Raw genomic sequence first — 55,132 nt, 5'->3', positions numbered from 1 at the left:
CTGGCTCGAACGCGCCGCCTTCCTCGGCGAGACCATCACCATCCGCCTGCCGGAAGGGCCGCTGACCGGCCGCTTCGCCGGCCTCGACGCCTCGGGGCGCCTGGAGCTCGACGCTGAAACCGGCCGCCGCGTGATCGATGCCGGGGATCTCTTCTTCGGCCCTCCTCCTCAGAGCTGAACCCGTCAGTCCAGGGCTGAAACCGTCATTGCGAGCGCAGCGAAGCAGGCCAGGGGGACTGGGGCGAAACTCTCACCCGGTTCCCCTGGATAGTTTCGACGCTTCGCTCCTCGCAATGACGGAAGGGTTACTGCCGGCGGATGGATCGGCACGCCCTATGGAGACGCACCGCTCGGCATGTTAGGGCTGCAACGCCTGCCGACCATCAAGGACTTCCCGTGACTCGCTCCTCCGACCAGCTCGTTTTCGTTCCCCTCGGTGGCCTCGGCGAGATCGGCATGAACGCCGCTCTCTACGGCTTCGGACCCGAGGGGAGACGCAAATGGATCCTGGTCGATTGCGGCCTGTCCTTCGCCGGGCCCGAGGCTCCGGGCGTCGACATCGTCCTGCCGGATCTGCGCTACATCATCGAGGAGCGGGCAAACCTCCTCGGCATCGTCATCACCCACGCCCATGAGGACCATATCGGCGCGCTCGCCGCGCTCTGGCCGGCCCTGCGCGCGCCGGTCTATTGCACGCGCTTCGCCGCCGGGCTCCTCGCCACCCGCCGCCTCTCCGAGCCGGGGGCTCCCAATGTCGAGATCAATGTCGTGGCGCAGGGCGGGCGCATCACGCTCGGCCCCTTCGACATCGAATATGTGCCGGTCGCGCATTCGATCCCCGAATCGAACGCGCTCGCCATCCGTACCCCGGCGGGCCTCGTCGTCCATACCGGCGACTGGAAGATCGATCCGACCCCGCGCGTCGGCCTGCCGACCGACGAGAAGCGCTTGCGCGAGCTCGGCGAGGAGGGCGTGCTGGCGCTGGTCTGCGATTCGACCAACGTCATGCGCGACGGCATCAGCCCGAGCGAGGCCGATGTCGCCGCCAAGCTCAAGGAACTCGTGGCTTCCGCGCCGGGCCGCGTCGCCGTCACCACCTTCGCCTCGAATGTCGCGCGCCTGCGGGCGGTCGCCGAGGCCGCGATGGCTGCCGATCGCGAGGTCGTGGTCGTCGGCCGGGCGATGGATCGCGTCATCGATGTCGCCCGCGAATGCGGCTATCTCGACGGCATCCCGGCCTTCAGGCCGGTCGACGCCTATGGCTACCTGCCACGCGACAAGGTCGTGGCGCTGCTGACCGGCAGCCAGGGCGAGCCGCGCGCCGCGCTGTCGCGCATCGCTGCCGACGACCATCCCGAGATCGCGCTCTCGCCCGGCGACCGCGTGATCTTCTCGTCGCGCACCATCCCGGGCAACGAGAAGTCGGTCGGCAACATCCTGAACGCGCTCGCCCGCGACAATATCGAGATCATCACGGACCGGACCCATTTGGTCCATGTCTCCGGCCACCCCCGCCGCGAGGAGCTGGCCCGCCTCTATGGCTGGCTGAAGCCGCAGATCGCGATCCCCGCCCATGGCGAGGACCTGCATCTCGCCGAGCATGAGAGCTTCGCCCGCAGCCTCGGCGTGAAGCATGTCCTGCGTGCCGGCAACGGCGACGTCGTCGCGATCGCGGGCGAGGGCGCCCGCAAGGTCGACGAAGCCCCGCATGGTCGGCTCTACCAGGACGGTTCGTTGCTGGTGAATGCGCTGGAGAAGACGGTGCAGGAACGCCGCCGGCTCTCCTTCGCCGGCATCGTCTCGATCGCCGTCGCGATCGACGACAAGGGCGGCATCGCCGGCGAGCCCGAGATCGCGGTGCTCGGCCTGCCGCCGCGCACCCGCGACGGCACCGAGTTCGACGAATATGTCGCCGATACCGTCTCCGATCTGCTCGACGGCATTCCCAAGGCGCGCCGCCGCGATCCGGAGGCCCTGCGCAATGCGCTCGAGCGCGGCGTGCGCAGCGCCGTCAACGAGGAGTGGGGCAAGAAGCCGCTGGTGCATGCGCTGGTGGTCGAGGTGTAGAACGGCCTGCAGCCCGCGCTGGAGAAGACGAAGATGATCGGACGCCTGAACCATGTCGCCATCGCGGTGAAGGATCTCGCCGCCTCGACGGCGCTCTACCGCGACACGCTCGGCGCGCGCGTCTCGCAGCCGCAGCCGGAGCCGGAGCATGGCGTCACCGTCGTCTTCGTCGAATTGCCCAACACCAAGATCGAATTGCTCGAGCCGCTCGGCGCCGATTCGCCGATCGCGAAATTCCTCGAACGCAATCCGGATGGCGGCATCCACCATATCTGCTACGAGGTCGACGACATCCTGGCGGCGCGCGACCGGCTGAAGCAGCAGGGCGCCCGCGTCCTCGGCTCGGGCGAGCCGCGCATCGGCGCCCATGGCAAGCCGGTGCTGTTCCTCCACCCCAAAGATTTCCTCGGCACTCTGGTCGAGCTCGAGCAGGCCTGACGACGATGACGGATATCGCTTTCCTCGGGCAGCCCGAGCCCGGATCCACGCGCCCCTTCAGTGCAGCCACGATCGCTGGCGGGCTGGTCTTCGTCTCCGGCCATTCGGCGCCGCACGACCCGGCGCGCGGCATCCATCGCGGCGAGACGCCGGCCCAGGAGGTGCGCAACGCCCTCGGCCGCGTCGCCGAAATCCTGGCCGAGGCCGGCAGCGGGCTCGACCAGGTCGTCCAGATGACGATGCTGATCACCGACCCGGCCGACTATGCCGCCTGCAACGCCGAATATGTGAAGCATTTCCCGAACGGGCTGCCAGCCCGTCATACGGCGCGCTTCGGCGTGCCGACCGAGGCGCGGGTGGCGTTCTCCTGCATCGCGCTCGCGGGGAGGGACGCATGAACATCGTCGGCGGCCTCGCCCTTTACTTCGTGATCTGGTGGATCACGCTCTTCGCCGTGTTGCCCTTCGGCATCCGCAGCCAGCATGAGACCGGCGAGGTCATCGAGGGCACCGAGCCGGGCGCGCCTGTCCTGCCGGGATTGCTGAAGAAGGCGGCGATCACCTCCGTCATCGCCGCGGTGATCTTCGCCGGCGTCTGGTATGTCTGGGTGACCTACGACATCTGAGGGCGGCGCGCCCGGAGGCTGCCGGGCATCGCGCCGCATGCCTCTTGGCGCCGCATGCCTCTTGGGAACGCCGGAGTATCGCCGGGCGACCGGCCAAGAAAAAAGGCAAGGCGGACGCCTTGCCTTGGTAGTCGCTTTTTTGAGCCCTGCACCGGCGCACATCTCGAAGCGTGCGACTCACATGCGGGCGGGCGTTTGTTCCTCCCGAGACCTGGTCCGCAGCGCTTCGACTGGCAAAGCGCTCCCAGCGCGGTCAGGACTAGCCGATTGTGACGGCTCTGTCATCCGTTTAGGCAGTAGCAGCCTCGAATTTTTGCAAGATGAGACTCCGCTGCACTTGTGAGGTGCAGCAGCGGCAACCGGCACGGCCCGAACGCCTTGTTCCGGTCAAAGGATAGAGCTATCGACCGGCATCCGCCGGGATCGCCGGCGGCCATGGAGATCTTCATGCTGCGCAGCTCGCTCGCCGCCCTTGCCGTTGTCGCTTCGCTCGGTGCCGCCCAGGCCCAGAGCCCGAAGCCCGACCCGGAGAACACCGTCATCCTCGAGACCAAGGACGGCCCGGTCACGATCCGCCTGCGGCCGGACCTGGCGCCCAAGCATGTCGCGCAGATCAAGACGCTGGTGAAGCGCGGTTTCTATGACGGCATCGTCTTCCACCGCGTCATCGACGGCTTCATGGCCCAGACGGGCGATCCGACCGGTACCGGCACCGGCAAGTCCGACCTGCCGAACCTGCCCGCCGAGTTCTCCCAGACGCCCTACAAGGTCGGCTCCGTCGGCATGGCGCGTTCGGCCTCGCCGGATTCGGCCAATTCGCAGTTCTTCATCTGCTATGAGGGCTGCGGTTCGTTGACCGGCCAGTACACGCTGTTCGGCGAGGTCGTCTCCGGCATGGACGCCGCCCGCAAGATCAAGAAGGGGGCCAGCGCCAATAACGGCCAGGTCAGCAATCCCGACAAGATCGTCCGCATGCGGATGGCTTCCGACGCCAAGTGAGCCGGGCCGGGGAGGGCCGGGACATGTTGCGCACGGCCCTCGTCGCCAGCTTCGCCGCCCTGGCCCTCGCCGGCGGCGGCGCCTTTGCTCAGGATACCCGCGACCTCGGCCTGCCGCCGCCCTCCGGCTCGCAGAACCCGGTCCTGCCGCCGCCCTCCGGCTTCCAGTACCCGGTGCTGCCGCCGGAAACCGGCCAGCGCTACAACCCCGGCATCGGCGGGCCATGGGGCGGCAACAACGATATTCCCGGCATGGATCAGCGGCGGGTCGACCCGTCGCATGTGCTGCGGCGCAGCGGCGAGATCGGCCTCATCGGCGATATCTCGCCGGAAACGCCGCGGGAGGACGAGCAGGCCGTCGACAGGCTGGCCGATATCGCGCCGGCCCTGCGCCGCTGCTGGACTCCGCCGCCGCTGCCGGGCGATCTCACGGGTGCGATGGCCTCGGTCCGTTTCAGCCTGCGCCGCGACGGCAGCCTGTTCGGCCAGCCGCGCGTGACCTGGGAAACGCGGCGCGGCGATGCCGAGTTTCAGAAGCGCTTCGGCGATTCCGCCGTCGCCGCGGTGCGCTCCTGCACGCCTATGAGGTTGTCGAAGGGCCTCGGAGCGGGTATCGCGGGGCGACCCTTCACCATAAGGTTCCACGGCCGCGTGCCGCCTAACGAAAGGCAGAGCTGATGTCGCTCGATCCCGAAAACACCATCGTGATGGAAACCACCAAGGGCCGCGTGGTCATCAAGTTGCGCCCCGACCTCGCCCCCGGCCATGTCGAGCGCATCAAGCTGCTGGCGCGCGAAGGCTTCTATGACGGCATCGTCTTCCACCGCGTCATCGACGGCTTCATGGCCCAGGTCGGCTGTCCGCACGGCACCGGCACCGGCGGTTCGAGCTATCCGGACCTGAAGCAGGAGTTCAACGCCGAGCCGCATGTCCGCGGCATCTGCTCCATGGCCCGCGCCCAGAACCCGAACTCGGCCAACAGCCAGTTCTTCATCGTCTTCGACGACGCCCGCTTCCTCGACAAGCAGTACACCGTCTGGGGCGAGGTCGTCGAAGGCATGGACAACGTCGACAAGATCAAGCGCGGCGAGCCGGTGCGCGATCCCGACTCGATCGTCTCGATGAAGGTGATGGCCGACGCGGCCTGAGGACTTCGCTCAAGGCGAGCCCTCGTCCTGAGGAGCCGCGCTTGCGCGGCGTCTCGAAGGACGGTTCCAGCGAGCGCTGGAACATCCTTCGAGACACGAGCTCAGCTCGTTCCTCGGGATGAGGGCTCGCTGTTTTTTGAAGAGTTTCGCAATGGATGTCGGTCTCTTCGATTTTGACCTGCCCGAGGAGCGCATCGCGCTGAGGCCGGTGAGCCCGCGCGACGCGGCGCGGCTGCTCGTGGTGCGCCCCGATGCGCCCGAGCCGCTGGAGGACCGCGGCGTCCGCGATCTCGTCTCGCTGCTCCAGCCGGGCGATGCGCTTGTTCTGAACGATACGCGCGTGATCCCGTCGCGCCTGCGCGGCCGGCGCTATCGCGGCGAGGACTCGGCCCGCATCGAGATCATGCTGCACAAGCGCGAGAGCGAGGATCGCTGGCTCGCCTTCGCCCGGCCGGCCAAGAAGCTCTTGCTCGGCGAGACCGTGGTCTTCGACTCGGAAGGCGCCAGCAACGCCTGCGAGCTCGGTCGCCTGCAGGCCGAAGTCATCGGCAAGAGCGAGGGCGGCGAGGTCGAGCTGCGCTTCAGCCTGACCAGCGCCTATCTCGACGAGGCGATCGCGCGGCTCGGCGAGCTGCCCCTGCCGCCCTATATCGCCGGCAAGCGCCCGACCGACAGCGCCGACGCCACCGATTATCAGACGAACTTCGCCCGCAAGGACGGCGCCGTCGCGGCACCGACCGCAGGGCTGCACTTCACGCCGGAGCTGCTGGCGGCGCTGGAGGCTCGCGGCGTCTCTCGCCATTTCGTCACGCTGCATGTCGGCGCCGGCACCTTCCTGCCCGTGAAGGCGGAGGACACCGACGCCCATCGCATGCATGCCGAATGGGGCACGGTCTCGGCCGAGACGGCGGCGGCGCTCAATGCGGTGAAGGCTGCGGGCGGGCGGATCGTCTGCGTCGGCACCACCTCGCTGCGTCTGATCGAGAGCGCGGCGGCGGAGGACGGCACGATCCGGCCCTTCTCGGGCGATACCGCGATCTTCATCACGCCGGGCTATCGCTTCAAGGCGGTCGACCTGCTGGTGACGAATTTCCATCTGCCGCGCTCGACGCTGTTCATGCTCGTCTCCGCCTTCTGCGGACTCGACGTGATGAAACGGGCCTATGCCCATGCGATCGCAGCGAATTACCGCTTCTATTCCTACGGCGACGGCAGCCTGCTGTTCAGGGCAGGCTGACATCCACCCGCCGTCATGCTCGGGCTTGACCCGAGCATCTTAGGACCAGCGGGATGCCGGAGCCCCTTTCTGCAGGAGATTCTCGGGTCTGCGCTTCGCTTCGCCCGAGAATGACGCTCTCCCGCCTTCGATTCCGGTTCGATCCTCACGAAGCGCCCCGGAATGGCAGTTGGTTCCGCGCTAATCGCAGATCACTTCGCCGGCAGCGGCGGCACGCCCTTCTGCCATTCCGCCCAGTTGGCGGTGATGTGATCGACGACCCGCGAGCCGACGGCCTCGATATTGGCGACGGTTTCGGCGAAGCCGCCCGCGGTTTGGCCGGGCGCCGGATCAAGATGCTGCAGCGTCGTCTCGTTCGGGTTGCCCTGGTCGAAATTCACCGCGCCGCGCAGGCTCAGGACCCGGTCGGTGCCGAACTGCCGCTTGATCACCAGCGTGATCGCGGCCGCCTCCATCTCGGTGATGACATAGTCGTCGGCGCCGTAGAGCTTGGCCATGTACTGGGCCTCCTTCGACAGGCCCGGCCCGTGGAAGAAGGTGTCGCCGGTCATATGCGTGCCGACCGTCACGGAAGGCGCGGCCTGCGCGCGCTTGTCCGGGTAGCGCATGCGGTACTGCCTGGCGGAATCCGAATCCTGCAGGTTGGTGCCGGAACCGAGCTTCACCGCCCAGTTCACCAGCGCCGGGTTGAGCTGGAAGACGCGATAGCTCTCATAGCCCTTGCGCGGCATGAAGACGGGCTCGCCCGGCTTGCCTTCCTCCGGCGCCCAGCGATGGCCGAGATCGTAGTCGACCAGCCAGCTGCCCCAGGAGACGTCGCCTATCGTGCCGCGCGAGGGCGGGGTGCCGGCGACGCCGCTGAGCACGAAATAGGCCTGGGAGAAATCATAGGCCGGGTCGAGCAGGATCGCCTGCATCGAGGAGGAGGAGTTGACCTTGCCCATGCCGAGCACGGCGCCGCAGACGCCGTCGTCGTTGCAATAGATCGGCTTCAGCGCGCCCTTCACCGCATGCGGCTGGCTCGTCTTCCAGTAGCGCTCGTACCAGTGCTGGAATTCGCCCGCCCGGTCGCCGGTATTCTCGCCGATCTCGAACATCGCGCCGATGAAGACCTTCACCTTGGTCGGCTCGGCCGCCGCGACGGGAAGTGCCAGCGCGGCGGAAGCGCAGGCGGCGAGGCTGAGAGCGACGCGGCCGCTCCGTTTGGCAGTGATCTGAAACATTGGGTTCTCCGCGGCCGCAGATTGCGATGGCCGTCCGGTTCTGGCGGAGCAAGGGCTGTGCCGCTTCTGCCATGGCGCGGGGGCGCCCCCATAATAGCGCATCTGCGCGGCGGCGAACGCTTCGTTGAACCGGCTCGCCTTCCCGGTCTGAAAATGCTACCGGGCTCCCAACAGGGAATTTGACAGCCAATGGCCGATATTTTTCGCGAGATCGATGAGGAAGTCCGCCGCGACAAGGCAGCGGAGCTTTGGAAGAAGCATGGCTGGGTCGTCACCGGCCTGGCCGTGCTGGCCGTGCTGGCCGTCGCGGGCTGGCAGTTCTGGCTGCACCGCGAGAATCAGGCCTCGCAGGCCGTGGGCGCGCGCCTCGAGGCGGCGCTCAAATCCTCGCGTGACGGCGACGGAGCCCAGGCCGAGACGATCCTGAAGGAGCTCGCCGCGCAGGCGCCGGCCGGCTATCGCCAGATCGCCCGGTTCCGCCTCGCCGCCGAGACCGCCAAGCGCGACGCCGCAGCCGGCGCCGCCGCCTTCGACGCCCTCGCCGGCGATGCCTCGCTCGGCCAGCTCTATCGCGATCTCGCCAGGCTGCGCGCCGGCATCCTGCGTGTCGACCTTTCGCCCTATGCCGAGGTCAAGACGGCGCTGGAGCCGCTGGCCGCGCCTGAAGGCGTCTGGCGCCATTCCGCCCGCGAATTCCTCGGCATCGCCGCGCTCAAGGCCAACCAGTTCGAGGATGCCGGCCGCTGGTTCGACGCCGCGATCACCGATCCGCAGGCGCCGCAGGCCCTGCGCCAGCGCGTCGAGCTCTATCTCGCTTTGGTTCGCGGCGGCCCCGTCACGGTGAAGAACTGAACCGGAGCCTCGCTCCCAACGCTTCCGTCATCTCGTTTCGGCGCTGTCGCCGGACCGGGGTGACGATGGAATGTAAAGTCTGATGACAGCCATCGTTGCCCTCATCGGCCGGCCCAATGTCGGCAAGTCGACGCTGTTCAACCGGCTGGTCGGCAAGAAGCTCGCGCTGGTCGACGACCGGCCGGGCGTGACGCGCGATCGCCGCGAGGGCGACGCGACGCTCGGCCATCTCCGCTTCAAGGTCATCGACACGGCCGGCCTCGAGGAGGCCGACAAGGATTCGCTCGCCGGCCGCATGCGCGCCCAGACCGAGACGGCGATCGCCCAGGCCGATGTCGTCGTGTTCATGATCGATGCGCGCCTCGGCCTGACGCCGATGGACCAGCCCTTCGCGGATCTGGTGCGCCGTTCCGGCAAGCCCGTCATCCTGCTCGCCAACAAGGCCGAGGGTAAGAAGGGTACCGACGGCATCATCGAATCCTATTCGCTCGGCCTCGGCGATCCCGTGCCGTTCTCGGCCGAGCATGGCGAGGGCACCGCCGACCTGCTCGAAGCGCTGGCGCCCTACATCGCCGACGAGCCCGAGGAAGAGGACGAGGATCCCTGGGCGGATGTCCCGGCCATGGACGCCGAGGAGGACGACAACCCCGACCGGCCCCTGCGCGTCACCATCATCGGCCGCCCGAATGCCGGCAAGTCGACGCTGGTGAACCGCATCATCGGCGAGGAGCGCCTGCTGACCGGCCCCGAGGCCGGCATCACCCGCGACACCATCTCGGTCGACTGGGAATGGCGCGGCCGCAAGGTCAAGCTCTTCGACACCGCCGGGATGCGCAAGCGCGCCCGCATCGAGGAGAAGCTGGAGAAGCTTTCTGTCGCGGATTCGCTGCGCGCCATCCGCTTCGCCGAGGTCGTCGTGGTGCTGCTCGACGCCACCATCCCCTTCGAGAAACAGGATCTGACGTTGGTCGACCTGACCGAACGCGAGGGCCGGGCCGTCGTGATCGGCCTCAACAAATGGGACCTCGTCGCCGATAAGCAGGGCCTGCTTGCCGAGCTCAAGGAGAAGGCCAACCATCTGCTGGCGCAGGTCCGCGGCGTGCCGATCGTGCCGCTCTCCGGCCTTGCCGGCGAGGGCATCGACCGCCTGATGCAGGCGGTGTTCTCGGCCTATGAGGTCTGGAACCGCCGTGTCTCGACGGCGCGCATCAATCGCTGGCTGGAGGGCGTGCTCTCGGCCCATCCGCCGCCGGCGGTGGCCGGGCGCCGCATCAAGATCCGCTACATGACCCAGGCCAAGGCGCGGCCGCCGACCTTCGCGCTGTTCGGCAATCAGCTGGAGCACCTGCCGATCTCCTATGTCCGCTATCTCGTGAACAATTTGCGGGAAGGCTTCGAGCTGCCGGGCACGCCGATCCGGCTGCACCGGCGCGGCGGCCACAACCCCTATGACAAGGATCGCAAGGGCTGATGCGGCAAGGGGGGATGCAGATCGCGGTCGTCGGGGCCGGTATCGCGGGGCTGTCCACCGCCTGGTCGCTGAACAAGCGCGGGCATGCGGTGACGCTGTTCGAGCAGGCACCGCAGATACCCAACCCCTACGCCGCCTCGGGTGACCAGCACCGCATCATCCGCCGCGCCTATGCCAGCGCCGATGGCTATGCCCGCACCATCAGCGAGGCGTTCGAGGCCTGGGACGAGCTCTGGGCCGATCTCGGCACGCGCCACTATGCGCCCTGCGGCGCGCTTGGCGTCTCGCAGACGGCCGATGACGAGGGCGACGCCTATCTGCAGGGGCTCGATCGGGTCGGTTCTCCCTATGAGCTCTATGAGCCGGCCGAGGCCGCCCGGCGCTATCCCTTCCTCGACGCTTCCGCGATCCGCTACGCCTATCTCAACCGGGAGGGCGGGGCGCTGTTTCCGGCGCGCATTGCCGCCGACCTGGTGCGGCTGCTGCGCGAGCGCGGCGCGACGATCCGGGCCGGCGCTGCCGTCGCGGCCATCGAGCCGGAGACCGGCAGGCTCACCCTGGCCGATGGCGAGCAGGCCGAGTTCGACCGCATCGTCGTCACGGCCGGAGCCTGGGTGCTGAAGCTGCTGCCGGAGCTTGCCGATGCTCTGACGACCTATCGCACCGCCGTCGTCTACCTCGATCCCCCCGAGGATCTCAAGGCCTCCTGGCGGGCGGCGCCGGTCATGGTCGATGTTGGCGGCACGATCGACGGCTATGTCCTGCCGCCGGTCGACGGCACCGGGCTGAAGTTCGGCGCCGGCATCGACAAGCGCCCGCGCCGGCCGGACGAGCAGCGCGACGTGCGGCCGGGCGAGGGCGAGGAGTTGCGCGACTATTTCTCCCCGCCTTTCGCGCGTATCGCCGAATACCGGGTCGAGCGCGTCGTGACCTGCGTCTACACCTTCACCCCGGATCGCAAGTTCCTGTCGCGGCAGATCGGCCGCGTCACGGCCGTCTCGGCCTGCTCCGGCCATGGCTACAAGTTCGGCGCGGCGGTCGGCCGGCGCGTGGCGGCGGCGGTCGAGACCGGCGATCAGGCCGGGCTGTTGCGCTGGCTCCGGGCCGAGTGAGGGCCGCGGAGGGCGCATGCTCGAGACGGTGAGCGCCCTCTTCGTCGACCGGGACCGCAAGGTGCTGCTCGGCTTGCGCGCCGTCTGGAAGCGGGCATGGCCCGGCCATTGGGATGCGATCGGCGGGCGGGTCGAACCCGGCGAGGCGCTCGAACGGGCGCTGATCCGCGAATGCCGCGAGGAGGTCGGGTTGACGCCGACCCGCTATGAGCGCGTCCTCTCGGAGGCGGAGCGGTTTCCGGAGCGCAACGGCGCCGCGCTCCATCACATCTACGTCGTCAGCGCCTGGGAGGGCGGTCCGGCCGTCAATCTCGTCGACGAGCATGACGAGATCCGCTGGTTCAGCCTGGAGGAGATGGCGGCGCTGCCGAACCTCACCATCCCCGATCTGATCACGCTGGTGCGGGCCGCGCTGGAGCATGGGCTCCGAGTTGGATCCGAGCCCTCATCCTGAGGAGCGCCGCAGGCGCGCCTCGAAGGATGCTTCAGGAGGCTCCGGAGATATCTGGAACATCCTTCGAGACGCCGCTTCGCGGCTCCTCAGGATGAGGGCTGGAATGGCGAGACAAACCCGTGGGGCGAGAACTCGCCGCTCCTGTCAGCCGCGCCTGACGCCGCCGGCTCAGGCCGGCAGTTGCGGGCTCAGCACCTTGCCCTGCGGGAAGTCGAAGATCTTGCCGCTCTCGGTCCATTCCGGGGAGGCGAGCCTGACCAGATGCGGCGCCAGATCCTCCGGCGTCTTCAGCGTCATCGGGTCCTCGCCGGGCATCGCCTCGGCCCGCATGCGAGTCCGCAGCGGTCCGGGATTGACCAGCATGACCTTGACCGGCGTGGTCGCGGTCTCGGCGGCGTAGGTGCGCCCCAGCGCCTCCACGGCGGCCTTGGAGATCGAGTACGGCCCCCAATAGGCCAGGCACTTGTGCGCGGCGCCGGACGACATCAGCAGGACACGACCGGCATCGGAGGCGCGCAGCGCCGGATCGAGCGATTTGAGCAGCCGCCAATTGGCGGTGACGTTGGTGTCGAGAACCCTTGCCCATTCGGTCTCGGAGGCATGGCCGAGCGGCGTGAGCGGGCCGAGGATGCCGGCATTCGCCAGCAGGATGTCGAGCTTGCCCCAGCGCTCCATCACGACGGGGCCGAGCTTTTCCAGCGCGCCGGCATCGGCGAGGTCGAGCGGCACCAGCGTGGCGCTGCCGCCGATCTCACGGATCTCGTCGTCAAGCTCCTCCAGCGCCCCGGCGGTGCGGGCGAGCGCGACGACATGGGCACCGGCCCGGGCGAAGGCGAGGGCCGCCGCGCGGCCGATGCCGCGCGAGGCGCCGGTGACGAGCGCGACGCGCCCCTGAAGCGATGTGGTCATGGCGGATCCTGTCCGAGCACGTCTTGGGCAATTCCCGCAGCCCTCATCCCGAGGTGCCGCGCCACGCGGCGTCTCGAAGGATGCTCCAGGAGGCCCTCGCGCAAGCTGAAGCATCCTTCGAGACGCGGCTCAAGAGCCGCTCCTCAGGATGGGGGCTGCGAAATGGAGCTTCGCTCAGCCGGCTTCCGCCAACAGCGAGATCTGCTGCTTGGCGCTTTCGCCGATCACGTCGGTCAGCGAGGTCGGGTAGTCGCCGGTGAAGCAGTGGTCGGTGAACTGCGGCCGCGTCGGGTCCCGCCGCTCATGCCCCATCGCGCGATAGAGCCCGTCGACCGAGATGAAGGCCAGCGAATCCGCCCCGACGAACTGGCGCATCTCCTCGAGCGAATGCGTCGCGGCGAGCAGCTTCTCGCGATCGGGCGTGTCGATGCCGTAATAGTCGGGATGGGTGATCGGCGGCGAGGAGATACGGAAATGCACCTCGCGGGCTCCGGCCTCGCGCATCATCTTCACGATCTTGAACGAGGTCGTGCCGCGCACGATCGAATCGTCGACCAGCACGACGCGCTTGCCCTCGACCACCGAGCGGTTGGCCGAGTGCTTCAGCTTGACGCCGAGCTCGCGGACCTTCTGCGTCGGCTCGATGAAGGTGCGGCCGACATAGTGGTTGCGGATGATGCCGAGCTCGAAGGGGATGCCGCTCGCCTGGGCATAGCCCAGCGCCGCCGGCACGCCTGAATCCGGCACGGGCACGACGACATCGGCCTCGGCCGGCGATTCCTGCGCCAGCACCGCGCCCATCGCCTTGCGGCGCTCGTAGATGCTGCGGCCCTTCACGATCGAATCGGGCCGGGCGAAATAGATGTACTCGAAGATGCAGGGCCGCTCGGCCGCCGGCGGGAAGGGCTTGTGGCTCTCGATGCCGCTGTCGGAGATGATCACGACCTCGCCGTTCTCGATCTCGCGGACGAACTTGGCGCCGATGATGTCGAGCGCGCAGGTCTCCGAGGCCAGGATCGGGCAGCCATCGAGCTCGCCGAGCACGAGCGGGCGGATGCCGAGCGGGTCGCGCGCGCCGATCAGCTTCTTGTTGGTGATGCCGACGAAGGCATAGGCGCCCTCGATCTGGCGGATCGCCTCGATGAAGCGGTCGACGAAATTCTGCTTGCGGCTGCGCGCCACGAGATGCAGCAGCACCTCGGTGTCGGAGGTGGACTGGTAGATCGCGCCGTCGCGCACCAGATTGCGGCGCAGCGTCAGCCCGTTGGTCAGGTTGCCGTTATGGGCGACGGCGAAGCCGCCGCCATGCAGCTCCGCGAAGAGCGGCTGGACATTGCGCAGGATCGTCTCGCCCGTCGTCGAATAGCGGACATGGCCGATCGCCTGCTTGCCCTTGAGCTTGTCGATGACGCTCGCTTCAGAGAAGGCGTCGCCGACCAGGCCGAGCCGGCGCTCCGAATGGAAGCGCTTGCCGTCGAAGGAGACGATGCCCGTCGCCTCCTGGCCGCGGTGCTGGAGCGCGTGCAGGCCGAGCGCCGTCAGCGCGGCCGCGTCGGCATGGCCGTAGATGCCGAAGACACCGCATTCTTCCCGCAGCCGGTCGGCATCGGGATCGAAGGCGGTATCAGTCTCGGGTTGCGAGATCATGTCGAGCTCCACGCGCTGTGACGGCTAAGCTACGCCTCAATTAGGGACGGGCAGGGGCCGGCGCAACCGGTGCCGGCGCGGCTGGGCTGCGCGGCTCCTCTGCCGGGGCCTCGGTGCCTTCCTCCGGCTTCTGCTTCTTCAGCAGGTTCTTGATGAAATCGGCGTTGACGTCCTGCGGCAGCATGGAGATCAGCGAGCGGCCGGTCTCCTCCAGCATCGGCTTGGCCTTGGCGTCCTTGGCCCAGACCGGCATCTTCTCGTTGCCGACCAGCGCCGCGAAGAACAGGTAGCCGATCACCGCGAGCAGCAGGCCGCGCGCCGCGCCGAAGACGAAGCCGAGCGTGCGGTCGAGCGCGCCGATACGCGAATCCAGCACGAAATCGGAAATCCGAGCCGTGATCAGCGAGACGACGATCAGCGTGCCCAGGAAGAGCGCGGCGATCGCTGCGACCAGCGCGATCGTGTCCTGCGCCGAGCTTGCCGGGATATACTGCTTCACGAAGGGCAGGAGCTGCGGATGGAACACCCAGGCCACTGCCGCGGCAGCAACCCAGGAGGCGATCGCAAGCACTTCGCGCGTAAAGCCGCGGACGGCGGCGAGCAAAGCCGAGATCAGAACCACGCCGATGACGACGAGATCGAGAATGGTGACAGGCATGGGAGGGCCGCTCTGCTGTGGTCTGGTGCCGGCCGGCCGCAGAACGGGCGGCCGTTTCGGCTTTGCTATACGCGTTCCCGGCGTCTGCGTCACCCTTCGGGCGACGTCATTTCACATCTCTGCGGGGCGCGCGGGCCGCGATGTCGGCAACGAGCTCCGTGACATGGCCGAAGCGCCGCAGGTTAAGCCCGCCGCCATCGCCATGGTCGGCGCCGCCGGACGGCATCAGCGCGGCCTCGAAGCCGAGCTTCGCCGCCTCGCGCAGCCGCGCCGCCGTGACCGAGACCGGCCGGACTGCGCCCGAGAGCGCGATCTCGCCGAAATAGACTGCTTGCGGCGGCAGTGTCGCGCCGCTGAGCGAGGAGACCAGCGCCGCCGCGACCGCGACATCTGCTGCCGGCTCGTTGACGCGCAGGCCGCCGGCGACGTTGAGATAGACATCGTGCTGCCCGAGCCGCAGGCCGCCATGCGTTTCAAGCACGGCGAGCACCATGGCGAGCCGGCTGTTCTCCCAGCCGACCACGGCGCGCCGCGGCGTGCCGAGCGCCGTCGGCGCGACCAGGGCCTGGATCTCGACCAGGACGGGCCGCGTGCCCTCGATGCCGGCGAAGACGGCGGCGCCGGGCGCCGGCTGATCGCGGCCGGCGAGGAAGAGCGCCGAGGGGTTGGTGACCTCCGACAGGCCCTTGCCGGTCATCTCGAAGACGCCGATCTCGTCGGTCGGGCCGAAGCGGTTCTTCTGGCCGCGCAGGACGCGGAAGGCATGGGCGCCTTCGCCCTCGAAGGAGAGCACGGCGTCGACCATGTGCTCGACCACGCGCGGGCCGGCGATCTGGCCGTCCTTGGTGACGTGCCCGACGAGGATCAGGCAGACGCCGCTGGTCTTGGCATAGCGGATCAGCGCCTGCGCCGAGCCGCGCACCTGTGTCACCGTGCCCGGCGCGCTCTCGACCTCGCCTGACCACATGGTCTGGATCGAATCGATCACGACGAGGGCAGGGCGCTGGCCCTGGCCGAGCGTGGCGACGATGTCCTCGACATTGGTCTCGGCCGCCAGCTCGACCGGCGCCTCGGCCAGCCCCATGCGCTCGGCCCTGAGCCGGACTTGGCCCGTCGATTCCTCGCCCGAGACGTAGACCACGCGTCTGCCGGCATTGGCCAGCGCCGCGCAGGCCTGCATCAGCAGCGTCGACTTGCCGATGCCGGGGTCGCCGCCGATCAGCAGCACCGAGCCCGGCACGAAGCCGCCGCCGGTGACGCGGTCGAGCTCGCCGATCCCCGAGACGATGCGCGGCGCATCCTGCGTCTCGCCTTTCAGCGATTCCAGCGCGAAGACGCGGCCGCGGGCCCGCCCGCTGGAGGAGGAGCGGCCGCCGCCCGGAACGGGCGCGGCCTGCGCGTCCTCGACCAGCGAGGACCAGGTCCCGCAGGCGTCGCACTTGCCCTGCCAGCGGTGATAGACCGCGCCGCAGGCTTGGCAGTGATAGGTCGGGCCGCGCTTGGCCATCAGCGAAGCTCCGCCGTCATTCCGGGGCGCGCCGCAGGCGCGAGCCCGGAACCCATGAGCGCGACGGGATTGCAGACGCCGTCAGGCTCGCCCTTGTGGCGAGCATCCACGCCTTGAACACCACCTTCGATCGACGAAGACGTGGATGGTCGGCACAAGGCCGACCATGACGGGAAGGCCGTGGTCATGGATTCCGGGCTCATCGCTGCGCGATGCCCCGGAATGACGGTGCGGCTCATCAAAGCCTCAAAGCCCCAGATACCGCCGCGCGTAGCGCCGGCCGAGATTGGTCAGGATCTCGTAGCCGATCGTCTTGGCGCCGGCACCGACCGCCTCGAGATCGAGCTGGCCGCCGATCAGCGTCACATGCGCTCCACGCTGGGCCGCGCCCGCAGGGGCTTCGGTGACGTCGATGATGATCAGATCCATCGAGACCGTGCCGACGAAGGGACACAGGGCGCCGTCGAGCAGCGCCGCGCCGCCGGTCGTCGTGTCGGTCCAGCTGCCGTTGCGCGGATAGCCGTCGGCATAGCCGAGGCAGATCGTCGCGAGCCGGCGCTTGCCCTTGGCGGTCCAGCGGCCGTTATAGCCGACATGGGTTCCGGCCTCGACCTCGCGGACCTGGATGATCGTCGCTTCCAGCCCGACGACGGGCCGCATCGGGTTGGGCTTGCCGGGCGTCGGATTGCCGCCATAGAGGGCGTATCCGGGCCGGGTGAGCTGATAGGACGGGCAATCCTTGAGGAAATGGCCCGAGGAGTTCTTCAGCGAGGCCGGGATCTCCGGCAGCGCCGCCGCGATCTCGGCGAAGGCAGCGATCTGGCGGGCATTGGCCGGGTCGGTTTCATCCTCCGAGGAGGCGAAATGGCTCATCAGCAGGCCGATATCCGCCGCCGCGATCACGCCGGAGCGCTCGCGCGCGAGGTTCAGCCCCTCGCCGGCCCAGAGGCCGAGCCGGTTCATCGCCGTGTCGACATGCAGCGCCGCCGGCCGGACCTTCGCGCCGGTCTGCCGGAACGAGGCCCATTCGAGCAATTCCTCATGCGAGCCCAGCACCGGCGAGAGCGCATGCTCGGCATAGCGGTCGCAGCTGCCGGGAAGCAGCCCGTTGAGTACGTAGATCGTCGCCTCGGGCGCGACCTTGCGGGCGCGGATGCCTTCGGAGACATGAGCGACGAAGAAGGTCCGGCAGCCGGCCCGCGCCAGCGCCGTCACCGCGGGCTCGATGCCGATGCCATAGGCGTCCGCCTTGACGACGGCGCTCGCCTCGGTTCCGGCGCGCTCGCCGAGAAGGCGCCAGTTCGCGACCAGCGCGTCGAGGTCGATGGTCAGGGTCGCGCCATGAGCGACGGGATCGAGCGGATCTGCAGGCATCATTCACGGTCCGGGAGGCGAAGGTCGTCGGCGCGGTCGGAGAAGCGCGTCACGTCGGCGTCGAACTGCAGGGCGACGGCACCGGTCGGACCATGGCGCTGCTTGCCGATGATCAATTCGGCGACGCCGTGGGCGGCTTCCATTTCGATCTGCCACTTGTTGTGCTCTTCGGTGCCGGGCCGCGGCTCCTTGCCCTTGAGGTAGTATTCCTCGCGGTAGACGAACATCACCACGTCGGCGTCCTGCTCGATCGAGCCGGATTCGCGCAGGTCCGAGAGCTGGGGCCGCTTGTCGTCGCGATTCTCGACCTGGCGCGAGAGCTGGGAGAGCGCGATGATCGGGACGTTCAGCTCCTTCGCCAGCGCCTTCAGGCTGGTGGTGATCTCGGTCAGCTCCTGCACGCGGTTCTGGCCGGCCTTGGCCGAGCCGGAGAGGAGCTGGAGATAGTCGATGAACAGGACGTCGAGCCCCTTCTGGCGCTTGAGGCGCCGGGCACGGGCCATCAGCTGGGCGATCGAGATGCCGCCGGTCTGGTCGATATAGAGCGGCAGCTTCTCGATCTGCGCGGCGACGTCGGTCAGCCGGGCGAAGTCGCCCTCGGTGATGCGGCCCTGCCTGATCTTGTAGGAGGAGATGCTCGACTGTTCGGCGACGATACGCGTCGCGAGCTGGTCGGCCGACATTTCGAGCGAGAAGAAGCCGACGATGCCGCCGTCGACCGTCTTGATCGTGCCGTCCTCCTGCCGCTCCCCGCGCCAGGCCTTGGCGATGTTGAAGGCGATGTTGGTGGCGAGCGAGGTCTTGCCCATGGCGGGGCGGCCGGCGAGCACGAGCAGGTCCGAGCGCTGCAGGCCGCCCATGCGCTGGTCGACGTCGCGCAGGCCCGTCGAGATGCCGGAGAGGCCGCCGGCGCGCTGATACGCGCTTGCGGCCATGTCGATGGCGAGGCGCAGCGCCCCGTCGAATTTCTGGAAGCCGCCCTCGTAGCGGCCCTTTTCCGCGAGCTCGTAGAGCTTGCGCTCGGCTTCCTCGATCTGCTCGCGCGGCGCCATCTCGACCGGCGCGTCATAGGCGACGTTGACCAGGTCCTCGCCGACGCCGATGAGCTGCCGGCGCACGGCGAGGTCGTAGATCGTGCGGCCGTAGTCGCCGGCGTTGATCACGGTCGTCGCCTCGGCCGCGAGCCGGGCGAGGTACTGGCTCGGCGTGATCTCGCCGAGGTCGAGGTCGTTGACGAAGGTCTTGAGCGTGATCGGCGTCGCGATCTTGCCGGCGCGGATCAGGCTGCCGGTCAGCTCGAAGACGCGCTGGTGGATCGGCTCGAAGAAATGGTCCGGCAGCAGGAAGTCGGAGACGCGGTAGAAGGCGTCGTTGTTGACCAGGATCGCGCCCAGCAGTGCTTGCTCGGCCTCGATGTTGTGAGGCTGGACGCGATATTCCGGCTCGTGGTTGTCGAGGCGGGCGACGAGGGCGGTAGCGGTGGCCATGGCTGCCTTGATAGGTAAGCGCTGACTTACGTTTCAAGCCGACAATTGGCCGCTGGACGCGAGACACATGGCGGCAACTGAGTCGGGATAGCCTAGTCTAGCACTCCGCCAGCTTCTGCCAGCATGGCGATGCCCAATCCACGCAGTTCACAGGCGCGGAACGAAAAGGGCGCCGTGTTGCCACGGCGCCCTTGACTTGACTTCGGAGCGGTAAGGCTCAGCGCTCGTCGTCGCCGGCCTCGGCCAGCGCCGCGCCGACCTCGAGGCCGAGATCGTCGAGGTCGAACTCCTCGCGGGCGGTGACGTTCTCACCGGCGGCCTGACGGTCGGCTTCCTGGGCCGAGCGGGCAACGTTGACGGTGACCGTGACCGCGACTTCCGGATGCAGCACGACCGGGACGGTGTGCAGGCCGAGCGTCTTGATCGGGTGGTTCAGCGTCACCTGGTTGCGGGCGACCTTGAAGCCCTCGGCCGACAGCGCCTCGGCGATGTCGCGGGTCGAGACCGAGCCGTAGAGCACGCCCGACTCGCCCGACTGGCGCAGGATCACGACGCTCTGGCCGTTGAGGCGCTCGGCGACGGACTCGGCTTCGGACTTCAGCTCGAGGTTGCGGGTCTCGAGCTCGAGCTTCTGGCTCTCGAAGCGCTTCTTGTTGTCCTCGGTGGCGCGCAGCGCCTTGCCGCGGGCGAGCAGGTAGTTGCGGCCGAAGCCGTCGCGAACGCGGACGATGTCGCCCATCTGGCCGAGTTTGGCGACGCGTTCGAGCAGGATCACTTCCATGGGTCTTCTCCTTGATGTCTTGAGTCAGGGTTTCAGGAATGGGTAGGCGGAGGCGGCAGCGCGGCCCGCCGGCGCAGGCCGAGAAGCGTGTCGATCAGGCCGACGAGCGCGAGCAGCGGCGTCAGCACGGCCTGCATCACGACGAGCGCGACATAGACCGAGATCAGCATCGGCAACCGCCAGGGGCGGCCACGCGAGAGGTCGTGCAGCAGGCACAGCCCGCTGAACATGAAGGCGGCGAGCAGGGCGCCGACCAGCGCGGTCGCGGCCACGCCGATGAAGCCGCCGAGCGAGGCGATCACGGCCGAGGCGACCAGCAGCAGCAGCGCCTGCCGCGGCAGCGAGGCCGAGGGGATGAAGGGCCAGGGGCGCGGCAGCCGGTCCGACATCTTCACGGTGCGCGCCGCGAGCCAGAGATTGGCGGCGATGGTGGTGACGAAGGAGGCGCCGATGCCGAGCGGCACTGCGGGAGCCAGGTTCTCCGCGAGTTCCTTCACATGGACGTTGGCCGGCAGCGCGATCAGCTTGCCGCGCACCATCTCGTTCAGCAGGTTCTCGATCATCCGCGAGATCACCGAGCGGTAGGTCTCGTAATCGGTGGTCATCACCAGCGCGCTGCCGACGGTGGCGAGAGCGGCGGTGGCGGCGATCCAGAGCAGTAGGTTGCCGAGCGGGTACCACTCCACCGCGCCTTGGGCGTCGCTGCGGGCGAGCAGGGCGAGATAGGCGATCCACCAGGCGGGCAGGCCGATGATCAGCGCGAAGGCGATACCGCCCGTCGGCGCGAGCGCGACCGCGACGGCGAGCGCGCCGGCAGCCGTGGCGAACAGCCCGGAACGGTGGTTCCAGCCTAGCGAGGCGATGAAGATCGGGAGGGGGGCGGCAGAGTACAGCAGGGCTGCCAGCGGCGATCCGGTGATCACCACTGAGAAGAGCAGGGCCGAAACGAGGCCCGCGCCGATGCCGACAATCGGAATCATCTAGTCCGTCCTGCTGTCCCGCTGCTCGCAAGCCTTCTGGCTCGGCAGGGTGAGAGGCCCTTCGGCCTCAACGAACCCGATGGAGTTTCACCGCCGGGCGACTGGTTGATCTTTGATGCGAGAACCGGAGGCGCGCGGCGCGCCTCCGGTATGAGCGGTATCCGGATCCGGGTTGCGGATCAGCGGATGACGTAGGGCAGCAGGCCGAGGAAGCGGGCGCGCTTGATGGCCTGAGCCAGCTCGCGCTGCTTCTTGGCGGAGACCGCCGTGATGCGGGACGGGACGATCTTGCCGCGCTCGGAGATGTAGCGCGAGAGCAGACGGACGTCCTTGTAGTCGATCTTCGGAGCGCCTTCGCCCGAGAACGGGCAGGACTTGCGGCGGCGGAAGAAGGGGCGACGGGCGCCAGCGGATGCAGTCGACATGGATCAGGCCTCCGCTTCGGCGGTTTCGGTCGCTTCGTCTTCGCGACGCGGACGGTCACGGCGCGGGCCGCGCTCGAAACGGTCGCCGCCACGCTCGCCACGCTCGTCGCGATCGCGCTTCTGGAGCATGGCCGACGGGCCTTCCTCGAGCTCCTCGACCTTGATGGTCATGAAGCGCAGGATGTCCTCGTTGATGCGCATCTGGCGCTCCATCTCCAGCACGGCGGCGGAGGGGGCCTCGATGTTCAGCAGCGTGTAGTGCGCCTTGCGGTTCTTCTTGATGCGGTAGCCGAGGGACTTGACGCCCCAATACTCGACCTTGCGGATGGCGCCGCCATTCGCTTCGATCACGCCCTTGAACTGCTCGACAAGAGCTTCGACCTGCTGCGCGCTGACATCCTGCCGCGCGAGCAGCACATGCTCGTACAATGCCATATGTGGCCTTCCTTGTTTCACCCTGCTTCGCCCGGCGCGGAGCCCTCCGAGCCCTGGATAAGGCCCGACAGGATTTCATCGAAGGCGGAGACACGGGATGTCGGCTCCGGGGAGCCTGCGCTCTTCCTTGCGGACGAACGTCATCCGTTCAGCCTCCGGCCGAACAAGCAGGAGGCAGCCGTTACAGCGTCCCGGCCGTCATGGCAACCGGAATCTGGCGGGAAAGCCGGCTTGGGGAGCGGAAAACTCGGCCGCCATGCTTGACTTGGGCGCGAAACCGATGTGACAGCCCCGTCATAATACATAAGTTCAGCAGAACGAGGCGTTCCGAGCATGGCGACAGCGTTCATCTTTCCCGGCCAGGGTTCCCAGGCCGTCGGCATGGGCAAGAGCCTGGCCGAAGCCTTCCCGGTGGCGAAGGCCGTCTTCGACGAGGTCGATGCGGCATTGTCGCAGAAGCTGTCCGGGGTGATGTGGGACGGCCCGTCGGAGGAGCTGACCCTCACGGCCAACGCCCAGCCGGCGCTGATGGCCGTCAGCCTCGCCGTGGTGCGGGTGCTCGAGGCGGAGGCCGGGCTCGATCTGAAGCGTGACGCCGCCTTCGTCGCCGGTCACTCGCTCGGGGAATATTCGGCGCTCGCCGCCGCCGGCACCTTCTCGATCGCGGACGCCGCCCGCCTGCTGCGTATCCGTGGCGACGCCATGCAGAAGGCGGTTCCGGCCGGGCAGGGCGCGATGGCCGCGCTGCTCGGCGCCGAGCTCGACCAGGCCCGCGCGATCGCCGCCGACGCGGCCGAGGGCGAGGTCTGCGAGGCCGCGAACGACAATGGCGGCGGGCAGGTCGTGCTCTCCGGCGCCAAGGCCGCGGTCGAGCGGGCGATCGCGCTCGCCGGCGAGCGCGGCGTGAAGCGCGCCATGCTGCTGCCGGTTTCCGCGCCCTTCCATTGCGCCCTGATGCAGCCGGCCGCCGATGCGATGCGCGAGGCGCTGGCCAAGGTCTCGATGCAGGCCCCCGTCGTGCCGGTGATGGCCAATGTCGGCGCGGCGCCGCTGAGCGAGCCGGGCGCGATCCGGGATTCGCTCGTGGCCCAGGTCACGGGCACGGTGCGCTGGCGCGAATGCGTCCAGGCCATGGCCGCGGCCGGCGTCACGGATTTCGTCGAGCTCGGCAGCGGCAAGGTGCTCGCCGGCCTGGTGAAGCGTATCGTTGCAGGCGCGGCGCCGGTCTCGATCGGTACGGCTGAGGACATCGCGGCGTTCAAGGCCCGCTAGGCGTGAAGGCGCGGGCCCAGGACGGGCAGGAACGGCAGGACGCCGAAAAAGGGAGCGAACATGTTTGATCTGACCGGCCGCAAGGCCCTGGTCACCGGCGCCACCGGTGGCCTCGGCGGAGCCATCGCGCGGACCCTCCATGCGCAGGGTGCGAGCGTCGCGATTTCCGGCACGCGCGCCGAGGCGCTCGAAGCCCTGGCCGCCGAGCTCGGCGAGCGCGTCGTGCTCGCGCCCTGCAACCTCGCCGACAAGGATTCCGTCGAGGCGCTGGTGCCGACGGCCGAGGAGAAGCTCGGCGGGCTCGACATCCTCGTCAACAATGCCGGCATCACCCGCGACAACCTGTTCATGCGCCTGAAGGACGAGGACTGGGACAGCGTGCTCGCCGTCAACCTCACTGCCGCCTTCCGCCTCGCGCGCGCGGCCGTGAAGTCGATGATGCGCAAGCGTTACGGTCGAATCGTCTCGATCGGCTCCGTCGTCGGCACGACCGGCAATGCCGGGCAGGGCAACTATGCCGCCGCCAAGGCCGGGCTGATCGGCATGTCGAAGGCGCTCGCCGCCGAGGTGGCGAGCCGCAACATCACCGTCAACGTGGTCTCGCCCGGTTTCATCGAGTCGCCGATGACGCAGGTGCTGAACGACAAGCAGCGCGAGAGCATTCTCTCGGACGTGCCGATGGGGCGTCTGGGCGCGGGGGCGGATGTCGCTGCGGCGGTCGCCTATCTGGCCAGCGAGGAAGCCGGCTACGTGACCGGGCAGACCCTGCACGTCAACGGCGGAATGGCAATGATCTAGGCGCGTTAGCGCGATTTCCGGATTGGCTTTGATAACTTTGCGGTGCTCTCGCCAGTCTCGAAAGGGTATGTTAACTAGCGCCGTCGCGCTGCCACCCGGCGATCCGAGGGGACTTGACGAAACCCCGGTTGTTGCGTTTGTGCAGGCTTCGAGCTTTCCGGATCGCGGGCATCGCCATGGTGGCGAGGCGGCTCGGAAGAAGATCCATTAAGCGCGTCGCGTCCCTGCGATGCGTTTTCAGTTTCCAAGTCTAAGGAAGAGACTCATGAGCGATGTTGCCGAGCGCGTGAAGAAGATCGTGGTCGAGCACCTCGGCGTCGAGCCCGAGAAGGTTGTCGACGGCGCCAACTTCATCGAGGACCTGGGCGCTGACAGCCTCGACACCGTCGAGCTCGTGATGGCCTTCGAGGAAGAGTTCGGCGTCGAGATCCCGGACGATGCGGCCGAGACGATCGTGACGGTCGGCGACGCCGTGAAGTTCCTGTCGTCGAAGAGCGCCTGATCGGCCTTCGGGGCTGATCCACTCAGAAAACATCATGGCTTCTCGCAGTTCTCCGATGCGGCGTGTCGTCGTGACCGGGCTCGGCATGGTGACGCCGCTCGGTTGCGGCGTCGAGCCGACCTGGACACGTCTCCTTGCCGGCGCCAGCGGCGCCGGCCCCATCACCAGCTTCGACGCCAGCGACCTGCCGGCGCGGATCGCCTGCAACATCCCGCGGGGTGACGGCAGCGACGGGACCTATAATCCCGACGACTGGATGGAGCCGAAGGAGCAGCGCAAGGTCGACGACTTCATCATCTTTGCGATGGCCGCTGCCACGCAGGCGTTGAAGGACGCCGGCTGGAAGCCGGAAAGCTATGATGACCAGATCCGGACCGGTGTCGCCATCGGTTCGGGTATCGGCGGGCTCGGAGGCATCTACGAGGCCTCCCTCCTGCTCAAGGAGCGCGGCCCGCGCCGGCTTTCGCCCTTCTTCATCCCGGGGCGTCTCATCAATCTCGCCGCCGGCTACGTTTCGATCGAGCACGGGCTGAAGGGGCCGAACCATTCGGCCGTCACCGCCTGCTCGACCGGCGCGCACGCCATCGGCGACGCTACGCGCATGATCGCCCTCGGCGATGCCGAGGTCATGGTCGCAGGCGGCGCCGAATCGGCGATCAACCGCATCGGCATCGCCGGCTTCTGCGCCTGCCGGGCGCTGTCGACCGGCTTCAACGACACGCCCGAGAAGGCCTCGCGCCCCTACGACAAGGATCGCGACGGCTTCGTCATGGGCGAGGGCGCCGGTGTCGTCGTGCTCGAGGAACTGGAGCATGCTCTGGCCCGCGGCGCGCGCATCTATGCCGAGGTCGTCGGCTACGGCATGTCGGGCGACGCCTATCACATCACCTCGCCGGCCGAGGACGGGGACGGCGCCTATCGCTGCATGCAGGCCGCGCTCGGGCGGGCCGGCATCACGGCCGCCGATCTCGACTACATCAACGCGCATGGCACCTCGACGCCGGTCGGCGACGAGATCGAGCTGCGCGCCGTCGAGCGCCTGCTCGCCGATGCGCCGAAGCGCCCCTCGATGTCCTCGACCAAATCGGCGACGGGCCATCTCCTCGGCGCCGCCGGCGCGATCGAGGCGATCTTCACCGTGCTCGCGATTCGCGACCAGGTGGCGCCGCCGACGATCAATCTCGACAACCCTTCCGTCGAGACCGATATCGATCTGGTGCCGCATAAGGCCCGCAAGCGCGAGATCGATTACGCCCTGTCGAACTCCTTCGGCTTCGGCGGCACCAACGCCTCGCTCGTGATGCGGCGTTACCAGCCCGGCGGCTGACCCCAGCGGGTCAGCGCCGTTTTGCCATAATGTTGGGTAGAGTTTCGCATCCGCGTCGGCGAATGCGCGATTCCGCGTTCACAGCCACGGGGAAACCGGTTCTAATGCGTGGCTTCGGTCTGACGCGCCCGGTTTTCCGCCAGGCCCGGCGCGTGGGCTCGATTGTGCCGAGATCGTCTACCCCATGCTGCGAGCGTCTTGATCGTGAATGATACGCCCCGCGTCGCCCCGAAAAGTCCGAGCGAGGCCCTCAAGCCCGTAGCGCCCCCGGCGCCGCCGCCGAAGGCGCGCCGCCGTCGGCGCAGCCCCTTCCTGTCGATGCTGAGCGGGCTGTTCACGGTCGCGCTGGTCGGCGCCGGCGTCGTCGGTGCCGGCATCGCGATCGTCTCGAACCAGAGCAAGGCGCCCGGGCCGCTCGCCAGCGACCGCGTCCTGATCATTCCCAAGGAGAACGGGCTGACGGAGATCGCCGAGCTACTCCAGCGCGAGGGGCTGATCGAGCATCCGCTGAGCTTCCGCGTCGCCGCGATCATGGGCGGGGATTGGCACCGGCTCCAGGCCGGCGAATATCTGTTCAAGGCGCGGGTCAGCCCGCAGGAAATCCTCGGCATCATCTCCAGCGGCAAGGTGGTCGAGCACTCGATCACGGTTCCCGAAGGGCTGACGAGCGAGCAGATCGTGGCGCGCCTGCGCGACAACGAGTTGCTGACCGGCGAGATCGCCCAGGTGCCGAAGGAAGGCTCGATCCTGCCGGACACCTATCGTTTCCCGCGCGGCTTCTCGCGGCAGGCGATCATCGACCGCATGGCGCGCGACCAGCGCGTGGTGCTCGCCCGGATCTGGGAGCGCCGCCCCTCCGACCTGCCGATCAAGACGCCGCAGGAGCTGGTCGTGCTGGCCTCGATCGTCGAGAAGGAAACCGGCCGTGCCGATGAGCGCCCGCGCGTCGCCGGCGTCTTCATCAACCGGCTGAACCAGAAGATGCGGCTGCAGTCGGACCCGACGATCGTCTACGGCCTCGTCGGCGGCAAGGGCACGCTCGGCCGAGCGATCCAGCGCAACGAGATCACGCAGGCGACGCCCTACAACACCTATGTCATCAACGGCCTGCCGCCGGGGCCGATCGCCAATCCCGGCCGCGCCGCGATGGAGGCCGTGGTCAACCATTCGCGGACCAAGGACCTCTATTTCGTCGCCGATGGCAGCGGCGGACATGCCTTCGCCGAGACGCTGGACCAGCACAACCGCAATGTCGGCCGCTGGCGCCAGATCGAGACGACGCGCAGCCAGCAGCAGGGCGGCAAGCCGCCGGCCGACGCCGTCGACAAGGTCGAGCCGCCGCCGGCGCCCGACAGCCGCTCCGAGGCGCCCGCGACGATGCAGCCGGGCTCCGGCGCCGGCCTTCCGGTCGCGCAGCCGGCCGGTGCCGTCGCCGGTACGCGGGCCCGCGCCTTCGACGCCTCGGAGGGGACGCCGCGCGACCCGCTGCTCGACAAGACCTTCGACCTGAACTCGCCCAAGCTGGTGCCGCAGCTCAAGCCCTGATTTCAGCGGTCTGCGGCTGCGACGCGCCGGGACGACCGCAACGTCATTGCGAGGAGCGAAGCGTCGAAGCAATCCAGGAAGACTGGGTTGGACGCTCGACCCGGTCTTCCTGGATCGCTTCGCTCGCAATGACGGTGGAGCCCCCCGGGCGTCATCCCCATTTTCCGGCGGCGAGCCGCTTGCTGTCGTGCAGAGGCGCCACTACGGTCCCGCCGCATTGCAAAGGAGGCGGGCAGAGGCATGGCCATCGAAAGCATGACGGGCTTCGCCCGCGCCGCCGGGACCGCCGGCGTCCATGGCTGGGCCTGGGAGATCCGCAGCGTCAACGGGCGCGGGCTCGACCTGCGCGTTCGGGTTCCGCCCGGTTTCGAGGCGCTGGCAGAGGCGGCGCGCAAGCATCTGGCCGGCGCCTTCGCCCGCGGCACGCTGCACGTCAACCTGGCCGTGACGAGCGATGCCGGGCCGCCGCGCCCGCGCGTCAACGAGGCGGTTCTGGCCGCGCTGCTGCAGGCCATCGAGAAGCTGCCGCCCGTCGCCGGGGTCAGCCCGCCATCCTATGACGGCCTGCTCGGTATTCGCGGCGTCGTCGAGTTCGCCGACGAGGCGCAGGATATGCTGGGCGCGGTCGAGGCGCCGGCCCTTGCCGGGCTCGAGGCGGCTTCGAGCGCCCTGAAGGAAGCGCGTGCCGCCGAAGGCCGCGCGTTGGAGGCGATCGTCTCCGGCCATCTCGAGACCATCGCCCGGCTGGCCGCCGAGGCGGAGAACCACCCGGCGCGCGGCGCCGACGCCATCCGCGCGCGCATCGCGGCTCAGGTCGAGACGCTGATGGGCGCCGCGAACGGCTTCGATCCGCAGCGTCTGCATCAGGAGGCGGCGCTGCTGGCGGTGCGGGCCGATATCCGCGAGGAGATCGACCGGCTGCACGCCCATGTCGCCGCGCTGCGCGAGCTCCTCGCCAAGGGCGGGCCGATCGGCCGGAAGCTCGACTTCCTGGCCCAGGAATTCGGCCGCGAGGCTTCGACGCTCTGCGCCAAGGCGAACGATCCCGGCCTGTCGCGGATCGGCCTGGAGCTGCGCACGGTCGTCGACCAGATGCGTGAGCAGGTTCAGAACGTGGAGTGAGCCGGATGGCTGCCGAGACCCTTCACCCGGCCCGTCGCGGCCTCATGCTGATCCTGTCCTCGCCTTCCGGCGCGGGCAAGACGACGCTCACCCGCAATCTCAAGAGCGAGAACAATCTCGACCTGTCGATCTCGGTGACGACCCGCGCCAAGCGCCCCTCCGAGATCGAGGGCGTGCATTATCGCTTCATCGACCGCGCCGCCTTCGACGCCATGCGCCAGCATAACGACCTGCTGGAATGGGCCGAGGTCCATGGCAACGGCTACGGTACGCCGCGCAAGGAGGTCGAGGCCTCGCTGGCGGCCGGGCGCGACGTGCTCTTCGATATCGACTGGCAAGGCACCCAGCAGATCGTCAAGAAGGCGCGCGCCGACGTCGTCACCATCTTCATTCTGCCGCCGTCGATGGCGGAGCTGCGCTCGCGCCTGATTCGTCGCGCCGAGGATGCCGAGGACGTGATCGTCAAGCGCCTTGCCAATGCCCGCGACGAGATCGCGCGCTGGAGCCAGTACGACTACGTCATCGTCAATCACGATCTTCAAACGGCTTACGAGCAGATCAAGGCGATCCTGACGGCCGAGCGCCTGAAGCGCAGCCGTGCCGTCGGTCTCAACGATTTCGTCGACCAGCTCCTGACCGAACAGCTGCCCTGATCAGCGGGCAGTACAACCCTTGTCATTCCGGGGCGGCCGAAGGCCGAACCCGGAACCCACGACCGGGTGAGGCATTCGATGCCGTGTTGCAAGCCGCTCGCCCAGTCGTGGATTCCGGGTTCTTCGCTGCGCGAAGTCCCGGAATGACAAGGATGTAACTAGCGCTGGGCGGCCAGCGCGTTCGCCAGCTTGACGAAGCCCGAGACCGGGACCTCCTCGGCCCGCGCCGTCTCGCTGAGGCCGGCGGCCGCGATGATCGGCGCCGGGTCCGGAAGCACGGCCTTGAGGCTCTGCCGCAGCATCTTGCGCCGCTGCCCGAAGGCCGCCAGCGTGACCCGCTCGAGCAGGCGCCTGTCGCAGGGCTCCGGCCGCTCGCGTGGGACGAGCTGCACGATCGAGGAGGTGATCTTCGGCGGCGGCACGAAGGCGCTGCGCGGCACGTCGAACAGGATCCTGGTCTCGCAGCGCCAATTCGACAGCACGGCGAGCCGGCCGTAATCCGCCCGTTCCGCCGGCGAGGCGACGATCCGCTCGGCAACCTCGCGCTGGAACATCAGCGTCAACGAGCTCCACCAGGACGGCCAGGGCTCCAGGCTGAGCCAGCCGACCAGCAGCGGCGTGCCGATATTGTAGGGTAGGTTGGCGACGATCCGCGCCCTCCCGCCGGCGAGATAGGGCGAGAGATCGACCGCGAGCGCGTCGCCGTCGATGACCTCCAGCCGCCCGGGATAGCGCGCCGCGATCTCGGCGAGCGCCGGCAGGCAGCGCCGATCCCGCTCGATCGCGATGACGCGCCCGGCGCCGTTGGCGAGCAGCGCCCGCGTCAGGCCGCCGGGGCCGGGGCCGATCTCGACGACCGTCTCGCCGTCGAGCGGGCCGGCCGCCCGTGCGATCCGGCTCGTCAGGTTGAGGTCGAACAGGAAGTTCTGTCCGAGGGCTTTCTGCGCCATCAGCCCGTGGCGCTCCACCACCTCGCGCAGCGGCGGCAGGTCGTCGATCTGGCTCATGCTGCGGCGCTGCTCTGTCGTTGTGCCATCCGCGCGGCGAGTCTCAGTGCGGCGCACAGGCTGTCGGGCCGCGCCACGCCCTTGCCGGCGATGTCGAAGGCCGTGCCATGATCCGGCGAGGTGCGGATGAAGGGCAGGCCGAGGGTGACGTTGACGCCGTCGTCGAAGGCGATGGTCTTGATCGGGATCAGCGCCTGGTCGTGATACATCGCCAGCGCCGCATCGTAGCCGGCGCGGGCGCGGGCATGGAACATCGTGTCGGCCGGATAGGGGCCGCGCGCATCGATGCCTTCCGCCCGCAACGCCTCGATCGCCGGCACGATGACCGCCTGATCCTCTCCGCCCATGGTGCCGTTCTCCCCGGCATGGGGGTTGAGGCCGCTGATCGCCAGCCGCGGCGCCTCGATGCCGAAGCGGCTGCGCAGCTCGCCTGCGACGATCCGTGCCGTCTCGACGATGAGCGTGGTGGAGAGCAGCTCCGGGACCCGGCGCAAGGGCTCGTGGATGGTGACCGGCACGACGGCGAGATCCTCGCACCACAGCATCATCACCGGCCTCGGCTCTGCCCCGCCGGCCGCGGCGAGATGCGCCAGATATTCCGTGTGGCCAGGATGCTTGAACCCGGCCTGGTAAAGCACTGATTTCGCGATCGGATTGGTGACGATCGCTGCGGCGTCTCCCTGCCGGACGGCGGCGACGGCGAGATCGATCGAAGCGATCGTCGCAGTTGCGCTGGCGGGGTCGGGCCGGCCCGGCTCCACCGGCAGGCCGCCGGGCAACGCGATCACTGGCAGGGCCGTGTCGAACAGTGCGGCGGCTTCGCCCCATCCGGAACGGTGCAGGGGGACGGTCCATCCCAGGCGCTTCGCGGCCAGGGCGAGATGGTCGATATCGGCGATGACGGCGAAGGCCGGGAGATCCCGCTCGGCGCGCTCCAGCCAGGCACGCAAGGTCAGCTCCGTCCCGACGCCCGCGGGGTCGCCCTGGGTCAGCGCAAGCGGCAATGCCGGCACGACGATCTCCGCGAGGTCGAAAGGAGCCGGGCCGCGCGGCGGCCCGGAGCGATCACTGGCTCGAGCTGACGCCGTCACCCGTCGAGGAAGTTCCGCCGAGGTTCTGCGAGTAGCTGATCTCGCCCAGCGTCCGCAGCTCGAGGCGGAACATGACCGTGCGGGTGTCCTTGGTCGCGCCCGACTGCCGGTCGGCATAGCTCTGCGAATAGCTGATGTCGAAGACCGTGCACTCGTCGGTGTAGTTGATGCCGAACGAGGTCGAGGCGGTCTGGAACGGCCCGGTGTTCGGGTAGACCGGCACCGCAGCCACGGTCGGGGCCGCGAGATAGGAGGCATAGGCGTCCCGATAGCGCTCGCGGTCGTACTTGTACTTGTCGAGGTCGAAGAGCACGCCGGCGCGCAGGCGCCAGTTCTCGGCCACGCGCAGCGAGCCGTTGAGCGACAGGCCCTCGCGGCGGCGCGAGATGCCGAGATCGGGCTGCGGCTCATAGCGGCCATATCCGATCGAGGCGGTGATGATGTTGTTCGAGTACGTCGCCGCGGCGTCGATCCGCTGTGCCTCGTATGTCGTGGAGTTGAGCCGCGTGGCGCCGGTCAGGAAGAAGCCCTTGAACGGCGAGAGCTGGGCCCTGGCCACGAAGTCCGAGGTGTTGGTCTCGAGGCCGGAGTCGAGGCCGGTATTGACGAGGTCGCCGCTGGCGAAGGAGTTGCGCCCGCCGAGCTGGTAGGACTGGCCGATGAGCAGGTTGGCGAAGGCCTCCTTGCCGAAGCGGCCGGTATAGAGCGCGCCGACATTCGCGCGGGTGCCGCCCTCGAGCCGGTCATAGCCGGAGAACTTGCCGCTCCATTCGAACAGGTTGCTGGCGTCGAAGACGAGGCTCTGTGCGTCCTCGTTGGCGACGCGCAGGCTGTTGGTCTCGTTCGGCCGCGCCACGATCTGCGCGACCGGCTCGATGATATGCGTGCCCCAGTCGGTCTTGGCGACGAAGGGATAGCGATACATCAGGCCGATGGCCGGCATCACGCGCCCGAAGACCTCGTCGGAGGTGTCGGCGATGGTCGACACCCGCGAGTTGATCACGCCCTTGGTGTCGGGGTTGATCGAGAAGACGTCGGCGCGCAGCGAGGCATAGGGCGTCCACACCTGCCCGAGCGGGTCGATGAAGTTGCGCCGCCACGACGCCTGTACCGACGCCCGCGAGACATTGCCCGCCAGTCCGCGCACGAGGCAGTGGTTCTTGTCGTAGATCGCGCAGCCGTCATAGAGCGCGTAGCTCGGCGTCGTGATCAGATAGGTCTTCTGCTGCGGCAGCTCGGCGAAGGCAGCGGTGTCGCGCGTGAGGTTCGTGATGTTGACGTTGAACTCGAGCTCGCCGCCCAGGAAGGACGGCTTGTGGACGCGCTTGTCGTAGTCGAGCACCGGCAGGACGACGGGCTGCTGCTTCTGCCAGTCCTGATAGTTGAGCGGCTGGAAGTAGTAGCCGCGCAGGTCGAACCAGGCGGTCGGGCTCTGGCCGTTCAGGTAGGCGGTCGAGATCGCTTCCTGCAGATAGGTGGTGCTGCTGAAGCTCTCGTTCTGGATGCGGTAGTTCTTGTAGAACCAGCGATCCGTCGACATCGAGGCGTTCCAGCCGAAGGTCCAGCGTGGATTGATGTAGAACTTGCCGTTCGTCTCGACCGAGCCGCGGAATTCCTTATCGCGCGGGCCGAGCGGGGACGGCAGGAAGGCCTCCTGGTCCTGCTGGAAGATGCCCGAGGCACGGATCGTGTACGAGCCGTTCATCACGCGATGCCGCCACTCGGCCTGGCCGAGGAAGCCCTGCCGGGTGAGGTAGGTCGGGGTCAGCGTCAGGTCGTAGTTCGGCGCCAGGTTCAGGAAATAGGGCAGGCCGACGCCGAAGCCGAGCGCCGAGGTGTTTATGAATTTCGGCGACAGGAAGCCGGACTTCCGCTTCACCGTCGAGTCCGGCCCCGACATGTAGGGGATATATGCCATCGGGATGCCGGCGAATTCGAGCCGGGCGTCCTCGTAATAGATCGTCTGCTCGGACTTCTTGTGGATGATCCGCGCGGCGCGGACCTGCCAGAGCGGCGGCCGCTCCGGGTTGTCCTTGCATGGTTCGCAGGCGGTGTAGATGCCCTTGTCGAAGACGAAGGTTTCGCCGTCCGTACGTTCGGCGCGCGGCGCCGAGAAGCGCGTCTTGTCGGGGTTCACGACCCGCAGCGAGTCGATGAAGCCGTCCCGGAAGTCGTCGGTCAGGTTGAAGCGCTCGCCGGTGATGACTGTGCCGTTCGCCTCGGTGATGCGGGCGTTGCCGATCGCGGTGACGCGCTTGTTGCCCTGGTCGTAGATGACGCGATCAGCCTCGATCGTCCGACCCTGATAGAGGATCTGGACGTCGCCGACGGCCGCGACCGTCTTCTTGTCGTTGTCATAGACGAGTTCGCGCGCGTCGACGACCATCCGGTCCTGCGGCTTGGCCGCCGCAGCCGCTGCCGGCGCAGGGTTGGCACCCGCCGCCCGATTCTGGGCGAAGGCCGGGCCGGCCAGCAGATAGGCCAGGCTGGAGGCGAGCGCAGTCGCCGCAGCAAAGCGTGCTACGCGTTTCACGCCAGAGGCCATCCGCTAAACCCAATATTAACCATAGGCACAGTACGTTTCACCCGTCTTCCTGATGGAGGAGGGCGAGAGCGCCGAGCATTGTCCCCAATGCTGCTGGCAGCCACGCCGCGACGATCGGATTGACGATTCCCGACGACCCGAGTTCCTCCGACAGCTGTGTCGCAACGTAGAGCACGAACCCGGCCGCGACGCCACCTATCACCAGTCTGGTCACACCACCAAACCGGAAAAATCTTAAGGAAACGGATGCGGCCACGAGCACCATGGCGATGAGCAGCAGCGGCCGCGCCATAAGCGATTGATATCGCAGCTCATAGGGCGTGGTATCGAGGCCGGCGCGCTGTGTCCGATCGATCACGGCCGGCATCGACCAGAAGCCGACGGCATCCGGCGGCGTGAAGCTCTGGCGCAACTGTTCCGGCTCGAGCGTCGTCGCCAGCACGTAATGCGTGTAGTTCTGCGGTTCTTCGGAGCCCGAGATCGCGCGGGCGTCGGTCAGCTCCCAATGCCCCGGCCGCAGCACGGCCTGCTTGGCGTCGATTCGCTCCTTGAAGCTGCCGTCCGGATTGAACACAAAGAACGTCGCCTGCGAGAGCCCGTCCTCTTCCGGCAGGGCCGCTGCGGCGCGGATCACCGCCTGGCCGTCGACGCTGCGCTGCCGCAGCCAGATCTCCTGGGGGGCGCCGGACTTGCCGCTGGCGCGGACGAAGAGGCGGGTCTCCAGCGCCGTCGCCTTGCGCTTCAGATCGGCGGCCAGCGGGTTGTAGATCATGATCGAGACCAGGCCGACCACGCCTGCGACCACGGCTGCGGGCTGCAGGAACTGCCAGGCCGAGACGCCGACCGAGCGGGCGACCACGAGCTCGAGCTTCCGGCTCAGCGTCAGCAGGGCGAACATGCCGCCGAACAGCGCGGCGAACGGGAAGATCTGCTCGGCCACGGCCGGGGCGCGGAACAGCGCGAGCTGCACGATGCGTGGGGTCGTGGCGATCGGCGAGTCGCCGGCGCGCCGCATCAGCTCGACGAAATCGAGCGTCCCGATGAGGAAGAAGAAGGTGGTGAAGACGCTGAGGATCGCGCGTGTGAAGCGCTTGGTCAGATAGCGTCCGAAGGTCGAGAACAGGAGCATCAGGCGCGCCGGAAACGAGCTGCAAGGCCGATGAGGGGCTGGGTCAGGGGCGCCATCAGGCGGGCCAGGACGGGGCGCAGCCTCTCGCCGTAGAGGATGAACGCCGCCGAGAGCACGATCGCCGCCAGTGGCAGGATGTAGAGCAGGGCGGCGGCAAAGGGTGAGCGGACGCTCGCCGTCCAGGCGGCATAGGCCGCGATGCGGGTCGCGCCGACGATCAGGATCGCCGACTGGATCGCGAACATTCGTCCCTGCCGGGTGGTGCGGGCCTCGCCGATCGCGGCGAAGGCGATCAGCATGAAGGCGAAGGGGTAGAGCGCGGCCGAGAGGCGGTTGTGCAGCTCTGCCCGGAAGCGGCCTTCCTGGATCTTGTAGTAGCTCTCGTTCGGGTCCTGGTTGAGGAGTTGCCAGGTCGAGCGCTCGCGCGGCTTGTAGACGACCTTGTCGCCATCGCCCTCGCCGGGGCCGCCGCTCGAATCGCCCGTCAGCGCGGAGAGGTTGAGCGCATAGCGCTCGAAGGAGATGATCGAGGTCGTGGTCGTGTTCTTCGCCTCGCGCTGGATCGTGCCCTTCTCCAGCATCAGGAAGCTCTGGCCCTCGGCCTCGACCGTCCGGCCGCGTTCGGCGAGATAGATCGCCGGCTGCGCCGGGTCGCGCCGATCCTGCATGAAGATGCCGACCAGCGCGTCGCCGACCTTCTCGCGGTAGTGGAAGGTCACGCCGGAATCGAGCGAGACGAACTGGCCTTCCTTGACGACGTTGGCAACGAAATCGGCGCGGATCAGCGTGATCAGGTCGCGCAGCATCCGGAAGCTCGCCGGCATCACCGAGATCGTCATCCAGGCGACGACGATGGAGGTGGCGATCGTCAGCGCGATGAAGGGGCGGGTAATTCTGTGGGGCGCGACGCCGGCGGCGTTCATCACGATCAGCTCGGAATCGCCGTTGAGCCGGTTGAGCGTGTAGAGCGTCGACATGAACAGCGCGACCGGCGCGATGCCGGCGATCAGCGCCGGCAACGAGAGCAGGGTCACGGTCAGGAAGATCAGCACCGTCTGGCCCTTGCCGGTGATGAGATCGACCTCGCGCAGCGCCTGCGTCACCCAGATCACGCCCGTGAGGCCGAGCAGCAGCACGATCGCCGCCACCGCAGCGATCTTCAGGATGTATCGATCCAGGCGGTTCAGCAGCACGCGTCGCTTCCGGCAGGCGGGAAGCCGGGGAGCTTCCCGAGGTGGTTCGTCGGACACTCCCTATGGTATAGGCGCGGTCGCGGCGCAAACGGGAATCGTCTGCGTCGCTTCCTTCGGTGTCCTTCCCCAAGCAGTTGTCGCAGGATTGTGAGCGGATCATGTCGCAGCGTCTGAAGCTCGAGGTCAAAGCCTTCCATGCCGTCGAGGGGCAGGACCTCGTCGTCCTGGTCTCCGATCGCCTTCTCCTGCCGGAAGCCGCTGCCGCGGCGGCGGGGGAGGCGGCGCAGACGCTGCTGACGCGCTCGGCCGCGGCCGAGCGCTTCAAGGGCAAGGTTCGCGCAGCGCTGACCCTGCCCGCGCCGGAGCAGGCGGGCTACGAGCGCCTGATCGTCGTCGGCGTCGGGCCGCAGGACGAGCGCGACACGCTGGATTTCGTCAGGCTCGGCGGCGCGATCGCCGGCCGGCTCGGGGCCGGCCGCACGGCCGAGATCGTCCTGGCGCTGCCCGAGGGGACGATCGCCGCGCGGCAGGCGGCCGAGCTGGCGCTCGGCCTCCGGCTGCGTTCCTACGCCTTCGATCGCTACAAGACGAAGAGCAAGGACAAGGACGAGGAGGGGGCGGTCGCGGTCACGCTGCGCAGCGAGGATCCGGCCGGCTTGAAGAGGGCCCTGAAGCAGGCCGAGGCCGTCGCAGGTGGCGTCCTCCTGGCGCGCGACCTCGTGAACGAGCCGCCGAACGTGCTCTATCCGGAGGAGTTCGCCGACCGGGCCGCGAAGCTGAAGAAGCTCGACGTCGAAATCGAGATCCTCGACGAGAAGGACCTGAAGAAGATCGGCATGCGCGCGCTGCTCGGCGTCGGCCAGGGCTCGCGGCGCGAGAGCCGGGTCGCCATCATGCGCTGGAACGGCGCCGGCAAGGACGCCGAGCCCGTCGCCTTCGTCGGCAAGGGCGTGACCTTCGACACCGGCGGCATCTCGCTCAAGCCCGGCGCCGGCATGGAGGATATGAAGGGCGACATGGCGGGCGCCGCCTGCGTCGTCGGCCTGATGCATGCGCTCGCGGCCCGCAAGGCCAAGGTCAACGCCATCGGCGTCATCGGCCTCGTCGAGAACATGCCCGACGGCAACGCCCAGCGCCCGGGCGACATCGTCGCTTCGCTCTCCGGCCAGACCATCGAGATCATCAACACCGACGCCGAGGGCCGGCTCGTCCTCGCCGACGTGCTCTGGTACACGCAGGAGCGCTTCAAGCCGCGCTTCATGATCAACCTTGCCACGCTGACCGGCGCCATCATGGTCGCGCTCGGCCAGGAGAATGCCGGCCTGTTCAGCAACAGCGACGAACTCGCCGAACGCCTGTCGGCAGCTGGCACCGCCACCGGCGAGACGGTCTGGCGCCTGCCGCTCGGCAAGGGCTACGACAAGATGATCGACTCGAAATTCGCCGACATGAAGAACTCGGCCGGGCGCTATGCCGGCTCCATCACCGCCGCGCAGTTCCTGCAGCGCCACGTCAACGACACCCCCTGGGCGCATCTCGACATCGCCGGCACCGGCATGGCCGCCAAGGATAGCGAGATCAACCGGTCCTGGGGCCCGGGCTGGGGCGTGCGCCTGCTCGACAGGCTGGTAGCGGACAATTACGAGAGCTGACTCGATTTCTGCGCAGAGTCTGACAACTCGTTGTAATAAAATGGTTTGATGGCTGAAATCCTGTTCTTCCATCTGCAGTCTCGCCCGCTCGAGCAGGTGCTGCCGACGATCCTCGACCGCGCCCTGTCGCGCGGGCAGAAGGTCGTCGTCGAGGTTTCGAGCCAGGAGCGACTGAGCGCGATCGACGACCATCTCTGGACCTATTCGGACGAGAGCTTCCTGCCGCATGTCACGGCCATGGAAGCGGATGCCGCGCAGAACCCGGTGGTCGTCACCACCCAGGGCCACAACCCGAACGCCGCGCAGGTGCGGATCTGCGCCGACGGAGTCCGCATTCCCGACGCAATGCAGGACTACGAGCGCGTCGTTCTGATATTCGATGGAGACGATCCCGAGGCGCTGACAGCGGCCCGTGAGGATTGGAAGAAGGCCCGGGCCTCCGGTCATGCCGCCAGCTACTGGCAGCAGGACGAGGCCGGCCGCTGGGAGAAGAAAGCGTGAGACTGCCGGTCCTGTTCCTCTGCGCCGCGACGCTTGGCGGCTGCTCCGTCGACATGGGCGGTTTCGCCTTCCAGTCCGAGACCAAGGGCGGCGTCACCACGACGACCACCAGCACGGCCAGCGCCGGCATCTCCACCCGTGAACCGGTATTGACGCCGGAAGGCGAATGCAGCGTCGGCGCCTCGCTCGACCCGTCGACCCGGCCGCTGCCGAAGGAGATCGCGCCCGGCATCACCGAATGCGAGCTGGTCAGGCTCAAGGGCGCGCGGCCGACCGACGTGCTGATCGGCGAGAGCGGCAAGGGCCAGCGCGAGGTGCAGGTGCTCTATTCCGAGCCCGGCGGCCGCGAGATCTACATGTTCACCGACAATCGCCTGAGCCGGATCGTCAAGCCGGGGCAGGGCTGAGCCGCTGCCGCTGCCGGGACTTCCGGTTCTCTCAGCCGGCTGTCCCGCTTCGCTCGAGCTTCCCCGCGTCCTCGGGTAGCCATTCTGCCAGAGCGTTGCGACCGGTCTCCGTCAGCGCGTAGACGCCGCGCTCGGACCGCTCGAACCAGCCATAGACATTTCGGCTCAGGATCTTCTGCGCGTCCGGGAAGGATCGCTTGAGATCGCGCGGCCGTTGCGGCGCCGCTGCCATCGCAGCCGCGCAGGCGAGCGCCTGCTGGCGATAGGCGGTCATGATGGGCTTGCGCGTGCCGCCGCCGATGGCGGGGTCTCCCTGACGCCGCTTGTGCTCCTCCACCAATCTCGAACGCTGGCGGGGGTTCTTCCGCGGCGTTGGCGCCGCCGGGGAAACAAGGACGTCCACACGGCCGGATTGGGAGACGCCCAGCAAGCCGAATCCGAGGCGCCGGCAGAGATTGCGATATCGCGGATCGCCTTCGCGACCCCTGCCCTTGGCGGAAAGCTGCGCGGCCAGCCAGATTTCGTCGCCGAGGCTCATGCGGTCGACGCCCTGCAGAACGAGCTCCAGATTGAAGGTCAGCTTGAGTTCGCCGATCACCACGACACTTGGATCGTCCTCGCGAAGCCCGACGAGATCGCAACGCCCGATCTCGCCCTTGACGGTATAGCCGAGGCCTTCGAGGAAGCGCTTGACGGGGCCATAAAGCGAGGTTTCCACATCGTGTCTCCGGGCAACCCGTCAAGCATGCCCTGATAGGGCTTTCGGAGAGGCAAACGCCTGGCGCGCCGTCGCAAGCCGCAGCGCCGGTCGGGCTTCAGGCGCTCTCCAGCTCCTCGCCGAGCAGCAGCCATTCCTCCTCGGCCGCCGTCAGCGCCTCCGTGAGCTCCGCCCGCTGGCGCGAGAGCTGCAGCGCCTTTTCCGGCTCGCGGGCGAAGGCGCCGTTCGCGAGCGCCGCGTCGACCTTCTCGATCAGCCCGGTCAGCTTGGCGATGCGCGCTTCCGCAAGGTTGAGCTTCTGCCGGATCGGCCCCTGCGCGGCCCGCTTGCTCGCGGCTTCCTTGCGGTCGTTCGGCTTCGCGGCTGCCGCCTCCGGGGCAGGCTTGCCGCGCTTCTCGGCCTTGGCGGCGCCCAGCACATAGGTGCGGTAGTCGTCCATGTCGCCGTCGAAATTCTTCACCGTCCCGCCGCCGACCAGCCAGAGCCGGTCTGCGCAGGCCTCGATCAGGAAGCGGTCGTGGCTGACGAGGATGACGGCGCCCGGATAATCGTTGATCGCGGTGACCAGCGCCGTGCGGCTGTCGATGTCGAGATGGTTCGTCGGCTCGTCGAGGATCAGCAGATGCGGGCCGTGGAAGGTGGCGAGCCCCAGCATCAGCCGCGCCTTCTCGCCGCCGGAGAGCAGCTTGACCGGCGTGTCCGCCTTGCTCGCGGGAAAACCGATCTGCGCCGCCTTGGAGCGCACTTTCGCCTCCGGCGCATCGGGCATCAGGTCGCGCAGATGGCCGACCGGCGTGTCCTCGACGCGCAGTTCGTCCAGCTGGTGCTGGGCGAAATAGGCCGTCTCCAGCTTGCTCGACTTCTTCATCTCGCCGGACATGGCGGGAAGCCTTCCGCCGATCAGCTTGCAGAAGGTCGACTTGCCGTTGCCGTTCGAGCCCAGCAGCGCGATGCGGTCGTCCGGCGCCAGCGAGAGATTGAGCCGCGACAGCACCTTGTGCTCGCCATAGCCGGCGCTGGCATCCTCCAGCACGATCATCGGCGGCGAGAGCGGCTTCTCCGGCCCGGGGAAGACGAAGGGCTGCACGTCGCGGTCGATGATCGTCGCGATGGTCTGCATCTTCTCCAGCCGCTTGACGCGCGACTGTGCCTGCCGGGCCTTGGTCGCCTTGGCCTTGAAGCGGTCGACGAAGGATTGGAGATGCTTGCGCTCCGCCTCCTGCTTCTCGCGGGCGCGGGCGAGCTGCATCTGCTTCTCGGCGCGTTGCTTCTCGAAGGAGGAATAGCCGCCGCGGTAGAGCGTGAGCTTGCCCTGGTCGAGATGCATGATGTGATCGACCGAGGTGTCGAGCAGCTCGCGGTCGTGGCTTATGACGATCACGGTATGCGGATAGCGCTCCAGATAGTCGTAGAGCCAGAGCGTTCCTTCGAGATCGAGATAGTTGGTCGGCTCGTCGAGCAGCAGCAAATCGGGCTCGGAGAACAGCACCGCTGCGAGCGCCACGCGCATGCGCCAGCCGCCGGAGAAGTCGGAGCAGGGGCGCTGCTGCGCCTCCTCGTTGAAGCCGAGCCCGTGCAGCACCATCGCGGCACGGGCCGGCGCCGAATGCGCGCCGATATCGGCGAGCCGCGTCCCGATCTCGGCGATGCGATGTGGATCGGTCGCGGTCTCGCTCTCCTTCATCAGCGCGGTGCGCTCGACATCGGCTGCGAGCACCACCTCGATCAGCGTTTCCGGCCCGCCCGGGGCCTCCTGCGCCACGCCGCCGATGCGCCGCCCCTTGGGCAGGCTGATATTGCCGCTCTCCGTGCCGAGATCGCCGGTGATGATCTTGAACAGCGTCGTCTTGCCGGTGCCGTTGCGGCCGACGAAGCCGACGCGTGCGCCGTCCGGGATCGCTGCCCCGGTATGGTCGAGCAGCAGGCGCTCGCCGAGGCGGTAGGTGATGTCGTTGATCGTCAGCATGGCGGCCGGTTTAGGCGGTTTGCCCCCGAAAACGCAATGCGAGGCCGGAACAATGGGCCTGCCGTCACCGTTTCGTCACAATCTCGCCTTGGAGCGGCCTGCGGCCGCCTTCACCCAACGGCAATGCAGTAGTTTCCGATTCGCGAGGCAGTCTTCGATGCATGCCTACCCGTTCGACGTCGCGTCCCGTCACGTGTCCCTGGTCGCGTCCCTGATGATCTGTCTGTCGATCATCCTTGGCAGCGCCGCGGCCCTCACGGTCGTCATCCCGTTTTCCTGATGTCGCATCCGCTTGCCTTGCGGCAGGTCGCGTCGGCCGGCTGGCGGCATTGCCGCCATCCGTAGAGGCTGCTTGCCGCGTCGCGGATGAGCCGCTAACGCTGGCAACATGGCACGCATCGCTTTCTACACCGGTTCCTTCGACCCCGTGACCAACGGCCATGCCGACGTGATCGCGGCCGCCGCCGGGCTCTGCGACAAGCTGGTCGTGGCGATCGGCGTCCATCCCGGCAAGACGCCGCTTCTCTCCGTCGAGCGGCGCGCCGAGCTGCTGCGCGCGGTCGCGACGCCGCTGCTCGCAGCAAAGGGGGCCGTGCTCGACGTCGTCACCTTCGACGATCTTGCCGTCGATGCGGCCCGCCGCGCCGGCGCCTCGCTGATCATCCGCGGCCTGCGCGACGGCTCCGACCTCGACTACGAGATGCAGATGGCGGGCATGAACGGAATTATGGCGCCGGAAGTGCAGACCGTCTTCCTGCCGGCTTCGCCGGGCGTGCGCCATATCACCGCGACGCTGGTGCGCCAGATCGCCGCGATGGGCGGCGACGTCTCGCATTTCGTGCCCGAGCCCGTGCTCGCGGCCCTGAAGGCCCGCTTCGCCAAGGGCTGAACGGCCCCGCGCGCGTCATGCTCGGGCTTGCCCCGAGCGTCTCGTTGCGGTCGGCGCCCGAATCTCCTTCACGAGATTCCCCCGGTCTCCCTTGTCGCCCGGGAATGACGGCGGGGCCGGGCCATGTGCAGCGGCCGCGGGGAAAGGCACACAACTTTGCCATCTTCCCTCGCTTTCTGAGGTTTTTGGTTTGCAATTTGCCGAGAGCGATGGTGTCTCTCAGATGAAGCGACTCGTCGCGCAGGCCCTCTGCGCGATGCCCTCCGACAGGTTTTCCGATGCGTCTCTCCCGCTATTTCCTGCCCCTCCTGCGCGATACGCCGAAGGAGGCGGAGATCGTCTCGCACCGGCTGATGCTGCGCGCCGGGATGATCCGCCAGGAATCGGCGGGCATCTACGCCTGGCTGCCGCTGGGCCTGCGCGTGCTCAACAAGATCAGCAACGTCATCCGCGAGGAGCAGAATCGCTCGGGCGCCATCGAGATCCTGATGCCGACCATCCAATCGGCCGATCTCTGGCGCGAGAGCGGGCGCTACGACGCCTATGGCAAGGAGATGCTGCGCATCAAGGATCGGCACGATCGCGAGATGCTCTACGGGCCGACCAACGAGGAGATGGTCACCGAGATCGTTCGCGCTTACGTCAAGTCCTACAAGGACCTGCCGCTCAACCTCTACCACATCCAGTGGAAGTTCCGCGACGAGGTGCGCCCGCGCTTCGGCGTGATGCGCGGCCGCGAGTTCCTGATGAAGGACGCCTATTCCTTCGATCTCGACAAGGATGCGGCGCGCCACGCCTATAACCGCATGTTCGCGGCCTATCTGCGCACTTTCGCGCGGCTCGGCCTGAAGGCCATCCCGATGAAGGCCGATACCGGCCCGATCGGCGGCGATCTCAGCCACGAATTCATCGTGCTCGCCTCGACCGGCGAGAGCGAGGTCTTCTGCCACAGCGACTACCTGAATTTCGAGACGCCGGCCGCCGACACCGATTTCGACAGCGTCGCCGGGCTCCAAGGCATCTTCGACAAGTGGACGAGCCTCTACGCCGCGACCGAGGAAATGCACGACAAGTCTGCCTTCGAGGCGGTTCCGGAAGACAAGCGCGTCTCGGCGCGCGGCATCGAGGTCGGCCACATCTTCTATTTCGGCACCAAGTATTCCGAGCCGATGGGCGCGGCGGTGGCCGGGCCGGACGGCCAGCCGGTGCTGCTCCACGGCGGCTCCTACGGCATCGGCCCGAGCCGCCTCGTCGCGGCGCTGATCGAGGCCGGACATGATGACGGCGGAATCGTCTGGCCGGAAGAGATCGCGCCCTTCGACGTCTCGGTGATCAACCTGAAGGTCGGCGATGCGGCGACCGATGGCGCGGCGGCGCAAATCTACCAGCACCTGCTCGCCAAGGGCTACGACGCCCTGCTCGACGACACCGAGGAGCGCCCGGGCGCCAAGTTCGCCACCGCCGACCTGATCGGTGTGCCCTGGCAGATCATCGTCGGTCCGAAGGGCCTGGCCGAAGGCAAGGTCGAGCTCAAGCGCCGAGCCGGCGGCGAGCGGGAGCTCGTCTCGCTCGAAGCGGCGCTCGATCGCTTCAAGGGTCGCGCGGCGTGACGGAGCGCCGCGCCACAGCTCGCCGCATGGCCCGGGCCACAGCATGAGCGTTGCCGCCGAGAATGCCGCAGTCCCGACCGGCACGAAGCCCTTCGCCGGCTTCGAATGGCTGCTGGCCGGCCGTTATCTGCGCACGCGTCGTCGCGAGGGCTTCGTCTCGGTCATCGCCGGCTTCTCCTTCCTCGGCATCATGCTCGGCGTGGCCACGCTGATCATCGTGATGTCGGTGATGAACGGCTTCCGCAAGGAGCTGCTGGAGAAGATCGTCGGCGTGAACGGCCATATCTTCGCGACGCCGATCGACCGGCCGCTCGACGATTACGACAGCGTCGCGGCAAGACTCAGCAAGACCCCCGGCATCAAGCTGGCGATCCCGCTGGTCGAGGGGCAGGCGCTGGCCTCCTCGCAGACCGGCAACAACGGCGTGCTGGTGCGCGGCGTGCGCGAGGCCGACATCAAGGCGATCCCCTTCATCGGCGGCAACATCCGGGGCGGCACGCTCGACGGATTCGATACCACTCCGGGCGTCGCCATCGGCCGTCGCCTCGCCAATGCGCTCGGCATCCAGGTCGGCGACAACATGACGCTGGTCTCGCCGCAGGGCGCCTCGACGCCCTTCGGCACGGCGCCGCGCATCAAGGCCTATCCGGTCAAGGCGATCTTCGAGATCGGCATGACCGAATTCGACGGCACCTTCGTCTACATGCCGCTCGCCGAGGCCCAGGCCTATTTCAACCGCGACGGCGACGTGAACGTCATCGAGATCTTCGTCGACAATCCCGACAATACGCAGAAGGTCCGCGACGCCATCGAGGCGGATGCGCCGCGCCCGCTCGTGCTCTCGGACTGGCGCCAGAGGAATCGCAGCTTCTTCAACGCGCTCGAGGTCGAGCGCAACGTGATGTTCATCATCCTGACGCTGATCGTGCTGGTCGCGGCGCTGAACATCGTCTCCGGCCTGATCATGCTGGTGAAGGACAAGACCGCCGACATCGCCATCATGCGCACCATGGGCTGCACGCGCGGCACGGTGCTGCGCGTCTTCCTGATCACGGGGGCGGCGATCGGCGTCATCGGCACATTCGCCGGTTTCATCCTCGGCGTCGTCTTCGCCAACAACATCAAGTCGATCATGGCGGCGCTGAACTGGATCACCGGCGCCAATCTCTGGGACCCGACGGTGCGCTTCCTGAGCGATATCCCTTCCGTCATCGACTGGCGCGAGGTCGTGAGCGTCGTGCTGATGGCGCTGACGCTGTCGCTGCTGGCGACGCTCTACCCGGCCTGGAAGGCGGCTCGCCTCGACCCGGTCGAAGCGCTGAGGATGGGCTAAGCGATGGCGCAAGAAATGCCCGCGCTCTTCCTGTCCCAGGTCGAGCGCTATTATCCGCAGAGCGATGCGCCGCTCGAAGTGTTGCGCCGGGCCGATTTCGCGCTCTGGCCCGGCGAGGTCGTGGCGCTGGTCGCGCCGAGCGGCACCGGCAAGTCGACGCTGCTGCATGTCGCGGGGCTGCTCGAGAAGCCGGATGCCGGCGAGGTCTTCGTCGGCGGGCTGGCGACGACGAAGCTCGATGATTCCGGCCGCACCCGCCTGCGCCGCACCGAGATCGGCTTCGTCTACCAATTCCATCACCTCCTGCCGGAATTCACGGCGCTGGAGAACGTCGTGCTGCCGCAGCGCATCCGCGGCCTGTCGCGCGACGAGGCGGAGCAGCGGGCCTCCGAACTGCTGACCTTCCTCGGGCTGGGCGAGCGTCTCGACCATCTGCCGAGCGAGCTTTCCGGCGGCGAGCAGCAGCGCGTCGCCATCGGCCGCGCCGTCGCCAACGGGCCGCGGCTGCTGCTGGCCGACGAGCCGACCGGCAATCTCGACCCGCATACCTCGCAGCACGTGTTCGCCACCTTGATGGCGCTGGCCCGTGCTTCGGGGCTCGCGGCGCTGATCGCGACGCATAATCTGCAGTTGGCCCGCCAGATGGACCGGCAGGTGACGATCCGCGAAGGGCTGGTCGTCGCGCTGGATTGAGCCGGGCGGGGCAGCGGCCTCCGATCCCATCCGGTTCAGAGCCGTCGGATCGGCAGCCAATCCCGCGCCGCAAGTTTCTCGTCATGGCGTCGGAACCACGCGCGCCGGAGTACTCCGGCTCGGGTTCGAACTCCGGCGGCGGCGTCTCGGGAATTCCCGTGAACCAGGTCTCTGGCTTCTAACGCTAGAAGGTCGGCGACGTCACGCTGACGGCGATCGATGACGGCTTCGCCCGCCGCCCGCGCGGATAGCGATCTTCCTTCCCTGTTAAGCCGTGCGTCCGGTCGTTAGGTTGCCGTTAACCTCCCGGGCGATCCGGCCGCCTGTTCCCAAGCACATCGATTGACGAGAACAAAACATGAACTAATATGAACTTATCGAGAACAACGGAGGTTCCCATGACTGCAGCGCGCAAATTCGCCGCCGGCCTGGCCGAGATCGCCTCGCTCGGCGTCTTCCTCGGCATGATCTGGCTCTGGGCCGCTCTTCTCTCCGGCCCGCATGTCTGATCCTGGCAGGAGCGGCGCAGCCCGGCGCCGTCCACAGCCGGCCTGACGAGAGGCTATCGACGTGCGCCCCCGGCACGTCCCATAAGACAAGGGAACAGGCCAACGAGTCGTGCGGCGGCGGCAGGAGAAGGACATGGGACGGGAAGCAGGCGAGGCGCGCATCCTGTCGGAGATCGGTTTCGTCCATCTCCATGTCCATTCGAGCTATTCGCTGCTCGAAGGCGCGATGACCGTCTCGACGCTCGCCAAGATGGCGGCGGCCGACGGACAGCCGGCGTTGGCCCTGACCGATACCGACAATCTCTTCGGCGGCCTCGAATTCTCGGAGAAGCTCGCCGGATCAGGGCTCCAGCCGATCGCGGGCGTGCAGCTCTCCGTCGACTTCGCCGATGAGGGCGAGGGCAGCCGCAAGCCGGCGCAGCCGCAGCGCCTGCCGCATATCGTCCTGCTCGCCATGGACGAGGCCGGCTACGGCAACCTGATGAAGCTCGTCAGCGAGGCCGCGCTGGCGAGCGGCGGCGCGGGCCAGCCGATCACCACGGTCGAACGCCTTGCCGCCTATAATGCCGGGTTGATCGCCCTGACCGGCGGCCATGGCGGGCCGGTCGACACCGCGCTTCGCAACGGCCAGCTTCCGCAGGCGACCTCGCGCCTCGATACGCTCGCCGGCATCTATGGCGACCGGCTCTATGTCGAGCTCCAGCGCCATGGCCGCGAGAACGAGGCGGCGCTGGAGGCGCATCTGCTGCGGCTCGCCTATGATTCCGATCTGCCGATCGTCGCCACCAACGAGCCCTTCTTCGCCAAGCCCGCCGATTTCGACGCGCATGACGCGCTGCTGGCGGTGGCGGAGGGGCGGCTCGTCTCGGATGGCGAGCGCCGCCGCGTCACGCCCGAGCATTATTTCGCCTCGCGCGCCGAGATGCAGAAGCGCTTCGCCGATCTCCCGGAGGCGCTGTCGAGCACGATCGAGATCGCGATGCGCTGCCATTGGCGCGTCTCGACCCGCAAGCCGATCCTGCCGCGCTTCGGCGAGGAAGGCCGCGACGAGGCCGAGGAGCTGGAGGCGCAGGCCCGCGCCGGCCTTGCGGCGCGGATCGCCAAGCACGGCCCGGCCGAGGGCTACACCGTCGAGGACTACGACAAGCGGCTCGATTTCGAGCTCTCGATCATCACCCGGATGAAGTTCCCGGGCTACTTCCTGATCGTTTCGGACTTCATCAAATGGGCCAAGGCGCACGACATTCCGGTCGGGCCGGGCCGCGGCTCGGGCGCGGGCTCGCTCGTCGCCTATGCACTGACCATCACCGACGTCGACCCGCTGCGCTTCGGCCTGCTCTTCGAGCGCTTCCTCAATCCGGACCGCGTCTCGATGCCGGACTTCGACATCGACTTCTGCCAGAACCGGCGCGAAGAGGTGATCGAATACGTCAAGCATCATTACGGGCAGGAGCGCGTCGCCCAGATCATCACCTTCGGTACGCTGCTGGCGCGTGGCGTGCTGCGCGACGTCGGCCGCGTGCTGGAGATGCCCTACGGCCAGGTCGACAAGCTCACCAAGCTCGTGCCGCAGAACCCGGCCAAGCCGATCTCGCTGAAGGACGCCATCGAGGGCGAGCCCAAGCTGCAACAGGCCGCCGAGGAGGAGCCGATCGTCGCGCGGCTGCTCGAAATTGGCCAGAAGCTGGAAGGGCTTCACCGCCATGCTTCGACTCACGCCGCAGGCGTGGTGATCGGCGACCGGCCGCTGGAGCAGCTCGTCGCGCTCTCGGTCGATCCGCGCACCGGCATGCGCGTCACCCAGTTCAACATGAAATGGGTCGAGCAGGCCGGGCTGGTGAAGTTCGACTTCCTCGGCCTGAAGACGCTGACGACGCTGACCACGGCAGTGAAGCTCATCGCTCAGCGCGACATCCATATCGATCTCGCCCAGCTGCCCTTCGACGATCCGACGACCTACGCCATGCTGGCCCGTGGCGAGACGGTCGGCGTGTTCCAGGTGGAATCGGTCGGCATGCGCAAGGCGCTGGTCGAGATGAAGGCCGATCGCATCGAGGACCTGATCGCGCTGGTCGCGCTCTACCGTCCGGGCCCGATGGACAACATCCCGACCTATTGCCGCCGCAAGCTCGGCCTGGAGGATCCGACCTATCTCCATCCGGGCATGGAGCCCTACCTGCGCGAGACCCACGGCATCATCGTCTACCAGGAACAGGTGATGCAGGTCGCGCAGGCGCTCTCGGGCTATTCGCTCGGCGAGGCGGATCTTCTGCGACGCGCCATGGGCAAGAAGATCAAGGCGGAGATGGATGCCCAGCGCGATCGCTTCGTGAAGGGCGCGATCGAGAACAAGATCAAGAAGGAGACGGCGTCCGAGATCTTCGACCTGCTGGCGAAGTTCGCCGACTACGGCTTCAACAAGAGCCATGCCGCCGCCTATGCGGTGGTCGCCTTCCAGACCGCCTATCTCAAGGCGAACTACCCCGTCGAGTTCCTGGCCGCGTCGATGACGCTCGACATGGGCAACACCGACAAGCTCTCGGAATTCCGGCGAGATGCCGAGCGGCTCGGCATCAAGGTCGAGCGGCCGGCGATCAACCGCTCCGGCGTCGAGTTCGACGTGGCCGAGGGCAAGATCTTCTACGCGCTCGGCGCCATCAAGGGCGTCGGCCGGGCGGCGGTGGAATCAGTGGTGACGGCGCGCCAGTCGGGCGGCCCCTTCCGCGACCTTGCCGATCTCGCGCGCCGCATCGACACCAAGCTGGTCAATCGCCGTACGCTGGAAGCGCTCATCGCCGCCGGGGCGCTCGACGAGCTGGAGGAGGATCGCGCCCGCGCGATGGCGGCGATCGACGGCATGCTGGCGCTTTCGAACCGTGTCCGCGACGAAGCGGCCGCCGGCCAGTTCGATCTCCTCGGCGGCGGCGTGGTCCAGGAGGCGTTCCGCATCCCGCAGGTCGAGCCCTGGGCGCCGGCCGAGAAGCTCAAGCGCGAGCACGAGGCGGTCGGCTTCTTCCTCTCCGGCCACCCGCTCGATGATTACGAGCATGTACTGAAGCGCCTGCGGGTGCAGCGCTACGCCGATTTCGCCCAGACGGTGAAGGCCAATGGCACCGGCGTCGGCAAGGTCGCGGTCTCCGTGATCGACAAGTCGGAGCGACGCACCAAGTCGGGCAACAAGATGGGCATCGTCAACCTGTCGGACCCCAGCGGCCAGTTCGAGGCCGTGCTGTTCTCGGAAGGGCTGATGCGCTACCGCGACCTGCTGGAACCGGGCAGGGCGCTGGTGCTGCGCCTTTCCGCCGTGCTCGACGGCGAGGAGGTGCGCCCGCGTATCGAGGATGTCGAGGTGCTCGACGATCTCGCCTCGCGCCAGAAGCAGGACCTGCTGATCTATCTGCGCGACGACAAGGCCGTGGCCTCGATCGCCGAGCGCATCCGCCCGCGCGAGGCCGTGCGCGCCGAGGGCAAGGTCTCGATCGTGATGATTCTCGACGACGGCGCCCAGGAGGTCGAGATCGAGCTGCCGGGCAAGTTCCCGATCAACCAGCAGATCGCCAATGCGGTGCGTGCCGCGCCGGGCGTGGTCAGCGTCGAGCTGCGCTGACTTTCGGTGGACGGCAGGCGGACTCCGTCATGCTCGCCCTTGTGGCGAGCATCCACGTCTTGAACACCGCGCTCGACGAAGCAGGAGGTGGATGGTCGGGGCAAGCCCGACCATGGCGGGAGGCCCTGCGCCGGAAGAGGCAGGCAATACCGGCTTCCGTCTCATGCATGGCAGGCATGGTTTCCGTCTTGTCCCTGACAAGGCGCAGAGGCAGGTTGTTCCGACGTCAGGGAGGCGGCCCATGGCTGATCGGTTCGGGTTCGACAGGCGCGAGCTGATCGCCGGGGCGACGGTGCTGGCCGCGGCCGGAAACGCCAAGGCAGAGGAGACGCCCGTGGACAAGCCGGTTATCGACGAGCGCACCGTTCTCCTGGTCGTGGATGTCCAGAATGATTTCTGCCCGGGCGGCAGTCTGGCCGTCGCCGGGGGCGACGAGGTCGTTCCGGTCATCAACGCACTGGCGAAGCGCTTCCCCCATGTCGTGTTGACCCAGGACTGGCACCCGCCGGGGCATTCCTCCTTCGCCTCCAGCCATCCCGGCAGGAAGCCTTTCGAGCTCGTCCAGATGCCCTATGGCGGGCAGGTGCTCTGGCCGGATCACTGCGTGCAGGGGACGAAGGGGGCCGAGTTCCACGCCGGTCTCGATCTGCCGCATGCGCAGACCGTCATCCGCAAGGGCTATCGGCGCGAGGTCGACAGCTATTCCGGCTTCGTCGAGGCCGATCGCCGGACTTCGACCGGCCTGACCGGCTATCTGAGGGAACGTGGCATCCTGCGCGTGGTCATCGCCGGGCTGGCGACCGATTTCTGCGTGAACTGGACGGCGCAGGACGCGGCAAGGGCCGGCTTCGAGACCTATGTCGTCGAGGATGCCTGCCGCGCCATCGATCTCGAAGGCTCGCTCGCCAGGGCCTGGGCCGAAATGGCCGAGCTCGACGTGACGCGGATCAGGGCGAGCGATCTGCGGGGCTGACGAAGGGCCCGGCGCGGATGCCGGCCGTCAGGCTTCGACCGGTTTGAGCTGGGCCTGGACGCGATCGCGGCCGAGCCGCTTCGCCCGATAGAGTGCCTCGTCCGCCTCCGCGAGCAATTGATCGAGGCTCTTTCCGCGCAGATCGCTTTCGGCGACGCCGATGCTGAGCGTCGGTTGCTCCGGCAGATCCCTGAATGCGGCCAGCGCGTCCCTGAACACGCCGCGGATTCGCTCGGCGACCCGGACGGCCTCGCGCACGCCCACGCCGGGCAGGATGATGGCGAATTCGTCGCCGCCCTGCCGGGCGAGGATGTCGTCGCTGCGCAGCTGGCCCCGCACGGCGTCGGCGAACACCCGCAGGATTTCGTCGCCGGCGGCGTGGCCATGCGTGTCGTTGATGGCCTTGAAGTGATCGATGTCGACCAGCAGGATCGAGGCGCGCACCTCGTTCTGACGCAGGCCGCGCAGCCGCTGGTCGAGCCATTGCTCGACGCCGGAGCGGTTCATGGCGCCGGTCAGGGGATCGCGGCGGGCGAGCGCCGCCAGCATCCGGTTGGACCGTTCGGCGGCGAGCAGCAGCAGCGCCTGGCCGCGCAGGATGATGAAGGTCACGCCGGTCGCCGCGAGCCAGGCGTTGGCGCCTGCATCTCTTGGAAAGAGCGTGGTGCCGACCTGATCGAGCATGGCCAGGACGATGCGCCCGCAATAGATCACGACCGTCGGGGCGAAGAGGAGGGCGAGCAGCCAGGCGGAGCGCAGCTTCTCCTGCCGCCCGAGACGAATCGCCTCCCGAACGATGGCGGCGTCGCAGAAGGCCATCACCACGGCGACGATGATCACCCGCGCCGGAAAGCCTTGTTCGCCCGGCGAGAGCGCGAGCAGGATCCATACTGCGAGCAGCACGCTGCCGAAGCCGAACCAATGCAGCTCGCGCCCGCCGAAATGGCGGATGCCGAAGAGCAGCAGCAGGCAGCCGGCCAGCATCGCCGTATTGGCGAGCTCGACCGAGAACTGATCGGGAATCGTGTCGCGAAAGGCTGCGCCGAGCAGGCCGGCACCGATGCACAGGCTGCTCACGCCCCACCAGATCGGGCTGCGCGTGAACCGGCCGGTCGCGAAGGTCATCAGCTGTATCACGCCGATGAAGAAGCAGGTCAGCGCCCCGGTGACGAAGATCGTCCTGAGGTCGAGGATCAGTTCCATGGCGGCACGCCCGGTCGGCAGGCGCCGGGCCGGCCCGGCTTCTGCGGGCCGCTGCCGGCATGCGACGGGCGGGCGAGGTCTCCCCGGCGTCCATCTCCGCTTCCGATATCCTGTCCGGCCTGCATTGTCCCAGGTTGAGAAAGACGGTTGCAGCGACTAGTCAGGACGCGCTGGGGGGCGAGCATGATGGCATGCTTGGGGATCATAGTAGCCTGAGGATATCCAATATGATGTTTTATAAGTCGTTGATCGCAGCATCCGCCGTCGTGGTTCTAACCTCGGCTGCTCCCGCCTGGGCCCAGACTCAGGCCGACCAGCTGAAGGTCGCCTATCAGGCGGCCCGCAACCAGCTCGGCATTCTCGGCTATTGCGCCGAAAAGGGGCATATCGACGGCTCCGCCGTCGACGTGCAGAAGAAGCTGGTCGCCCTGATCCCGGCGCCGGCCGATGCCAGCGGCGGCGATGCCGCGGAGGCCGCGGGCCGCAAGGGCACGGTCTCGGCCATGGGCATGGAGCAGAACATCGAGGCCATCGCCAAGGCGCAGAACGGCACGCCGGCAACCTTCTGCAAGCAGATTGGCGATATGGTGAAGCAGATGGGCGCCAAGCTGCCGCAGTAAGGCGCGCACGGAACCGCAGGTTCCGCCGAAGACCATCCCGTGCGAGCCCTCGCGCGGGATTTTTCACCGGCCGTCACGGGTTTCTCCCACCGGCCGGCTTGCATTGCGGCGCCATCCCTTGTAAGGCGCACGCCATTCCACATGGAGCGCATCGCCTCTTTCTCATGAGGCGTTCCGGTGACGTGGCAGCTCATGCCTGTTCATTCGCGCTCCAGAGGCTCAACCGGAAGGACTAGAACACCATGGCTCTGCCTGATCTCTCCATGCGCCAGCTCCTCGAGGCCGGTGCCCATTTCGGCCACCAGGCGCATCGCTGGAACCCGAAGATGTCGCCCTACATCTTCGGCACCCGCAACAACATCCACATTCTCGACCTGTCGCAGTCGGTGCCGATGCTGCACCGCGCCCTGCAGGCGGTCTCGGACACCGTCGCCCGCGGCGGCCGCGTCCTCTTCGTCGGCACCAAGCGCCAGGCGCAGGACGCCATCGCCGACGCCGCCAAGCGTTCGGCCCAGTACTACGTCAACTCCCGCTGGCTCGGCGGCATGCTGACCAACTGGAAGACCATCTCGGCTTCGATCCAGCGCCTGCGCAAGGTCGAGGAGCTGCTCAACGGCGGCGGCACCGGCCTGACCAAGAAGGAGCGCCTGATGCTGTCGCGTGAGCGCGACAAGCTCGAGAAGGCTCTGGGCGGCATCAAGGACATGGGCGGCACGCCGGACATGATCTTCGTGATCGACACCAACAAGGAGCAGCTGGCGATCAAGGAGGCTCAGCGCCTCGGCATCCCGGTCGCCGCGATCGTCGACTCGAACTCGGATCCGGACGGCATCACCTTCCCGGTCCCGGCCAATGACGACGCCGGCCGCGCAATCCAGCTCTATTGCGACCTGATCGCCCGCTCGGCGATCGACGGCATCGGCCGCGCCTCGGGCGACCAGGGCATCGACGTCGGCGCCGCCGAGGCTCCGGTCGTCGAGGAGGCTCTCGAGCCGGCTGCCGCCGAAGGTCAGGTCTTCGAGACGCTGACCACGCCGCGCGGCGCGCCGGACGATCTGACCAAGCTCTCGGGCATGGGCCCGGACGCGGTCCAGAAGCTGAACGACGGCGGCATCTACCACTTCTGGCAGATCGCTGCGATGTCGCCGGCCGACGTGACCAAGGTCGATCACGACCTCAAGCTCGGCGGCAAGATCGAGCGCGAGGGCTGGGTCGCCCAGGCGCGCGAGCTCGCCGACGCGTAATGCAGGCCGCGTGATCGCGGCGCGTCATCGGCGCGTCGCAATCCGCCCCTCGATTTGACGCCGATCACGCCGACGGCCGGAAACGGAGCGTCGGCGTTTTCCCATACGGCGTCCGGACATAACGATCCGCGACCGGCCTCCCGGGCATGCGTCGCACCGACAGCAAGGACAGGACAGATGGCAGCGATCACCGCAGCACTCGTGAAGGAACTCCGCGACAAGACCGGCGCGGGCATGATGGACTGCAAGGCCGCGCTCTCCGCCAATGACGGCAACCTCGAGGCCGCCATCGACTGGCTGCGTGCCAAGGGCCTCTCCAAGGCCGCCAAGAAGGCCGGCCGCGTCGCCGCCGAGGGTCTCGTCGCCGTTGCCGTTCAGGGCAATGAGGGCGTGGTCGTCGAGGTCAACTCCGAGACCGACTTCGTCGCCCGCAACCCCGAGTTCCAGGCGCTCGCCAAGACCATCGCCGACGTTGCGCTCGAGCGTGGCGGCGACGTCGAGGCGCTGCTTGGCCATCACTATCCGGGCGGCGGCACCGTGCAGGACGCCATCGCCAACGCCATCGCCACCATCGGCGAGAACATGACGCTGCGCCGCGTTTCCTCGCTCAAGGTCTCCTCGGGCGTGGTCGGCTCCTATGTCCACGGCGCGATCGCCGACGGCCTCGGCAAGATCGGCGTCATCGTCGCGCTCGAGTCGACCGGCAAGGCCGATGAGCTCGCCGCGCTCGGCCGCCAGCTCGCCATGCATGTCGCGGCGACCAGCCCGGTCGCGCTCGACCTCGCCTCGGTCGCTCCCGAGGTGCTGGAGCGCGAGAAGGCGATCCTGGCCGAGAAGAACGCCGGCAAGCCCGCTCATGTCCTCGAGAAGATCACCGAGAGCGGCCTGAAGAGCTACGCCAAGGAATACTGCCTGCTCGATCAGGCCTATATCCATGACGGCTCGAAGTCGGTCTCGCAGGTGCTCAAGGAGATCGAGGGCAAGGTCGGCGCTCCCGTGAAGCTCACCGGTTTCGCCCGCTTCGCGCTCGGCGAGGGCATCGAGAAGGAAGAGCAGGACTTCGCGGCCGAGGTCGCTGCCGCCGGCGGCACCACGGCCTGACAAGTCCGCTTACGGATGAGAGAAAGGCCGCGCATCGCGCGGCCTTTTTTGTAGGAAGATAGGGTCGCGTCGAATCGCGGCCGGCCTGGAGCCT

General features: G+C 67.9%; 53 protein-coding genes (1 of these 53 cut by a window edge). 33 read left to right on the top strand and 20 right to left on the bottom strand.

Features of this window, described 5'->3' with window-relative positions:
- The 9 genes from B5Y19_RS07715 to queA all read left to right on the top strand — a co-directional run.
- Nucleotides 1-178 carry the end of a biotin--[acetyl-CoA-carboxylase] ligase gene (locus B5Y19_RS07715; RefSeq protein ID WP_055727492.1) on the top strand. 587 nt of this gene lie to the left of the window's left edge, so only the last 178 of its 765 coding nucleotides appear in the window; its start codon lies off the left edge, out of view; it ends in the stop codon at nucleotides 176-178.
- Between the two features lie 218 nt (nucleotides 179-396).
- On the top strand, nucleotides 397-2,067 hold the full coding sequence (locus B5Y19_RS07710; RefSeq protein ID WP_055727493.1) for a ribonuclease J: 1,671 nt from the start codon (nucleotides 397-399) through the stop codon (nucleotides 2,065-2,067).
- A gap of 33 nt (nucleotides 2,068-2,100) precedes the next feature.
- Nucleotides 2,101-2,505 carry a methylmalonyl-CoA epimerase gene (gene mce, locus B5Y19_RS07705; protein ID WP_055727494.1) on the top strand — a complete coding sequence of 135 codons (405 nt, stop codon included), beginning with the start codon at nucleotides 2,101-2,103 and terminating at the stop codon, nucleotides 2,503-2,505.
- A 5-nt stretch (nucleotides 2,506-2,510) separates the two neighbouring features.
- Nucleotides 2,511-2,903, top strand: coding sequence for a RidA family protein (locus B5Y19_RS07700; RefSeq protein ID WP_055727495.1), 393 nt, complete (start codon nucleotides 2,511-2,513; stop codon nucleotides 2,901-2,903).
- Nucleotides 2,900-3,130: a DUF1467 family protein gene (locus B5Y19_RS07695; RefSeq protein ID WP_055727496.1), complete on the top strand. Its 231-nt coding sequence runs from the start codon at nucleotides 2,900-2,902 to the stop codon at nucleotides 3,128-3,130. The genes B5Y19_RS07700 and B5Y19_RS07695 overlap by 4 nt, the downstream gene beginning before the upstream one ends.
- A gap of 447 nt (nucleotides 3,131-3,577) precedes the next feature.
- Nucleotides 3,578-4,129 carry a peptidylprolyl isomerase gene (locus B5Y19_RS07690; protein WP_055727547.1) on the top strand — a complete coding sequence of 184 codons (552 nt, stop codon included), beginning with the start codon at nucleotides 3,578-3,580 and terminating at the stop codon, nucleotides 4,127-4,129.
- Nucleotides 4,130-4,152: 23 nt separating this feature from the next.
- Nucleotides 4,153-4,806, top strand: a complete 654-nt coding sequence (locus tag B5Y19_RS07685) for a cell envelope integrity protein TolA (protein WP_055727497.1) — start codon at nucleotides 4,153-4,155, stop codon at nucleotides 4,804-4,806.
- Complete coding sequence (locus tag B5Y19_RS07680) at nucleotides 4,806-5,276, top strand: peptidylprolyl isomerase (protein ID WP_055727498.1); 471 nt, start codon at nucleotides 4,806-4,808, stop codon at nucleotides 5,274-5,276. Before B5Y19_RS07685 ends, B5Y19_RS07680 begins: the two co-directional genes overlap by 1 nt.
- 151 nt (nucleotides 5,277-5,427) lie before the next feature.
- A complete protein-coding gene (queA, locus tag B5Y19_RS07675; RefSeq protein ID WP_055727499.1) occupies nucleotides 5,428-6,513 on the top strand; it encodes a tRNA preQ1(34) S-adenosylmethionine ribosyltransferase-isomerase QueA in 1,086 nt (361 codons plus the stop codon).
- 191 nt (nucleotides 6,514-6,704) lie between these two features.
- On the opposite strand, the gene B5Y19_RS07670 is transcribed toward queA, so the two are convergent.
- Complete coding sequence (locus B5Y19_RS07670; protein WP_055727500.1) at nucleotides 6,705-7,736, bottom strand: purine-nucleoside phosphorylase; 1,032 nt, start codon at nucleotides 7,734-7,736, stop codon at nucleotides 6,705-6,707.
- Between the two features lie 189 nt (nucleotides 7,737-7,925).
- On the opposite strand from B5Y19_RS07670, the gene B5Y19_RS07665 reads away from it, so the two are divergent.
- The 4 genes from B5Y19_RS07665 (at nucleotide 7,926) to B5Y19_RS07650 (ending at nucleotide 11,625) form a co-directional block, all read left to right on the top strand.
- On the top strand, nucleotides 7,926-8,588 hold the full coding sequence (locus B5Y19_RS07665) for a tetratricopeptide repeat protein (RefSeq protein ID WP_055727501.1): 663 nt from the start codon (nucleotides 7,926-7,928) through the stop codon (nucleotides 8,586-8,588).
- Nucleotides 8,589-8,670: 82 nt separating this feature from the next.
- Nucleotides 8,671-10,059 carry a ribosome biogenesis GTPase Der gene (der, locus tag B5Y19_RS07660; RefSeq protein ID WP_055727502.1) on the top strand — a complete coding sequence of 463 codons (1,389 nt, stop codon included), beginning with the start codon at nucleotides 8,671-8,673 and terminating at the stop codon, nucleotides 10,057-10,059.
- 14 nt (nucleotides 10,060-10,073) lie between these two features.
- On the top strand, nucleotides 10,074-11,171 hold the full coding sequence (locus B5Y19_RS07655; RefSeq protein WP_079591298.1) for an NAD(P)/FAD-dependent oxidoreductase: 1,098 nt from the start codon (nucleotides 10,074-10,076) through the stop codon (nucleotides 11,169-11,171).
- Between the two features lie 16 nt (nucleotides 11,172-11,187).
- Nucleotides 11,188-11,625: an NUDIX hydrolase gene (locus B5Y19_RS07650; RefSeq protein WP_055727504.1), complete on the top strand. Its 438-nt coding sequence runs from the start codon at nucleotides 11,188-11,190 to the stop codon at nucleotides 11,623-11,625.
- Nucleotides 11,626-11,793: 168 nt separating this feature from the next.
- Here the strand turns inward: B5Y19_RS07650 and B5Y19_RS07645 are convergent, their stop codons facing one another.
- The 11 genes from B5Y19_RS07645 to rpsF all read right to left on the bottom strand — a co-directional run bounded on the left by B5Y19_RS07645 (nucleotide 11,794) and on the right by rpsF (nucleotide 21,828).
- Complete coding sequence (locus tag B5Y19_RS07645; RefSeq protein WP_055727505.1) at nucleotides 11,794-12,534, bottom strand: SDR family NAD(P)-dependent oxidoreductase; 741 nt, start codon at nucleotides 12,532-12,534, stop codon at nucleotides 11,794-11,796.
- A 174-nt stretch (nucleotides 12,535-12,708) separates the two neighbouring features.
- Complete coding sequence (gene purF / locus B5Y19_RS07640; RefSeq protein WP_079591296.1) at nucleotides 12,709-14,181, bottom strand: amidophosphoribosyltransferase; 1,473 nt, start codon at nucleotides 14,179-14,181, stop codon at nucleotides 12,709-12,711.
- A 40-nt stretch (nucleotides 14,182-14,221) separates the two neighbouring features.
- Nucleotides 14,222-14,839, bottom strand: coding sequence for a CvpA family protein (locus B5Y19_RS07635; protein ID WP_055727507.1), 618 nt, complete (start codon nucleotides 14,837-14,839; stop codon nucleotides 14,222-14,224).
- 106 nt (nucleotides 14,840-14,945) lie between these two features.
- Nucleotides 14,946-16,346 carry a DNA repair protein RadA gene (gene radA, locus B5Y19_RS07630; RefSeq protein ID WP_055727508.1) on the bottom strand — a complete coding sequence of 467 codons (1,401 nt, stop codon included), beginning with the start codon at nucleotides 16,344-16,346 and terminating at the stop codon, nucleotides 14,946-14,948.
- On the bottom strand, nucleotides 16,346-16,585 hold the full coding sequence (locus B5Y19_RS25625) for a hypothetical protein (RefSeq protein WP_139384295.1): 240 nt from the start codon (nucleotides 16,583-16,585) through the stop codon (nucleotides 16,346-16,348). The genes radA and B5Y19_RS25625 overlap by 1 nt, the downstream gene beginning before the upstream one ends.
- Before the next feature lie 7 nt (nucleotides 16,586-16,592).
- A complete protein-coding gene (gene alr / locus B5Y19_RS07625; RefSeq protein ID WP_139384310.1) occupies nucleotides 16,593-17,720 on the bottom strand; it encodes an alanine racemase in 1,128 nt (375 codons plus the stop codon).
- Nucleotides 17,720-19,207 carry a replicative DNA helicase gene (locus tag B5Y19_RS07620; RefSeq protein ID WP_055727510.1) on the bottom strand — a complete coding sequence of 496 codons (1,488 nt, stop codon included), beginning with the start codon at nucleotides 19,205-19,207 and terminating at the stop codon, nucleotides 17,720-17,722. Before B5Y19_RS07620 ends, alr begins: the two co-directional genes overlap by 1 nt.
- A gap of 217 nt (nucleotides 19,208-19,424) precedes the next feature.
- Nucleotides 19,425-19,988, bottom strand: a complete 564-nt coding sequence (rplI, locus tag B5Y19_RS07615) for a 50S ribosomal protein L9 (protein ID WP_055727511.1) — start codon at nucleotides 19,986-19,988, stop codon at nucleotides 19,425-19,427.
- A 32-nt stretch (nucleotides 19,989-20,020) separates the two neighbouring features.
- Complete coding sequence (locus B5Y19_RS07610) at nucleotides 20,021-20,968, bottom strand: DUF2232 domain-containing protein (protein WP_055727512.1); 948 nt, start codon at nucleotides 20,966-20,968, stop codon at nucleotides 20,021-20,023.
- A gap of 179 nt (nucleotides 20,969-21,147) precedes the next feature.
- Nucleotides 21,148-21,393 (bottom strand): 30S ribosomal protein S18, encoded by a 246-nt coding sequence (gene rpsR, locus B5Y19_RS07605; RefSeq protein WP_038367644.1) that lies wholly within the window; start codon nucleotides 21,391-21,393, stop codon nucleotides 21,148-21,150.
- A 3-nt stretch (nucleotides 21,394-21,396) separates the two neighbouring features.
- On the bottom strand, nucleotides 21,397-21,828 hold the full coding sequence (gene rpsF, locus B5Y19_RS07600) for a 30S ribosomal protein S6 (RefSeq protein WP_055727513.1): 432 nt from the start codon (nucleotides 21,826-21,828) through the stop codon (nucleotides 21,397-21,399).
- A gap of 333 nt (nucleotides 21,829-22,161) precedes the next feature.
- Between rpsF and fabD the strand changes: the two genes are divergently transcribed.
- From fabD to gmk, 7 genes are all read left to right on the top strand, one after another.
- On the top strand, nucleotides 22,162-23,100 hold the full coding sequence (gene fabD, locus B5Y19_RS07595; protein ID WP_055727514.1) for an ACP S-malonyltransferase: 939 nt from the start codon (nucleotides 22,162-22,164) through the stop codon (nucleotides 23,098-23,100).
- 60 nt (nucleotides 23,101-23,160) lie between these two features.
- Nucleotides 23,161-23,898, top strand: a complete 738-nt coding sequence (gene fabG / locus B5Y19_RS07590; protein WP_055727515.1) for a 3-oxoacyl-[acyl-carrier-protein] reductase — start codon at nucleotides 23,161-23,163, stop codon at nucleotides 23,896-23,898.
- A gap of 265 nt (nucleotides 23,899-24,163) precedes the next feature.
- Nucleotides 24,164-24,400 (top strand): acyl carrier protein, encoded by a 237-nt coding sequence (locus B5Y19_RS07585; protein WP_055727516.1) that lies wholly within the window; start codon nucleotides 24,164-24,166, stop codon nucleotides 24,398-24,400.
- A gap of 55 nt (nucleotides 24,401-24,455) precedes the next feature.
- Entirely contained in the window at nucleotides 24,456-25,727 is a 1,272-nt protein-coding gene (gene fabF, locus B5Y19_RS07580) for a beta-ketoacyl-ACP synthase II (protein WP_055727517.1), read from the top strand.
- Between the two features lie 204 nt (nucleotides 25,728-25,931).
- On the top strand, nucleotides 25,932-27,272 hold the full coding sequence (mltG, locus tag B5Y19_RS07575) for an endolytic transglycosylase MltG (RefSeq protein WP_244555516.1): 1,341 nt from the start codon (nucleotides 25,932-25,934) through the stop codon (nucleotides 27,270-27,272).
- 240 nt (nucleotides 27,273-27,512) lie between these two features.
- Nucleotides 27,513-28,394: a YicC/YloC family endoribonuclease gene (locus B5Y19_RS07570; RefSeq protein WP_055727519.1), complete on the top strand. Its 882-nt coding sequence runs from the start codon at nucleotides 27,513-27,515 to the stop codon at nucleotides 28,392-28,394.
- Between the two features lie 5 nt (nucleotides 28,395-28,399).
- Nucleotides 28,400-29,047, top strand: a complete 648-nt coding sequence (gene gmk, locus B5Y19_RS07565; RefSeq protein WP_055727520.1) for a guanylate kinase — start codon at nucleotides 28,400-28,402, stop codon at nucleotides 29,045-29,047.
- 158 nt (nucleotides 29,048-29,205) lie between these two features.
- Here gmk and rsmA read toward each other — a convergent pair whose 3' ends face one another.
- The 5 genes from rsmA to lptF are packed head-to-tail and all read right to left on the bottom strand — an operon-like array spanning nucleotide 29,206 to nucleotide 36,006.
- On the bottom strand, nucleotides 29,206-30,054 hold the full coding sequence (rsmA, locus tag B5Y19_RS07560; RefSeq protein WP_055727521.1) for a 16S rRNA (adenine(1518)-N(6)/adenine(1519)-N(6))-dimethyltransferase RsmA: 849 nt from the start codon (nucleotides 30,052-30,054) through the stop codon (nucleotides 29,206-29,208).
- On the bottom strand, nucleotides 30,051-31,073 hold the full coding sequence (pdxA, locus tag B5Y19_RS07555; protein ID WP_139384309.1) for a 4-hydroxythreonine-4-phosphate dehydrogenase PdxA: 1,023 nt from the start codon (nucleotides 31,071-31,073) through the stop codon (nucleotides 30,051-30,053). The genes rsmA and pdxA overlap by 4 nt, the downstream gene beginning before the upstream one ends.
- A gap of 46 nt (nucleotides 31,074-31,119) precedes the next feature.
- A complete protein-coding gene (locus B5Y19_RS07550; protein ID WP_244555515.1) occupies nucleotides 31,120-33,678 on the bottom strand; it encodes an LPS-assembly protein LptD in 2,559 nt (852 codons plus the stop codon).
- 49 nt (nucleotides 33,679-33,727) lie between these two features.
- Complete coding sequence (gene lptG / locus B5Y19_RS07545; protein ID WP_055727524.1) at nucleotides 33,728-34,819, bottom strand: LPS export ABC transporter permease LptG; 1,092 nt, start codon at nucleotides 34,817-34,819, stop codon at nucleotides 33,728-33,730.
- Nucleotides 34,819-36,006 carry an LPS export ABC transporter permease LptF gene (gene lptF / locus B5Y19_RS07540; protein WP_055727548.1) on the bottom strand — a complete coding sequence of 396 codons (1,188 nt, stop codon included), beginning with the start codon at nucleotides 36,004-36,006 and terminating at the stop codon, nucleotides 34,819-34,821. Before lptF ends, lptG begins: the two co-directional genes overlap by 1 nt.
- Before the next feature lie 164 nt (nucleotides 36,007-36,170).
- Between lptF and B5Y19_RS07535 the strand changes: the two genes are divergently transcribed.
- The 3 genes from B5Y19_RS07535 to B5Y19_RS26420 are packed head-to-tail and all read left to right on the top strand — an operon-like array spanning nucleotide 36,171 to nucleotide 38,572.
- The gene (locus B5Y19_RS07535) at nucleotides 36,171-37,664 is read left to right on the top strand and encodes a leucyl aminopeptidase (RefSeq protein ID WP_079591294.1); all 1,494 of its coding nucleotides are present in this window, start codon (nucleotides 36,171-36,173) and stop codon (nucleotides 37,662-37,664) included.
- 48 nt (nucleotides 37,665-37,712) lie between these two features.
- The gene (locus B5Y19_RS07530) at nucleotides 37,713-38,165 is read left to right on the top strand and encodes a DNA polymerase III subunit chi (RefSeq protein WP_055727526.1); all 453 of its coding nucleotides are present in this window, start codon (nucleotides 37,713-37,715) and stop codon (nucleotides 38,163-38,165) included.
- The gene (locus B5Y19_RS26420) at nucleotides 38,162-38,572 is read left to right on the top strand and encodes a hypothetical protein (RefSeq protein WP_244555513.1); all 411 of its coding nucleotides are present in this window, start codon (nucleotides 38,162-38,164) and stop codon (nucleotides 38,570-38,572) included. The genes B5Y19_RS07530 and B5Y19_RS26420 overlap by 4 nt, the downstream gene beginning before the upstream one ends.
- A 31-nt stretch (nucleotides 38,573-38,603) precedes the next feature.
- Here B5Y19_RS26420 and B5Y19_RS07520 read toward each other — a convergent pair whose 3' ends face one another.
- Both B5Y19_RS07520 and B5Y19_RS07515 read right to left on the bottom strand, forming a co-directional pair.
- Nucleotides 38,604-39,290 (bottom strand): DUF2161 domain-containing phosphodiesterase, encoded by a 687-nt coding sequence (locus B5Y19_RS07520; RefSeq protein WP_055727527.1) that lies wholly within the window; start codon nucleotides 39,288-39,290, stop codon nucleotides 38,604-38,606.
- Nucleotides 39,291-39,387: 97 nt separating this feature from the next.
- Nucleotides 39,388-41,256, bottom strand: coding sequence for an ABC-F family ATP-binding cassette domain-containing protein (locus tag B5Y19_RS07515; RefSeq protein ID WP_055727528.1), 1,869 nt, complete (start codon nucleotides 41,254-41,256; stop codon nucleotides 39,388-39,390).
- On the opposite strand from B5Y19_RS07515, the gene B5Y19_RS07510 reads away from it, so the two are divergent.
- From B5Y19_RS07510 to pncA, 7 genes are all read left to right on the top strand, one after another.
- Nucleotides 41,237-41,536, top strand: coding sequence for a hypothetical protein (locus tag B5Y19_RS07510; protein WP_139384294.1), 300 nt, complete (start codon nucleotides 41,237-41,239; stop codon nucleotides 41,534-41,536). The genes B5Y19_RS07515 and B5Y19_RS07510 overlap by 20 nt on opposite strands.
- Nucleotides 41,537-41,644: 108 nt before the next feature.
- Nucleotides 41,645-42,145 carry a pantetheine-phosphate adenylyltransferase gene (coaD, locus tag B5Y19_RS07505; protein ID WP_055727530.1) on the top strand — a complete coding sequence of 167 codons (501 nt, stop codon included), beginning with the start codon at nucleotides 41,645-41,647 and terminating at the stop codon, nucleotides 42,143-42,145.
- 278 nt (nucleotides 42,146-42,423) lie between these two features.
- Nucleotides 42,424-43,755, top strand: coding sequence for a proline--tRNA ligase (proS, locus tag B5Y19_RS07500; protein ID WP_055727531.1), 1,332 nt, complete (start codon nucleotides 42,424-42,426; stop codon nucleotides 43,753-43,755).
- Nucleotides 43,756-43,798: 43 nt separating this feature from the next.
- On the top strand, nucleotides 43,799-45,088 hold the full coding sequence (locus B5Y19_RS07495) for a lipoprotein-releasing ABC transporter permease subunit (RefSeq protein ID WP_055727532.1): 1,290 nt from the start codon (nucleotides 43,799-43,801) through the stop codon (nucleotides 45,086-45,088).
- Nucleotides 45,089-45,091: 3 nt separating this feature from the next.
- Nucleotides 45,092-45,781 carry an ABC transporter ATP-binding protein gene (locus tag B5Y19_RS26035; protein ID WP_055727533.1) on the top strand — a complete coding sequence of 230 codons (690 nt, stop codon included), beginning with the start codon at nucleotides 45,092-45,094 and terminating at the stop codon, nucleotides 45,779-45,781.
- Between the two features lie 642 nt (nucleotides 45,782-46,423).
- Complete coding sequence (gene dnaE, locus B5Y19_RS07490) at nucleotides 46,424-49,897, top strand: DNA polymerase III subunit alpha (protein ID WP_055727534.1); 3,474 nt, start codon at nucleotides 46,424-46,426, stop codon at nucleotides 49,895-49,897.
- Nucleotides 49,898-50,138: 241 nt separating this feature from the next.
- Nucleotides 50,139-50,870: a bifunctional nicotinamidase/pyrazinamidase gene (gene pncA / locus B5Y19_RS07485; RefSeq protein WP_079591293.1), complete on the top strand. Its 732-nt coding sequence runs from the start codon at nucleotides 50,139-50,141 to the stop codon at nucleotides 50,868-50,870.
- 27 nt (nucleotides 50,871-50,897) lie between these two features.
- Here the strand turns inward: pncA and B5Y19_RS07480 are convergent, their stop codons facing one another.
- A complete protein-coding gene (locus B5Y19_RS07480; RefSeq protein WP_055727535.1) occupies nucleotides 50,898-52,073 on the bottom strand; it encodes a GGDEF domain-containing protein in 1,176 nt (391 codons plus the stop codon).
- Between the two features lie 227 nt (nucleotides 52,074-52,300).
- On the opposite strand from B5Y19_RS07480, the gene B5Y19_RS07475 reads away from it, so the two are divergent.
- From B5Y19_RS07475 to tsf, 3 genes are all read left to right on the top strand, one after another.
- Nucleotides 52,301-52,693, top strand: coding sequence for a pore-forming ESAT-6 family protein (locus B5Y19_RS07475; protein ID WP_244555512.1), 393 nt, complete (start codon nucleotides 52,301-52,303; stop codon nucleotides 52,691-52,693).
- A 242-nt stretch (nucleotides 52,694-52,935) separates the two neighbouring features.
- Nucleotides 52,936-53,937 (top strand): 30S ribosomal protein S2, encoded by a 1,002-nt coding sequence (locus tag B5Y19_RS07470; RefSeq protein WP_055727536.1) that lies wholly within the window; start codon nucleotides 52,936-52,938, stop codon nucleotides 53,935-53,937.
- 177 nt (nucleotides 53,938-54,114) lie between these two features.
- Nucleotides 54,115-55,038, top strand: coding sequence for a translation elongation factor Ts (gene tsf, locus B5Y19_RS07465; RefSeq protein WP_055727537.1), 924 nt, complete (start codon nucleotides 54,115-54,117; stop codon nucleotides 55,036-55,038).
- Nucleotides 55,039-55,132: the final 94 nt, after the last annotated feature.

The sequence above is a fragment of the Allobosea thiooxidans genome (genome assembly GCF_900168195.1).
GTDB lineage: Bacteria > Pseudomonadota > Alphaproteobacteria > Rhizobiales > Beijerinckiaceae > Allobosea > Allobosea thiooxidans.
The sequence above is the reverse complement of the archived record's forward strand: the minus strand, read 5'-3'. Positions and strand labels throughout refer to the sequence as shown.

What these genes read in the sequence shown, in the direction of transcription:
- mce (WP_055727494.1), top strand. Translation starts at nt 2,101, where the DNA reads ATGATCGGACGCCTGAACCATGTCGCCATCGCGGTGAAGGATCTCGCC.
- B5Y19_RS07700 (WP_055727495.1), top strand. Translation starts at nt 2,511, where the DNA reads ATGACGGATATCGCTTTCCTCGGGCAGCCCGAGCCCGGATCCACGCGC.
- B5Y19_RS07695 (WP_055727496.1), top strand. Translation starts at nt 2,900, where the DNA reads ATGAACATCGTCGGCGGCCTCGCCCTTTACTTCGTGATCTGGTGGATC.
- B5Y19_RS07690 (WP_055727547.1), top strand. Translation starts at nt 3,578, where the DNA reads ATGCTGCGCAGCTCGCTCGCCGCCCTTGCCGTTGTCGCTTCGCTCGGT.
- B5Y19_RS07685 (WP_055727497.1), top strand. Translation starts at nt 4,153, where the DNA reads ATGTTGCGCACGGCCCTCGTCGCCAGCTTCGCCGCCCTGGCCCTCGCC.
- B5Y19_RS07680 (WP_055727498.1), top strand. Translation starts at nt 4,806, where the DNA reads ATGTCGCTCGATCCCGAAAACACCATCGTGATGGAAACCACCAAGGGC.
- queA (WP_055727499.1), top strand. Translation starts at nt 5,428, where the DNA reads ATGGATGTCGGTCTCTTCGATTTTGACCTGCCCGAGGAGCGCATCGCG.
- B5Y19_RS07670 (WP_055727500.1), bottom strand. Translation starts at nt 7,736, where the DNA reads ATGTTTCAGATCACTGCCAAACGGAGCGGCCGCGTCGCTCTCAGCCTC.
- B5Y19_RS07665 (WP_055727501.1), top strand. Translation starts at nt 7,926, where the DNA reads ATGGCCGATATTTTTCGCGAGATCGATGAGGAAGTCCGCCGCGACAAG.
- der (WP_055727502.1), top strand. Translation starts at nt 8,671, where the DNA reads ATGACAGCCATCGTTGCCCTCATCGGCCGGCCCAATGTCGGCAAGTCG.
- B5Y19_RS07655 (WP_079591298.1), top strand. Translation starts at nt 10,074, where the DNA reads ATGCAGATCGCGGTCGTCGGGGCCGGTATCGCGGGGCTGTCCACCGCC.
- B5Y19_RS07650 (WP_055727504.1), top strand. Translation starts at nt 11,188, where the DNA reads ATGCTCGAGACGGTGAGCGCCCTCTTCGTCGACCGGGACCGCAAGGTG.
- B5Y19_RS07645 (WP_055727505.1), bottom strand. Translation starts at nt 12,534, where the DNA reads ATGACCACATCGCTTCAGGGGCGCGTCGCGCTCGTCACCGGCGCCTCG.
- purF (WP_079591296.1), bottom strand. Translation starts at nt 14,181, where the DNA reads ATGATCTCGCAACCCGAGACTGATACCGCCTTCGATCCCGATGCCGAC.
- B5Y19_RS07635 (WP_055727507.1), bottom strand. Translation starts at nt 14,839, where the DNA reads ATGCCTGTCACCATTCTCGATCTCGTCGTCATCGGCGTGGTTCTGATC.
- radA (WP_055727508.1), bottom strand. Translation starts at nt 16,346, where the DNA reads ATGGCCAAGCGCGGCCCGACCTATCACTGCCAAGCCTGCGGCGCGGTC.
- B5Y19_RS25625 (WP_139384295.1), bottom strand. Translation starts at nt 16,585, where the DNA reads ATGAGCCGCACCGTCATTCCGGGGCATCGCGCAGCGATGAGCCCGGAA.
- alr (WP_139384310.1), bottom strand. Translation starts at nt 17,720, where the DNA reads ATGCCTGCAGATCCGCTCGATCCCGTCGCTCATGGCGCGACCCTGACC.
- B5Y19_RS07620 (WP_055727510.1), bottom strand. Translation starts at nt 19,207, where the DNA reads ATGGCCACCGCTACCGCCCTCGTCGCCCGCCTCGACAACCACGAGCCG.
- rplI (WP_055727511.1), bottom strand. Translation starts at nt 19,988, where the DNA reads ATGGAAGTGATCCTGCTCGAACGCGTCGCCAAACTCGGCCAGATGGGC.
- B5Y19_RS07610 (WP_055727512.1), bottom strand. Translation starts at nt 20,968, where the DNA reads ATGATTCCGATTGTCGGCATCGGCGCGGGCCTCGTTTCGGCCCTGCTC.
- rpsR (WP_038367644.1), bottom strand. Translation starts at nt 21,393, where the DNA reads ATGTCGACTGCATCCGCTGGCGCCCGTCGCCCCTTCTTCCGCCGCCGC.
- rpsF (WP_055727513.1), bottom strand. Translation starts at nt 21,828, where the DNA reads ATGGCATTGTACGAGCATGTGCTGCTCGCGCGGCAGGATGTCAGCGCG.
- fabD (WP_055727514.1), top strand. Translation starts at nt 22,162, where the DNA reads ATGGCGACAGCGTTCATCTTTCCCGGCCAGGGTTCCCAGGCCGTCGGC.
- fabG (WP_055727515.1), top strand. Translation starts at nt 23,161, where the DNA reads ATGTTTGATCTGACCGGCCGCAAGGCCCTGGTCACCGGCGCCACCGGT.
- B5Y19_RS07585 (WP_055727516.1), top strand. Translation starts at nt 24,164, where the DNA reads ATGAGCGATGTTGCCGAGCGCGTGAAGAAGATCGTGGTCGAGCACCTC.
- fabF (WP_055727517.1), top strand. Translation starts at nt 24,456, where the DNA reads ATGCGGCGTGTCGTCGTGACCGGGCTCGGCATGGTGACGCCGCTCGGT.
- B5Y19_RS07570 (WP_055727519.1), top strand. Translation starts at nt 27,513, where the DNA reads ATGGCCATCGAAAGCATGACGGGCTTCGCCCGCGCCGCCGGGACCGCC.
- gmk (WP_055727520.1), top strand. Translation starts at nt 28,400, where the DNA reads ATGGCTGCCGAGACCCTTCACCCGGCCCGTCGCGGCCTCATGCTGATC.
- rsmA (WP_055727521.1), bottom strand. Translation starts at nt 30,054, where the DNA reads ATGAGCCAGATCGACGACCTGCCGCCGCTGCGCGAGGTGGTGGAGCGC.
- lptG (WP_055727524.1), bottom strand. Translation starts at nt 34,819, where the DNA reads ATGCTCCTGTTCTCGACCTTCGGACGCTATCTGACCAAGCGCTTCACA.
- B5Y19_RS07535 (WP_079591294.1), top strand. Translation starts at nt 36,171, where the DNA reads ATGTCGCAGCGTCTGAAGCTCGAGGTCAAAGCCTTCCATGCCGTCGAG.
- B5Y19_RS07530 (WP_055727526.1), top strand. Translation starts at nt 37,713, where the DNA reads ATGGCTGAAATCCTGTTCTTCCATCTGCAGTCTCGCCCGCTCGAGCAG.
- B5Y19_RS07510 (WP_139384294.1), top strand. Translation starts at nt 41,237, where the DNA reads ATGTCGTTGATCGTCAGCATGGCGGCCGGTTTAGGCGGTTTGCCCCCG.
- B5Y19_RS07515 (WP_055727528.1), bottom strand. Translation starts at nt 41,256, where the DNA reads ATGCTGACGATCAACGACATCACCTACCGCCTCGGCGAGCGCCTGCTG.
- coaD (WP_055727530.1), top strand. Translation starts at nt 41,645, where the DNA reads ATGGCACGCATCGCTTTCTACACCGGTTCCTTCGACCCCGTGACCAAC.
- proS (WP_055727531.1), top strand. Translation starts at nt 42,424, where the DNA reads ATGCGTCTCTCCCGCTATTTCCTGCCCCTCCTGCGCGATACGCCGAAG.
- B5Y19_RS07495 (WP_055727532.1), top strand. Translation starts at nt 43,799, where the DNA reads ATGAGCGTTGCCGCCGAGAATGCCGCAGTCCCGACCGGCACGAAGCCC.
- B5Y19_RS26035 (WP_055727533.1), top strand. Translation starts at nt 45,092, where the DNA reads ATGGCGCAAGAAATGCCCGCGCTCTTCCTGTCCCAGGTCGAGCGCTAT.
- dnaE (WP_055727534.1), top strand. Translation starts at nt 46,424, where the DNA reads ATGGGACGGGAAGCAGGCGAGGCGCGCATCCTGTCGGAGATCGGTTTC.
- pncA (WP_079591293.1), top strand. Translation starts at nt 50,139, where the DNA reads ATGGCTGATCGGTTCGGGTTCGACAGGCGCGAGCTGATCGCCGGGGCG.
- B5Y19_RS07480 (WP_055727535.1), bottom strand. Translation starts at nt 52,073, where the DNA reads ATGGAACTGATCCTCGACCTCAGGACGATCTTCGTCACCGGGGCGCTG.
- B5Y19_RS07475 (WP_244555512.1), top strand. Translation starts at nt 52,301, where the DNA reads ATGATGTTTTATAAGTCGTTGATCGCAGCATCCGCCGTCGTGGTTCTA.
- B5Y19_RS07470 (WP_055727536.1), top strand. Translation starts at nt 52,936, where the DNA reads ATGGCTCTGCCTGATCTCTCCATGCGCCAGCTCCTCGAGGCCGGTGCC.
- tsf (WP_055727537.1), top strand. Translation starts at nt 54,115, where the DNA reads ATGGCAGCGATCACCGCAGCACTCGTGAAGGAACTCCGCGACAAGACC.